This is a genomic window from Promicromonospora xylanilytica (assembly GCF_054782895.1).
Genome location: NZ_BAAGRP010000002.1, coordinates 344306 through 397870, shown reverse-complemented (window position 1 = coordinate 397870; position 53565 = coordinate 344306). Strand labels below are relative to the sequence as shown.

Below are 53565 nucleotides of genomic sequence, written 5' to 3'. Positions count from 1 at the left end.
CACACCGCTCATGACGGTCTCCGTGTCCGCTGATTGATAGATGAAGGCCTATTAATCAAGTCCTGCGTCGATCTCGGCGAGCAGCACGTGGACTCGGTCGATGATCTCGTCCGCGATGCGGCGCACCTCGTCCGGCGACTGCCCGGCTGGATCCTCCACCGGCCAGTCGACGTAGCGGCGGCCGGGAAGTACCGGGCAAGCGTCTCCGCAGCCCATCGTCACGACCAGGCTGGAGGCCCGTACGACCTCCTCCGTCAACGGCCGCGGAATCTCGGCCAGCCGGTCCAGGCCGCGACGAGCCAGCTCCTCCCGGACGCCCGAGTCGAGCATTCCGGCCGGCGTGGAGCCTGCCGTGCGTACCCGCACCCTGTTCCCGGCCAGGGATCGCAACGCAGCGGCCGCGATCTGCGAGCGACCCGAGTTGTGCACGCACACGAACAGGACGTCACTGATTGCCTTGCTGCCCGGGGCGTCAGCACTGTTGAACGGCGCCGCCAGCGCCGTGAGTCGGTCGGTTGCGAACCGCGCCGTCAGTGCGGGCAGGTAGCGCTGCACGGATGCCCGGTCGGCAAGCAGGCCGTAGCTTTCCCGGACGAATCGCTCGACGGTCTCGCGGCCGAACGTCTCGGAAAACCGGTCGGTGAGTTCGTCCACCACACGGTCCATCAGCTGCTTGTGGTTGCCTGCGTCCACGGCTGGCCCCTCGCGGTCCGGTGCGGCGCCGATCGCCGCGCCGCCGAACCTGACGATCGCGTCTGCAGTGGGGCGGTAGCCCGGCGTGCGTGGGTCACCGACGCGGGCCAGGAGCCACACGTCCGCCATCGCCTCCAGATGCCTGACGATCGCAACCTGGTCGCCGAACGAGCCTGCCAGGTGCGCCGCCGTCGGCTGGCTCGACGGATCGGTCAGGACCAGGGCCAGTAGCCGCAGCCGGTCCGGGTGAGCCATGGCCGCCGCCTGAGCGGCGAGCAGGCGAAGATCTGTCACCGGACGCACTTTCCGGAACTCTGACGACAGGAAGCCGTTAGCGCAGCAGGTCGGCGATCATGTCCAGGCGCTGCGGCACGATCGCGTACCAGGCCTCGCGGCCCACCGGGTCGCGCGAGACGATGCCCGCCTCGTTCATCACCTTCAGGTGGTACGAGACCGTTGGTTGGCGCAGACCCAGCGCACGCGTCAGGTCGACTACCCGGATGCGTTGCTCGTCGCTGTGGTGGATCAGCGAGAGAATCTGCAGCCGTGTCGGGTCGGACACGACCCGCAGCACTGCCGCCGTGTCCTCGGCCTGCCCGCGGCTCAAGGTCGAGCGCAGCGCGGGGTGCGGCGTCTGCTCTACCGCCTCCTGCTGACCGCTGTCCTGGGCAACCCGCTCGTTCATGCGGCGAGCCTACCGTTCGATCCATCGCGATCAATTCAATGACCACCGGTGTCGACCTGTATTCCCTAGGAGACAGGCTGAACGCCGAGCTCGGCGAGCAGGCCGCGCACCCGCCGCTCGATCTCGTCGCGGATGGGTCGAACAGCCTCGATGCCCTGGCCCGCGGGGTCGCTGAGTTCCCAGTCCTGATAGTTCTTGCCGGGGTAGTACGGGCAGGCGTCACCGCAGCCCATCGTGATGACGGCATCAGACGCCTCGACGGCGTCGTTGCTCAGCACCTTGGGCTTCTCGCCTCGGATGTCGATGCCCTTCTCGAGCATGGCCTCCACGGCGATGGGGTTGATCATCTCGGCAGGCATGGAGCCGGCCGAGCGCACCTCGACCGCGCCACCCGACAGCGCGCGGAGGAAGCCTGCGGCCATCTGGGAGCGGCCCGCGTTGTGCACGCAGACGAACAGGGCCGACGGCTTGGCGGACTCGGTGGGCTCGGTGACGCTCATAAGGTTCTCCGGTTCTGTGTGGAAGTTCTGGTCAGGTAGATGTCGGTGGGTCAGCAGGTCAGGTGGTCTGGGGCACGAGGTCGGCGAGCAGTGCTCGGACGCGCTGGTCCAGGTCGTCGCGGATCGCCGCAACACCGGCAGGGGAGGCCAGGGCCGGGTCGCCCACCATCCAGTCCTCGTACCGCTTGCCGGGCAGCACAGGGCAGGCGTCGCCGCAGCCCATGGTCACCACGACGTCGGCGGCCCGGACTGCGTCGTCAGTCAGGGGCTTGGGATAGAAGCGGGTCACGTCGTCCACCGCGTCGGCCGCGGCGGAGTCGTTCAGCTCCTCCAGGAGAGCGCGCACTCCTGCGTGCACGTCAGCCGCAGGCGCCGACCCGGCGGAGCGGACCACTACGCGGTCGCCCGCGTAGTGCCGCATCAGCGCAGCGGCAAGCTGTGACCGCCCGGCGTTGGCGACGCACACGAACAGCACCTGCGGCAACTGGCTGGCACCCGCTGCACCGGACTCTTGGGCGTGCGCTTTCTCCGCGTCGATGATCCGCTGCCGCGCGAACTGCTCCGTGAGCGGGACCAGGTGGGCGGCTGTGCCGCCCCGGCGTACGAGCGCGGCGTACGACTCGCGAACCACCCGGACGCATTCGTTCGACGGCGTTCCGGGGAACCGCTCGGTCAGGGAAGCGGCCATCCGGTCAAGAGCGGGCTCTACGTTCTTGAGCCCGACCAGGTGCGGGGCCTCCAAGACGTCGACAGCTGCCGGCGCGAACCGGTCCAGCAGCGTGTTCACGGCACCGCGGTAGGCGGGCTTGATGCGGTACCAGACCGAGGTGCCGCGCCGGTCCGCGGTGAGCAGCCCGACGTCGCGCATCACCTTGAGGTGGTGCGACACGGTGGGCTGGGAGACCTCGGTCAGAGAGGCGAGCTCGCCGACGGTGATCTCACCGGCGGGGCTGGTGGCGATCGCGGACAGCATGCGCAGCCGCAACGGCTCGGCCAGGGCCTTGAGTGTCGTGGCTACGGTGGTCGCAGCGTCCACGCTGATCGCGTGGGATTCCACCTCGCGAGCACTCTGCGGGGCAAGAGCCGGCATCGTGGACCTCCAAGCTCATCGATGGGCTTCTATGTTGACACTCATCAATGTTGTGCGCAACTGCTTGGGGGCAGGCTTGACCTTCAAGTCGGCTCGAAGGTTTACCGTCGAGGTCATGGACGCCATGAGGATCGGTGAGCTGTCGCGGCGCAGCGGGGTACCCGCCTCGACACTGCGTTACTACGAGTCCGAAGGACTGCTGCCCGCTGGCCGCACGGAGAACGGATACCGCGTGTATGGGCCAGCAGCGGTGGATCGCCTGGCGTTCATCGCCCAGGCCAAGCACCTGGACGTGCCGTTGCCGGCGGTGCGCGAACTGGCCACCGCATGGGAATCGGAGCCATGTCGGAGCGTCAAAGCGCGATATCGACCCATGCTGATCGAGCGCGCCGGCCAGGTCGTCGAGAGAATGGTTGAGCTGCGGTCGCTGGGCACCGCGCTACAGTCGGCGATCGACCGCCTCGACGGGCTACCCGACCGGGACGGGCCCTGCGAGACGAACTGCACGTTCCTGGACCGTCCCCGCGGCGAGCTGCTGCTCGCTGCTTCCGAGACCGAACCGGTCGCTTGCACCCTGAGCGGTGGCGACTACACCGTGCGCGTGCAGCAGTGGCGCGACCTACTGTCCGGCGCACCCCGCACCGAGGTCGACGGCGGCGTACGGGTCGCTCTGCCGACGTCGGCTCTGGAACGGACAGCCGCCCTTGCCGCCGCCGAGCAGGCATGCTGCGCGTTCTATCGCTTCCGCATCGACCTGGACGGGCCCAGGTTTGACTTGACGATCACCGCACCGCCAGAGGCCGCAGACCTGCTGGCCGACCTGCTGCCCGTCGAGGAGTCGACGACATGACGGTGCTGTGGTCGATCGTCCTGTTCCTCGTAGCCGCCGTATTCGAGATCGGCGGGGCATGGCTGGTGTGGCAGGGCGTACGCGAGCACCGAGGCTGGGCGTGGATCGGCGCCGGCGTCATCGCGCTCGGCATCTACGGGCTCTTTGCCAGCCTGCAGCCCGACGCCAACTTCGGTCGCATCCTTGCCGCCTACGGCGGCGTGTTCGTCGCCGGGTCCCTGGCGTGGGGAATAGTCGTCGACGGCTTCCGTCCCGACCGGTGGGACGTGACCGGAGCGCTGATCTGCCTGGTAGGCGTCGCAATCATCATGTACTCACCGAGGCCCGCATGACCTCGACCCCAGCGGCAAACGCAAATGGTGCCGAAGTCGTGCACGAGCGGCACGTCGAGGTCCTGCAAGTCCCCGACTGCCCCCTGGTCGGAGGCCTGCTCGATCTGGTGCGGGACGCGGAAGCTGATGCCGGTGTCCGGGTCGCAGTAAAGGTGCTCGTCGGCGACTACCCGTCACCGACCCTGGTCGTGGACGGGCTTGACGTCGCCACCGGTGAGACCGTCCCAGTCACGCCCTGTTGTCGACTGGATCTGCCTACACGGCGGCAGATCGTGGACGCCCTCGTTCGGGCCCGCTGAGAGGGCGGCGTCTCGTGGGGCACGGACGTGGCGCTCGCTTGCCACGGACAGGTTGGTGCGCAAGGCAGGCGACCCGGGGGAGTACAAGGCGGTTCGAGTCCTGCCGCGCTTCTGCCGCGCTTTCCCCAATCCTGCCTCGGTTTCGCCTCGGATTCGGGCACCACTGTCGACCGCCGGTGACCGCTCATGACCGCCTCATCTCAGCTAGACTGTGCCTGCTGGAATCGTTGAGATTCCGCCGATTCGATCCCGTCAGTGCAGGCGGGCGAAGGATCGCACATTGAGCCTTTCTGCTCGGCGGAGCGGGATGAACCCTTTCGAGAAGGTCGGGGGTTCGAATCCCCCTAGCTCCACAGATGTGATGACGCGGGACATCGTTCATAGATGTCTCGCGTCATTGTTTTGTCTGAGAGCCCGGCCATCGGCCGGGCTCTCGTTCGTCGGGGACCGGGTCCGTGGTGCCGGGCCGGCCGGCGTGGTCCGCTTCGAGCATACACCTGGGCCTGGTGCTCGGTCCGTCAGCATGCGTGATCGCGTTCTGGAAGCGGACCTTGCCCGCGGCGGCCGGTTCGCCGGCTCCCGGGCGGCTGGTCCTACCCGGCGTCGAACCGCAGGTCACGTGTCGATCCGGGCTCTGCGTGACGTACTTCTTTCGGCTCGGCACGTGGGACCACGATCATCGTGCGGTTCGGCCCCGGTCGCACTGTCTGATCGACTCACGACCTGCGGCTCGACGCCGGACGAGGCCGCCGTCCGGCGTCGAGCTGTTGCCCGGGTGGTGCTTGCCTGCAGCGGGCTGTTCGTCGTCAGCCCGGGTCACGCTATGCGCCGTACCCGCCGTCGATCCTCAGCACTGCGCCGGTGACGTAGGAGGCCTGCGGGCCGGCGAGGAAGACGACGCCTGCGGCGATCTCCTCCGGCCTGCCGTAACGCCCCATCGCCGTCGTCGGCAGGAAAGTGGACGCGGCCGGGCTGTCGGCCGGGTTCATCTCGGTGTCGATGAACCCGGACTGGATGACGTTGACCGTGATGCCCCGGTGGGCCAGGTCGCGGGCCGCACCCCTGCTGTAACCCTCGAGGGCCGACTTGGTGCCCGCGTAGTCGGTCATCCCAGCAAAACCCACCCGCGTGCCCACACCCGAGCTGATGCTGACGATCCGTCCACCCTCGGGCAGCAGCGGGAAGGCGGCCCGGATCGCGGCCACCACGCTGGTGTAGTTGATGGCGAGCTGGCGGTCGAGGGCGGTCTCGTCGGCGAGGTCGCTGTCGATCGGGCCGGCGACGGTCACGCCCGCGTTGTTGACCAGGATGTCCAGCTTTCCGAACTGCTGGACCACGCGGTGGATCAGATCGGCTGCCTGTGCCGGGTCCGACTGGTCTGCCTGGAAGGCCGCCGCCCGTACACCCCTTGCCTCCAGATCGGCGACCACGGCATCGGCCCGTTCCGCCGAGGAGGAGTAGCTGATCGCGACGTCGGCTCCCTCGTCAGCCAGTGCCACCGCCGAGGCTGCCCCGATTCCCCGCGACCCGCCGGTAACGATGGCCACCTTGTTGTCCAGCTTGCCCATGTGCTTACCGCTTCTCTGCTCGACAGAATTCTTGACTGCACGGTCCACAATAGGCATGGTGGACCGAATGGTCAAGAACTCCTGTCCTGGTCACATGGCCCGCCCCTGGTCGAGGCCTACCTGGCCGACCTGGAGCGCGCCCTCGCCTCCGCCGACCCCCGCGAACGAGCCGAGACCGTGGCGGCGGTGCGCGAGCACGCCGCCGAGGCGGCACCCGCCCCGGCGCCCGCTGCCCCGGCGGGAAGGATCGAGGCAACGGACGTGGTGCACGAGCGCCTTCCGGTAGAAGTCCGACCGGTTCACCCCAGGGCGAACCGGTCGACGCTCGGCCGGCTCGGCCCCAGGCGCGCCGGCCGCTGTCGTCCACGAGGCCGCTGCACGTGCCGTGACGCGACGGCGCGGCGGAGAGGGGGATCACCAGGCCGTGGTTGCCGCCGTGCCCGGCGGCTTGGATGGCCGCATGAGCGCTTCGCACAGTTCCCCGTCCGTCCCCGATCGAGCGGTCAACCTTTCCGCGGCCCGGAGCCGCCACGGCGGCCGGGTCGACGTCCTGCTGCGAGCGCTGCAGCAGGGAGATCCGCTCGCCGACGCCGCCATCGTCGAGCTCGACGAGCTCGGACGCACCGCCCGCGGGGCGCTCCAGCGGGGCCTGGCCGACGGCCGCGCGAGCGTGCCGGATGCTCCGCCCGCCGTGGACGCGCTTCTGGCACAGACCGAGAGCATGCCCGGCTGGGTCTCCCCGGACCTGCTGGACGAGGGCGACCGGACCTCTCTCGCGGTACCGCCGCACTGGCGGGGCCTCGCTTTTGCCGGCGGCTCGCTGGCCCATACGTACAGGAACCCGGCGATCGCGAGGCTGCTGGTCGGTACGGGCCGCCTGACCTCGACGGCACCGCGCAGGCTCGCCGAGACCGGGCTGTGGAACGCCTCGGTGGTGCTGCCCGGCGGGCTACGGCGCGGTGCTCCCGGGTACGTGCAGACCGTGCAGGTCCGCCTGTTGCACGCGCGCGTGCGGGCCTCAGCCATGGCGCACGGGTGGGACGCCGACCGGTGGGGCGTGCCGATCAATCAGGCCGACGTCGCGCGCACGTGGCTCGACTTCACGGTGGTCCCGTTCACGTTCCTCGAGGGGGTCGGCTATCGGCTGACCGACCAGGAGCAGTCCAGCCTCTACCGCTACTGGTGGTACGTGGGACACCTGCTGGGCCTCGACGAGGAGTTCTTCCTCGCGGTCGAGGACCACGAGCAGGCCGGTGAGCTGCTCGACCTGGTCGACTCGACGTCCGACGCGCCGGACGAGAACAGCAGGGCGCTGGTCGGGGCGCTGTTCGACGCGGCTACGGCCAACCTCGCCGCCGTGCCACGGTCGCCGTTGGACGCGTCGGGCTGGCGTGCGCTGCTCAACGCCCTGGCCGGCCGCTATCACGGGCCGGACGCCGCCGCGCTCGGCATCGCGGAGTCGCCCCTCACGCCGATGCTGCCCCTGCTCGCCGCGGCGGAGGCGCAGGCGCGTCACTACCAGCTGCAGGTTCCGGGGGCCGTGCAGCAGGCGGTAGAGGACGGCGCCCTCGCCTTCCGCGGCCTGATCGCCGCCCTCGCGGACGGCAAGGCGGCGTACCAGGAGCACGCCGCGGCCTCGTGAGTCCGTCCATGGCTGCTCAGAGCGCCCCGCCAAGACACATCGGCTCCCGGCCTACCTGGCAGTGCTTGTCCGCGGGCGCCCGGTGAGGGGCTGAGTGCCGATCACGGCCAGCAGCTCGAGCCGCTCGGCGCTGTCCGTGCCCGGCGTAGGGGTGAACCAGAGCAGCCGTTGCCGGCCGTCCTCGCTGAACAGGTTGAGGCAGTTGACGTCGAGCAGGCCGAGCTCGGGATGGTTGATGCGCTTGCGGTCGCGGCGGCGAAATGCCACGTCGTGCCTGGCCCACAGCTCGGCGAACTCCGCCGAGCGCTCCCGCAGCTCGGCGATCATGGACCGCGCCTCGGTGTCCCTGCCGCCACGGCGGGCGGCCCCTGCGCGCAGGTCGGCGACGAAGGCCTGTGACTGCGCCTCGTGGTCGGCCTCGGGGTAGACGGCGCGGGACGTCGGGTCCATGAACCAGCGGTAGGCGAAGCTGGCGGGCCTGCCGGTGAGATGCGAATGATCGCCCAGCAACGCGATGGCGAGCGGGTTCTGGACCAGCGTCACGTGCAGGTCGGTGATCACCTTCGCGGGCGTCGAGGCAAGGCGGGTGAGCAGGTCCAGCATCCCGGGCTGCACGCGCGATGCCGCTCCGCCCGGGGCAGGTACGGGCCGCTCGGCCAGATGATAGAGGTGGTTCCACTCGTCGTCGCTCAACCGCAACGCCCGGCCGAGCGCGGCGAGCATCTGTTCGGACGGCTGGGAGCCCGCGCCGCGTTCGAGCTCGTTGTAGTAGTCCACCGAGGCGCCCGCCAGCTGCGCGACCTCCTCGCGGCGTAGGCCCGGCACCCGTCGGCGCGGACCGGGAACCAGCCCGACGTCCTCGGGCCGGACTCGTTCGCGGCGCGAGCGGAGGAACGCGCCCAGCTCGGCGTACCCGGCGGCTCTCATGCCACCAGTGTCGCGCGAGCGGCAAGGCCGGAACAGGGGATGACGTCCCCTGGTTCGCGTGCCACGGGTCCTGCAGCGTGGGACTGTCCCCAGCCGACAGACCGAAGGACCTACCGTGATCAGACATCCTGTGGCTCCACGTACCCGCACGGCCGTCGCCGTGCTCGCCGCCGGCGCGATGCTCACCACGGCGTGCACCACCGCGCCGGCCGCGTCGTCCGAGACGCCTCCGCAGCACGTCGACGCCTGGCAGGAGCGCGCGCCCATGGCTCTGGAACGGCAGGAGCTCTACCCCGAGGTCGTGGACGACCGGATCTACGTCGCCGGGGGACTGCTCAACCCCAACACCGGTGTGTCAGCGCACTTCGACGCCTACGACCCCGCCGCGGACGCCTGGGACCGGCTGGCGACGCTCCCGCAGGCCAGGCACCACATCGGCCTTGCCGAGGCGGACGGTTCGCTCTACGCCGTCGGCGGGTTCAGCGGAGGGTTTCCCCGATGGCGAGCAGAGTCCGACACCTTCGTCTACTCGCCGGACGACGACACCTGGTCCACCGGCGTCGACCTGCCGGAACCGCGCGCCGAGTTCGTGATCGAGAGCGTGCGTGACCAGGTGTTCGTCATCGGCGGCAGGGTTCGTGAGACACCTGGGGCCACGACGTTCACGACCCACGTGGACAGCGACAGGAACGAGATGTTCGACCCGGCCACCGGCACGTGGACCGCGCTCGCTCCGGCTCCCACCCTGCGGAACAGCGCCGCGTCGGCCGTCGTGGACGACCGGATCTACGTGATCGGCGGACGTGGGTTCTCGCTCGACGACGACGGTTCCGCCGTCCAGGAGAACGTCGCGACGGTCGAGGTGTACGACCCGGCCGCCGACGAGTGGGAGACGGTCGCCCCGCTCCCCGAGGCACGTGGCGGGATCGCAGCGGCCGTGCACGACGGCTCGATCTATGTGTTCGGAGGCGAGCAGCACGACCCCGACCCGCTCGTCTACGACGACGTCTGGAGATACGACCCGGAAGCCGACGAGTGGACCTCCGTGGGGAACCTGCCCACGCCGCGGCACGGGCTGGGGGCCGCGACCGTCGGCGACGTCATCTACACCTTCGGCGGGGGTACGGAGGTGGGCGGAAACTTCGCCAGCGCGCACAACGAGGCCTTCTCCCCGGAGTGACGTCGTCCGCGCCGGCTGCCGGGAAGTCGGCCGCCTCCGGGCCCTGCGGGCTCATCCGGCCGAGACGGCCGTCCCGGTCAGCCGCTCGGAGACCGCCCAGACGCGTGCGGCCTCGTCGGCGCTGCGCAGCGGACCGTACAGCCGCTGCTCCGCCGGCGCGCCGCTGGTGTTGCCGAACCCGCCGGGGCCGTACAGCGCGCCGGGCTTGGCCCGGGGGTCGGTCGCGGCCATGAGCGCGGGCAGCGCCGCGGACTCGACGGTGCCCGCCAGGATGCCGCGGGCCGAGAGCCAGCGGATCATCCTGCGTCCGGAGGTCTCCTGGGCACGGCCCAGCTCGGGGCGGGCGGCCAGCAGGTTGGTCGGCGCGACGCCGGGGTGGGAGAGGTTGCTCGTGATGCCCCAGCCGTCGGCCCTGCTGCGGCGTTCGAGCTCCAGGCCGAACAGGCCGAACGCGATCTTGGACTGGCGGTAGGCGCGCATGCCGTCGTACCCGCGGTCCCAGTTCAGGTCCGTGGCCAGGCGTCGGGCCATGACCAGGCCCATGCCGTCGCTCGCGCCGGTGACCACGGCGCGCTTGCCGGTCAGGTCGGGGACGGTGATGTCGATCGGTGTGCGTGTCATGTCGTGCTCCTTGCGGTGGTTGGCTGTGGGTGTGGCCGGTCTGCCGTGGCCGGGGCGTCGTGGTGCACGGCGAGGCCGCTCAGTACCTCGGCGGCGGCGAGCTCGTCCCTGGCGGCGAGCCGGTCGAAGCCGTCGACGGCCGGGTAGACGTAGCGGCCCAGGGTCGCGATGAGTACCGCGCCGACCACGAGCACACCCATCAGCACGGGGATGACGGGGTCGTAGGAGCCGAGCTGGTCGTAGCCCAGCCCGAGGAGCAGCGGGCCGACCGCGCTCCCGAGGATGAACATGGCCTGGACCGGGCCGATGATCCGGCCGAAGTTGCGCATGCCGAGGTACCGGGTGATGAGCAGGGCGAGCAGGTCACCCTCGATGCCGAACGCGATGCCGATGAACGCGACCGCGACGGCGGCGGTGGAGAACGGCGGTTCGAGGAAGAACATGCCCGCGATGGGGGCGAGCATGACGATCGGGCCGACGACAGAGCCGTGCACGCGGTCGATGATGACGCCGCCGACCACCCGGCCGACGAGCGAGGCGAGGCCGAAGACCACGAGCAGGGAAGCGGCCTGATCCGCGCTCAGACCCCGGTCGGTCATCATCGGCACGAGGTGGACCTGGAGCCCGATGATCACGGCGCCGACCATGCCCAGGCCGAGCGCGATGCCCCAGAACTGGCGGGTGCGCAGCGCGTCGCCGAAGGTCAGGCCGGGGAGCTCGAGGCTGATGTCGCGGTCCCCGACGTGTGTCTCCTGGACCAGCCGTCCGCGGACGTGCCGCTCGGCGCGGGCCCGCACGAACAGCGTGACCATGGTGACGGAGACGAGGACGGCGATCAGGGCCAGGTAGCCGTAGGTCTGCCGCCAGCCGACGCTGCTGATGAGGGCGCCGGCCAGCACGGGGGCGAGAGCGGTGCCGAGGCCGATGATGCCCGTGACGATGCCGACGGCGAACGCGCGGTTGTTGTCGAACCAGCTCACGACGGCGCGGGTAGCGGGGACCGCCGTCGCGCCCCCGAAGAACCCGACGAAGAAGCTCGGTACGAAGTAGATGGCCTCGACGGGCGGGACCAGGCCGATCGTGGCCATCGAGGCTGCGAACAGGACGAAGCCCGGGACCAGGATGTAGCGGGCGGCGTACCGGTCCACCAGCCGGCTGACGATGATCAGGCCGATGACCATCCCGACCGCCGCGACCGAGTAGGCGCCGGTGACGGTCGTGCGACTGAAGCCGGTGTCCTCGACGATCGGGAGCACGAAGAGGCCGGTGGTGGCCAGGTACATCTGGGGGCCGACGGCGTTGGCCGTGCCGGCACCGATGACCACCCACCAGGGGCTACGGCGTCGGGCTGCGGGCTGGGTGGCGGAACTCATGGGGATACTCCTGCGGCTCGGCTCGTGGGGCGTACGGTGCTCGGCGGTGCGGTCATGTGGTCGGGAACGAGGTCTTCGTCAGCTCCTCGGAGACCTGCCAGACGCGAGCGGCCTCGGTGAGGCTGCGCAGGGGCCGGTGCATCCGCTGCTCGGCGGGCGCCCCGCCCAGGGTGCCCGGACCGCTGGGACCGTAGAGGGTGCCGGGCTCGGCGGCCGGGTCGGTCGCCGCGAGGAGGGCGGGCAGCCCGGCGGTCTCCGCGGTGCCCAGGAGGATGCCGCGCTCGGAGAGCCAGCGGATGCGCCGGATGTGGGGCGTGTCGTCGCTGCGGCCGAGCTCGGGGCGGGCGGCCAGCAGGCTGGTGGGGGCCACGCCGGGGTGGGAGAGGTTGCTGGTGATGCCCCAGCCGTTGGCCCTGCTGCGCCGCTCCAGCTCCAGGCCGAACAGACCGAGCGCGATCTTGGACTGGCGGTAGGCGCGCATGACGTCGTACGAGCGCTCCCAGTTCAGGTCGTCCCAGCCGATGGAGCCGGCCGCTGAGGCCACGCTGACCTGCGAGGTCACCCGGGCGTGGCCGGCGCGCAGCAAGGGGAGCAGGTGGGCGACCAGGGCGAAGTGGCCCAGGTGGTTGGTGCCGAGCTGCACCTCGAAACCGTCGGCCGTGGTCTGCCTGTTCGGTGGGCGCATGACGCCTGCGTTGTTGATCAGCAGGTGGATGGGCTCGCCCTCCGCGCGCAAGGTCTCGCCGAGGGCGGCGACCGAGGCGAGCGAGGCCAGGTCGAGGCTGCGCAGCGAGACCTTCGCGCCAGGAGCGGCCCGGTTGATCCTGCTGAGCGCGGCCTCGCCCTTGGCCGGGTTGCGCACGGGCATGACGACCTCCGCGCCCGCGGCGGCCAGGCGCCCGGCGATGCCGAGGCCCATGCCGTCGCTGGCGCCGGTGACCAGCGCGCGCTTTCCGGACAGGTCGGGGATGGTGATGTCGATCGGGGTACGTGGCATGGCATCGATCCTTGGCGGGCGGCGCTGACCTATCCAGGGCCTACCGATCACAGGCTGGCGAGGCCGCGGCTGCCCTCCGTAAGGGGGGATCACCAGGCCGTGGCTCGTTCCTCCCGCACGGGATAGAAAGGAGGCGGTACTGGAGGAAAGGGGCGTCATGATCGACCGCACGGGGTTGGCCGGCTTTCTGCGCAACAGGCGTGAGGCACTGCAGCCGGAGGACGTCGGCATGCCTCGCGGGCAACGCCGTAGGACCAGCGGGCTGCGGCGCGAGGAGGTCGCGACGTTGTGCAACATGTCGGCCGACTACTACTCCCGCCTGGAACGCGAGCGCGGCCCCCAGCCGTCGCAGCAGATGCTCGCCTCGATCGCCCAGGGGCTGCACCTGTCGATCGACGAGCGAGACCACCTGTTCCGCCTCGCGGGCCACAACCCGCCACCGCGGGGAACGTCGAGCGAGCACATCAGCCCCGGGCTGCTGCGCATCCTGGACCGGCTGGAGGACACCCCCGCCGAGATCGTCACCGAGCTCGGCGAGACGCTGCGGCAGACGCCGATGGGTGTCGCGCTCACCGGCGACACGACCCGGTACACGGGGCCGGCCCGGAGCACGGGCTACCGGTGGTTCACCGATCCGGCCGCACGAGATCTCTACGCCCCGGAGGAGCACGCGTTCCTGACCCGGATGTACGCGGCAGGGTTGCGGGGGCTGGTCACGCTCCGGGGCCCGGAGTCCCGGGCCGCGTACCTGGCCGGTCTGCTGCTGGACAGCAGCGAGGAGTTCCGGCGCGTGTGGGACGACCACGAGATCGGGATCCACCCGCACGAGGTCAAGCACTTCGTCCACCCCGAGGTCGGTGCCCTGGAGCTGAACTGCCAGCGGCTCGTCGACCCGGGCCAGGCCCACTCGCTGATGGTCTACACGGCCGTGCCGGGCACGGAGAGCTACGAGAAGCTGCAGGTCCTGTCCGTGATCGGTGCGCAGACGCTGCGCTGAGCCCCGGCGGTGAGTGTGCGTGTGGTGACCCCGAGCTGATCCGACGCCATGACCCACGTCCACCCAGTCACCGTGTTGCCCCGTTCCGTGTCCGTTCCGTTACTGTTGGCCACGCCATGAATCTCACCCGTGCCGCTCGTTCGCAGCCTCTTGTCGCTCCGCGGCGGGAGGCCGCCGGCGTCCTGGCGGTCGTGCTCTCCGTGCTCACCGTGCTGGGCGTACAGATCCTGTGCGGGATCCACCTGGAGGGCGGCCACGGCGGTGCGCACGCCGCGGCCGGGCACCATGCGGCTCCCGCCGTGCCCGGCTCCTCGCACGACACCGTGGTGACGGACCCCGGGCACCATCACGGCGCGGACGGGAACCACTGCTCGGAGGACCGCGCGGCTCCGGCCCGGTACGACCGGACGCTGTCGCCGTTCCCCGACCTGGTGGAGGCCCCGTACCTCGCCCACCAGTGGCTCGTGCCGGGCACGGCGCACGACGGCCCGCGGGTTCCGGCGGGCGTGGCCGAACGGGCCACGCCGTCGCTGCACGCCCTGGGGATCTCCCGGACGTAGACCACCGCATCCCGCCGACACAGCCCAGAGGTGTCGGCCGGTTCAGCGCGCCCCGAGAGCGGTGCGCATGCGGTTCTACTCCCATCCGAAAGGTCCCAGATCACATGGAGCCCAGCTTCACCCTGACCCCGGCCGTGCGTGGTCGCGGTCGTCATCGAGCGGCACACCGCCCCGTCCTGGCCGGCGTCGCCCAGGCCGTCACCGAGCAGGCCACCGCCTTCGCGGGGCGCACAGCCGTGGTCGCCGCGGCCGGTTCCGGCGTGCTGCTGTCCCTGGTCGCCGCCCCGGCTCACGCGGCCCAGGCACCCGCGTCGACCAACACCTCGCTGGCCGGTAGCCCGGTCAACGGCATGCTCGACGCGAGCGAGCTGAACGCCCTCACCGACCAGGCCCGCCAGGCGGTCGCCGCGGCCCCCGTGGTCACCGTCGCCCCCGACGCCGAGCTGCGCGTCGAGACGGCCGCCGTCTCGGTCGTCTCGGCCGAGGAGAACGAGGAGTACCAGGCGCAGCTGGCCGCAGAGGCGGAGGCAGAGGCCGCTGCCGAGGCTGCCGAGGCCGCCGCGGCCGTGGAGATCCCCGCCTCGGCCGCGGGCTCCGCCGTCGTGTCCATCGGCATGCGGTACCTGGGTGTGCCGTACCTGTGGGGCGGGTCCACCCCGTCCGGGTTCGACTGCTCCGGGTTCACCTCGTACGTGTTCGCGCAGGTCGGCATCGACCTGCCGCGCACCTCCTCGGAGCAGCGGTACGCGGGGACCGAGGTGCCCTGGTCCCAGGCGCAGGCCGGTGACCTGCTCTGGTCGCCGGGCCACATCTCGATCTATGCCGGTGACGGCATGCAGATCGAGGCGCCGGTCCCGGGCAAGTCCGTCCGGTACACCGAGGTCTGGCAGTCCAACCCGGTCGTCCTGCGCGTCGGCTGACCTCCTGGCGTGAGGGGCGGGTCGACGCCCGCCCCTCACGCCCGACCGAAAGGCCGGACATGACACGATCCGTTGCCATGGCCGTGGTGCTCGCGCTCGCCGTCGCTCTGGTGGTGGCAGCGCTCCTGATCCCGCGGCTGGCCGCCGAGGACCTGCTGCGTGACGACGACGGTGGCGCCGACCGCGCCGGAGGGGCCGCGGTCGCGGGGGCGCACGCGTGATAATTTCGGGGTCCGCCGTGCAGCACCGCGTACCGAGGAGGTGAGACCGATCAACACACAGACAGGTCGGAGCTCCCTCCTTCGCATGGCCTAGGGAGCGCCCGCAGAAGGCCTCCGAAAGGCATCGCCATGCGTTCCACCCCCAAGACACCGTCCGCCGGCGTGCGCGAACAGAGCTTCCAGGTCGGTGACGTCCCCTGTGTGCTCTGGACGCCGCAGGACGCGACCGGACCCCGCCCCGTGATCCTGCTGGGTCACGGCGGCGGCCAGCACAAGAAGGCTCCGGGCGTCGAGTTCCGGGCCCACCGCTTCGTCACGGAGCTCGGCTTCGCCGCCGTCGCCGCCGACGTACCCAACCACGGCGACCGGACCGACGAGCGGTACGACCGCTTGGCCGCGGAGAGCCAGGCCCGCCTGGCGGCCGGCGAGGACCTCTCGTTCGTGATCGCCGGTTTCCAGGAGGTGGCGGCGCGCCAGACCGTGCCCGAGTGGCGCGCGGTGCTCGACGCCGTCCAGGACCTCGACCACGTCGGCACCGGCCCGGTGGGGTACTGGGGCATCTCGCTGGGTTGCGGGCTCGGGGTGCCGTTCGTCGCGGCGGAACCACGCGTCACGGCCGCCGTGCTGGGTCTCGGGGGAGCGTTCGGGCCCGTGGCCGAGCTCGCGCGGCGGATCACCGTGCCGGTGGAGTTCCTCGTCCAGTGGGACGACGAGCGGGTACCGCGCGACCGGTCGATCGCCCTGTTCGAGGCGCTGGGTTCCGCGGAGAAGACCCTGCACGCCAACCCGGGGACGCACATGGACCAGCTCCCGCTCCACGAGCTGGACAGCACCACCCGGTTCTTCGGGCGGCACCTGGGCCAGCCGGGCTGAGGCGGCACCGGTGGGCGGTGCCGGGTGCCATGGCCCAGTCCATGACACCCGGCACCGGGCCGGTATCGCGCCGCTCAGCCCGTGACGAGCTCGGCGAACACGATCACGTTGTCGAGGTGCCGCCCCGCCTCCTCGTCGAACGTGCCGCCGCACGTGATGACCCGCAGCTCCGGGCCGTCGGTCGCGCCGTACACGTCGATGCGCGGGAAGTCGTCCTTCGGGCTGCTCCTGACCTCCGTCACCTCGAAGGTCGCGGTGGAGCCGTCGGCCCGGTCGACCTCGATCAGGTCGCCCGCGCGGGTGTCTCCGAGCTCGAAGAAGACCGAGGGCGCGTAGCCGGCACCGGTGACGTGCCCCTCCAGGACGGCAGGGCCCACCTCACCGGGCGTGGGCGACCCGTCGTACCACGCGACCTCGTCGTAGCGCTCCCCGGAGGGAACCTGGAGCTTGCCCTCCGCGTCGAGGCCGAGTCCGTGGACCGGCGAATCGACGCCGATGCCCGGGATGCGCACGGCGACGGGCGGCGAGGCGGGCAGCGGTCGCACGGCGGGCGGTGAGGGTGCGGCCGGCGCGGACACCGGCGGCGCCGGTGTGGCCCGAGCCGACGAGGACGGCCGGGCGGCCGGGTCCGAGGCCGCGCTCGACGGTGGCGCCGGAGGCGGCCCCACCTGGTGGGTGGCGGCCCAGGTGACCGCGCCACCACCGATCACGATCAGGGCGGCGCACGCCGCCACCACGAGGTGGCGGCGGCGTGCGCGGTGTGGCCCGGATGCCATGGGCGTCAGACCGTGGCGCGGCGGCGGGCGGCGACGAGGCCGACTCCGCCGAGGCCCAGCGCCAGCGCGCCGAGGGCGAACGCGGCCGGGTACTCGATGCCCGACGTGCCGGTCCCACCGGTCTCGACACCGCCGTGCGGCATGCTCATCTGTGCGGCGTCGAGCTCACCGCAGGCGGCCGGGTCGGTCGCCTCGGACGGCAGCTTCGGGTCGAGGTCCGACGTGGTGTCGCCGTCGTACGTGCCGGAGCCGTCGTGGTCGACGCCGTGGACGACGACGACGCCGTCACCGTCGGCGATCTGCTGGGCCATCTCCTCGGAGACCTCGATGGTCCGCGAGTAGGAGTAGCCGGCCTCGGCGGGGAAGTCGTCGACGTCGAGCCCGTGCTCGGCGCCGGTCATGCCGGGCTCCTTGGTCAGCGACACCGCGACGGCGCCGTACTGGTCGGCTGCGTCGCTGACCTGCAGGGCGCCCTCGAAGCCGTTGCCCTCCTGGTCGTTCGACGGGCACACGTTCTGTCCGCCGATGTGGATGTGCTGGGCGTGCGGCGCGCCGTCGAGCAGACCCTGCATCTCGAGGCTGATCTCCACGTGGGTGCCGTCGACCTTGGCCCACGCGGTGCCCGAGGCGCCGGAGTCGTTGAGCTGGCCGAGCTCGGCGGTGAGCTCACCGCCGTGGTCGTCGGCGCTGGCAGGCCCGGCTGCCAGGGGCAGGCCGACGAGGGCCACCCCGGCGGCGATCGCTGCGAGTCGTGTCTGACGCATGAGGAATCCTCCTGTGTACCGGCGACGCGGTGCCGCCATGTGTTGGGCATCGGGGGTTCGGAGCCGTGGCCGGTCCGGATGGGTCCGGCGGGCAGAAATGTGACGAACCTGTCTCAGGCCTGATCAGCGAGGGTGCCGCAGGGTGTGGTTCTGGCCGGGACGGCGGCGCTAGGCTGCTTCTCGACTCGAGCCCGGGCCGGCCCCTGACCCGACGAGCAGGGCCCACGCGACAGGGAGAGCAACCGGATGGACACCCGCGGCGATCACGCGACACGCACGCGTGTCCTGCGTGGTGGTCTCGCGGGGCTGTCCGCGACGTTCGTCGCCCTGGCCTCGCACCTCGCCGGTGGTGGGCAGCTGCCCGGCCCGCTGGGGATCCTCGTCCCGCTGGCGCTCTCGCTGCCGGTCTGCATGGCCTGGACCGGGCGGCGGCTCTCGTTGCCGGGTCTGTCGGCCTCGGTCGTGGCGAGCCAGCTGTTCTTCCACGTGCTGTTCGTGCTGGGCACGCCGACGACCGCCGCCGCGCCCTCGTCAGCCGCGAACCCCCATGCCGGGCACGAGATGATGCACGTGGCGACGGCGCCCGCGGTCCAGCAGGCCGGACACGCGTCCGGCACGGCGCACGCCGACGCCTTGATGTGGGTCTGGCACGCCCTGGCAGCGGTGGTCACCATCACCGTGCTGTACCGCGGCGAGCTGATGCTGCTGCGCCTGCGGGAGCTCGCCGAGCGCATGGCCACGTGGCTGCTGCGCGGGTGGGCGGTGCTGGAGGGCGCGGTCTCCCTCGTCGCTCCCCGGCTCCCGCGGGTGCTCGCCGCGACCTTCCGCCCGCTCCACCCTGGTACCCCGCTCACCCCCCTGTCCCGGAGGGGACCTCCCGCACCGCACGCGGTCTGAGCCCCGCGTCACCGGCACGTCACGTGCCGGTGCGCCGTTCCGTGCTCGCCCGCGAGGCGAGCGGGACCCGTGTGTCCCCTGTGCGCGCTGACGCCGTTCGCGGCGTCGGAGGAGAGGTCTTCGTCATGCCCCGATCCCGTCCGTTCCTGACCGGACTGGTGGTGGCCGTCGTCGCGATGCTCGCGACGGCGACCCCCGCCACCGCCCACGACAAGCTGGTGTCCAGCGATCCATCGCCTGACCAGGTGCTGCAGGAGGCGCCGTCCACGGTGGAGCTGACGTTCTCCGCCGAGGTCCTGGACATGGGCGCCGCCGTCGTGGTGGCGGACGCCGACGGCACCGACCGGGTGTCCGGACCGCCGGTGATCGACGGGCCGACGGTGACGGCGGCTCTCGACCCGGGCATGCCCGACTCCGGCTACGAGATCCGCTGGCGGGTCGTCTCGTCCGACGGGCATCCCATCTCGGGAGTCGTGCCGTTCACCGTAGGTTCCGGTGAGGCGGCGGACGACGGCGCGAAGGAAGCGGGCTCCGACGGTGCCGCGGCCGATGCCGCGGCGCCGGAGGCGACCGGCTCGCCGGACACCGGCAGCAGCACGCAGGGCAGCACGCGGACTCAGACCGCACAGGAGGACGAGGGGCCGCTCCGGGCCGTCCTCGTCGGTGCGGGTGGCGCCGCCGTCGCGGTGGCGCTGCTCGTGCTCGTCCAGCTTCTTCGCCGCCGCGGATCCGCGAGCGGCGCCGGTTCGAGCGGGGCAGACCCGCACGAGCCGGACGACCAGTGAAAGGCACTCCTATGTCTGCTTGGCTGACCAACGCACGCCGCACGACCACCACCGGCCTCGGCCTGCTGCTCACCGCAGCGTCGCTCACCCTGACGGGGTGCGCTGCCGAGGGCGCCTCGGCCGACGCCGCCGACACGGCCACCGACCAGGGCGTGGCCCTCTCCGACGGCTGGGTGAAGGCCGCCGACTCCGGCATGTCCGCGGCGTTCGGCGAGCTCACGAACTCCGGCTCCGACGACGTCACCGTCGTCTCGGCCACCACCGAGGCCTCGTCGATGATCGAGCTCCACGAGACCGTCGCGAACGAGTCCGGCGAGATGATCATGCGGGAGATCGAGGGCGGGTTCGTCATCCCCGCCGGTGAGACGCTCAGCCTCGAGCCGGGCGGCAGCCACATCATGCTGATGGACCTGGGCGACCCGCTGGAGGCGGGCGAGGAGGTCACGTTCACGCTCACCTTCGAGGACGACTCGACCTACGAGTTCACGGCGCCCGTGAAGGACTACTCCGGGGCGAACGAGAACTACGAGGGTGGCGAGCCCGAGATGGACACGGGCTCGCACGGCACGGGCTCCGGCAGCACCGGCACGGACGGCTGATGCCCGCGCCCGAACAGGGCGCGGGGTCCGGCCGTCGCGGCACGTCCGGGCCGACCCGGCGACAGCTCCTCCTCGGAGGAGCCGTCGCCGGCGTCGGCGCGGCCGCCGCCATCGGTGCCGACCACGCCCTGAGCCCTACCGCCTCGTCGGCAGCCGAGGCGTCAGCACCCCTGCACGGTCCGGAGACCGTGCCCTTCCACGGCGCGCACCAGGCAGGTATCGGCACAGACGCGCAGGCCAACGGCCTGTTCGTAGCACTCGACCTGCTCGACGGGACCGACCGCGCCGACCTGGTGCGGATGATGCGCATCCTCACCGACGACGCGGCCCGCCTCACGCAGGGCACCCCGGCGCTCGCGGACTCCGAACCGGAGCTGGCCCTGTCACCGGCCCGGCTGACGGTCACGTTCGGGTTCGGCCCCCGGTTCGTCGCCCGGGCCGAGGGGCGGGCGCCGGCGTGGCTGAAGGCCCTGCCGTCGTTCACGGTCGACCGGCTGCTGCCGCAGTTCAGCGACGGCGACCTGCTGCTCCAGATCGCGGCGGACGACCCGATGACCGTCGCGCACGCGGCGCGCATGCTGCTCAAGGACACCCGCAGCTTCGCGGCGGTGCGCTGGAGCCAGCAGGGCTTCCGGCGCGCGCACGGCACGGTCAGGCCGGGCACCACCATGCGCAACCTCTTCGGTCAGGTGGACGGCACGTCCAACCCGAGCCCTGGTACCGCCGACTTCGACCGGGTCGTGTGGAACGCGGAGGGGTGGCTGGCCGGCGGCACGAGCGCCGTCGTGCGTCGCATCGGCATGGACCTGGACAAGTGGGACCGGCTGGATCGTGGTGGACGTGAGCAGTCCGTGGGCCGGTACCTGTCCCACGGCGCGCCGCTGACCGGCACGGACGAGTTCGACGAACCCGACTTCGAGGCCACCACGCCGATCGGGTTCCCCGTGATCCCCGAGTTCTCGCACCTGCGTCGCGCGCGCAGCGAGAACCCGGACGAGCGGATCTTCCGCCGTGCCTACAACTACGACGAACGGCCCACCGGGGAGGGGGTGTCCAGGTCGGGCTTGATCTTCGTGTCGTTCCAGGCGGACGTGGACGCTCAGTTCGTCCCCATCCAGCGGCGCCTGGACCAGCTCGATCTCCTCAACGAGTGGACCGTCCCCATCGGCTCGGCGGTCTTCGCCATCCCTCCGGGATGCGCGGAGGGCGGGTTCGTCGGCGAGACCCTGCTCACTTGAGCGGGGGCGGCGGGGTCTCCTCCGGTGGAGGGGGCCCCGTAGGGTCCCGGCGCGCGGTCGTGCCGGCGGCGTCGGCCAGCGACTCCCGCAGGGTGTCGACCACAGCGTCCAGCCCGGCCGAGAAGCTCGCGCCGTCGTCCTGGACCCAGCGGCGGAAGGCCAGACCGAGGACCACGGACCCGACCTGTGCCACGAGCGTCGCCGTGCCGGGATCGGTGCCGCGCTGCCGCAGGGCCTCGTCGATCGCCGCGGCGACCGCCGCGGACTTGGTGCGCTCGCGCTCCTGGAGCTCGGCGCTCGTGTCGATCACGGCCCGGCGCCGCACGGAGTGCTCGCGGTCCACCAGCTCGGTGACCTGCGCGCCGACCTGGTGGAGTCCGTCGAGCACCGCGGCGAGCGGCGTGGCCGCCGGGTCGGTGGCTAGTACGGCCTCGCGTACGACGGCGGGGAGCTGTTCCGCGCGGGGGAACAGCACCTCGCGCTTGTCCGAGAAGTAGCGGAAGTACGACCGGCGGGTGAGGCCGGCCCGCTCGGCGATGTCCGCCACGGTCACGTCGTCGTAGCCGCGCTCGAGATAGAGGTCGAGCGCGGCATCGATCAGGCGCTCCTGCGCTCCCGGGTCCCATCTCGCCATGCCCCGGATCCTAACTGATGACACTCAGTGCCGTCAGTGCTAGCCTGAGTGATGACACAGAGTGTCATCAAACGTGCCCGGCACCGGCCGGGCCTGAGAACGGGAGATCTCATGGAAGCAAGCACTCGGTCCGGCGAGGTGTGGGTCCTCGGCGCGACAGGACGCACCGGGCGGGCGGTCACCGCACGGCTGATGGAGCTCGGCGTGCGGCCCGTGCTGGTGGGGCGCAGCGCGGAACGGCTCCGCCAGGTCGGCGAGGCCCTCGGCCTGGGTGCGGACGCGAAGGTGGTCGTCGCGGGCACGGTCGAGGCGACAGCGGCCCAGGTCGCCGGGCAGCGGCCCGCCGCGGTGGTCAACACCGTCGGTGACTACGCCAGGACCGCGCTGCCCATCGCGCGCGCCTGCCTGCCGGGAGGGCACTACGTCGACTTCTCCGCCGACCTGGACGCCATGACCCAGCTCGCCGGCCTCCACCAGGACGCGGCGGACGCGGGCAGCGCCCTGGTCACCGGCGCGGGGTTCGGCGTGCTCGGCACCGAGGCCGTCGTGGCGAGGCTCTGCGCGGGTCGTCCCACCCCGAGCCACGTGCGCGTCGACGCGCTCGCGTCCGTCGCCGTCGAGGCAGGCCGGCTGGGGACGGCACTGGCCGCCAGCATGGCCGACGTCGTCGCGACGGGCGGGGGCCGCTACGAGGGGGGCCGGCTCGTGCGCACCCGGCTCGGGGCCGACACGTACCGGCTCACCCTGCCCGACGGCGACACCGTGACGAGCGTCGGCGTACCCACGGGTGAGCTCTACGGCGCGCGGGCCGCCAGCGGCGCGGCGTCCGTGACCGCCACCTCGACCATCTTCCCGGCCGCACCCGTGGTCCGGGCGCTGCTGCCCGTGCTCGGCGCGCTGCTGTCCGTGCCGGTGTTGCGGCGTCTCCTCGTCGACCGGCTCGGCCGGATGACGGTCAAGGCCGCACCGCGACCCCGCGAGCACACCTGGGGCCACGCCGTCGTCACCTGGCCCGACGGCACCGAGCGCGAGGGCTGGCTGCGGGCGGGCGAAGCCATGGACTTCACCGGCGCCGTCGCCGCGGGCGTCGTCGCACGGCTCGTCCGGGGCGAGGGCAAGCCGGGTGTCCACACCCCGGGGGTCCTGTTCGGACCGGAGCTCGCCGTCGAGGCGGGCGGGACCTTCGTCTGACCGCGGGGGTCACTCGCCGAGGTCGAGCAGCTGCGCGTGCAGGTCCAGGAGGTTCGCCGCCCGCAGGTCGAAGGTGTCGCCGGGGCCGGGCGGGTCGCCGTCGGCGCGGGGTACGTACGCCGTCCGCATCCCCGCCGCCGCGGCCGCCCGCAGGTCCCACGCGTGCGCGGCGACCATGAACGGCACACCGGAGGCCGACGGGGCGCTCGACAGCGCCAGCTCGTACACCTCCGGAGCCGGCTTGTAGGTACCCGCGTCCTGCGCCGACAGCACCTGGTGCCACCGCAGCCCGGCGTGCGAGCTCAGCCCGGCGAGGACCTGGCGGCTCGCGTTCGACAGGCCGAGCACCGTGACGTCCGCGGCGAGCAGGTCCAGGCCCGCCACCGTGTCCGGCCACGGCTGCAGCCACTCGGACGTGTCGGCGAGCCGGTCGACGTCGTCGGCGGACAGGAGGCGCTCGCGGGCCAGGAGGTTCAGCGCGTCCAGGTCGAGCTCGTGACTGGGTGCGAACGCCCGGCGCCCCTCGACGACCGCGCGCTCCTGCTCGGCGACGTGCCCCAGCCACCGGCGAGCCACCTGCGCCGCCGCACCGCTGCCGATCCCGGTCCGCGCCGACACGTGCCGTTCCATGCTCCCGGTCTGGTCGACCAGGGTGCCCAGGACGTCGAAGACCACGGCGGGCCGCGTGGTTCCCTCGGTGAAAGGTTCCATGACCTCACCGTAGGGGGACGCGGTGACGGTTTCCGGCTACACGTCGCCGCGCAGGCCCCGGAGCGTGAACTCGAGGCGGCGGCGGTAGCCGTCGCGCGGCTGCTCGGCGCAGGAGCGGGCGATGATGCCGCGCTCCCAGATGAGGAGGTGGACGTCCTCGGCCGTGAGGTCGCCCCGGATCACCCCGGTCGCCTGGGCGTCGCCGAGCAGACGGCGCGCGACCTCGTTGGCGTGCTCGCACAGCGCGGCGACCGGTTCGGAGCCGGGCAGGGTGCGCAGCAGCACGTCGTTGGCGGCCGGCTCGTCGTACTGGAGCAGCCAGATCTGCCGCAGGTAGCTCTCGAACCGTTCGACGGGGTCGTCGATCGCGCTCACCGCCGCGATGATGCCCGTGATGCGCTCGGCGACCAGCTCCTCGACCACCGCGTCGATCAGCCCCTGCCGCCCGCCGAAGCGGTGGTAGATGGTGCCCTTGCTGACGCCGGCCGCGCGTGCGACCTCGTCGAGCGGGCTGTTCAGGCCGTGCGCGCGGAACACGTCGAGGGCAGCCAGGCGGATGCCCTCGACGTTGCGCCGCGCGTCGGCGCGCAGCCGCGGGGACTCTGCCGTCATCGACCGACGCCGGCCGGCGCGCTGCCGGCGGCGGCGGGCGAGCCGACGGTCTCGTTCCAGCTCGTGTCCAGGGCCTGCAGGAACGCTTCGACCGGCTGCGCGCCCGACACGGCGTACTTGCCGGCGAAGACGAAGAAGGGCACGCCCTGGATGCCGTACTGGCGCGCCTGCTCGATGTCCGCCTCGACGGCGTCGGCGAACTCGCCGCTCGCGAGCGCGGCCAGCGCCGCGTCCCGGTCCAGGCCGACGTCGGCGGCGAGGCCTGCCAGCACCTGGTGGTCGGAGACGTCGAGGCCCTCGGTGAAGTACGCCTCGAACAGCCGCTGGACCATCTCGTGCTGCTTGCCCTGCCCAGCCGCGAAGTGGCTGAGCTGGTGCGCGGTGCGGGTGCCGACGGCCTTCGCCTGATCGAGGCGGTAGTCCAGCCCGATCTGCCGGGCGCGCTCGGTGACCTGGTCGTTCATCGCCTGGGCCTGCTCACGCGGGAGGCCGTGCTTGGCCGACAGCAGCTCGGTCGGGCTGACCGGGGCGTCGTCGTCGGACAGCTGCGGCATCAGCAGGAAGCTGTGGTACCTGATCTCGACGCCTGCGGCGTGCGGGAACTTCTCCAGCGCCTGCGCGAGCAGCGTGTCGCCCATGTAGCAGAACGGGCACATCACGTCGCTCCACACGTCGACGACCAGCCGGTCGGCGGTCTGGCCGAACGCCTCGCCGGCCATCAGGAGCACACCCCGTCCAGGTCGCAGACACCGAACGACTCGCCGGTGGGAAGGAGCTCGAACGGTGCGGGGGCGGTCGTGCCGCCGTCGACGGGCTCGGGAGACCTGTCCGCCGGGAGGTCGGCCACCGGGGCCGACTCCGCGATCGCGTTACCTGACGTCATGGTCAAGAACCCTAGGTCGATCTTGACCCACCCGTCAAGATACTGGGTCGTGAGGTGCGCGGGCGCGGTCGTCGCGGTGGGCACAGGCCGGCGCTCGGGACGACGGCGCCCGCCACACGTCAGTCGAGGATCGCGTAGGCCTCGAGCTCGACCAGCACGTCTGGCTCGAACAGGTAGTCGACGCCGATGGCGGAGAGCGGCGGCAGCGGCTGCGGCAGCGCCAGCTCCTCGGTCACGCTCTCGATGCCCGCCATGAAGTCGTCGATCTTCTCGGGGCTCCAGTGGGTGACGAAGAAGCGGAGGCGCACCACGTCGGCGAAGGTCGCGCCGGCCCCCGCGAGCCCGCGGGCCGTGTTGCGCAGCACCTGCGCCACCTGGCCGGCGAGATCGTCCGTCGCGAGGTGGTTCGCCTCGGAGTCGCGGGAGATCTGGCCCGCCACGTGCACGTGGCGGCTGCCCGTGCCGATCGAGACATGGTGGTACGGGACGGGCTGGAACATGCCGTCGGGGGTGAGCAGCTGCACGGTCATGGGAGGTCCTCTCGCCGGTGGAATAGCAGGTATCCCATGTGTACTTGGTAGCCGGAGGGAACTTCAACGAGACTAGGTTTCATGCCGGATACCACCGAAGCCGCCGAACGCATCCAGATCTCCGGGCACCACCGGGAACTTCTGGACCAGGTCCTCGACAAGTGGTCGCTGCAGGTGCTCGACGAGCTGTGCGAGCGGCCCCTGCGGTTCAACGAGCTGCGCCGGGCGATCCCCGTGGTCACCCAGAAGTCGCTGACCGCGACCCTGCGCAGGCTCGAGCGCAACGGGATGGTCGACCGCGTCGTGGTCAGCTCGCGCCCGGTCGCCGTGGAGTACCGCATCTCCGCGCTCGGCCGGTCCATCCAGGACCTCATCGACGCGCTGTTCCACTGGAGCACGGAGCACATGCCCGACGTCGAGCGGGCGCGGGCGCGGTTCGACGACGAGGTCTGAGCGGGCCGCAGGGCTCCGCGCACCGCCGGGCGCCCCGGCCGCCGGGCTCAGCCGTTCCGGGCTCAGCCGTTCCGGGCCGCGATGGACAGCAGCGACTCCAGCTGCGGCAGCGGCGCGGTGCCCGGCGACCGGATGGCCCGCAGCTCGCGGACGAAGCGCAGCCCCTTGACGGTCACCCGGACCAGCCGCCCCGCCGTGAGGTCGTCCCGCACCGCCAGGATGCTCAGCACCGCGGGGGCCGCACCGGACGCGACAGCCGTGCGGACCGCGGCGGTCGTCGGCAGCTCGGCCAGCGGGGTCGGGATCTCGTGCCCGGCGTCGGCCAGGATCTGTTCCGCGCTGAGCCGGGTGCCGGAGCCCTGCTCGCGGGTGACGAGCGGGGTGCGCGCGAGCTCGGCGGTGCTCACGGCGCGGCGACGGGCCCACGGGTGCTGCGGTGCGACCACGACGACCAGCTCGTCCCTGGCGACCGTGGTGGTGAGCAGGCCCGGGATCTCCGTCGGGGTCTCGACGAAGCCGAGCTGGTGGCTGCGGTCGGTCACCAGCTCGATGGCGTGCTTGCTGTTCGTGGCGGTCACGGAGACGGCGGTCTCGGCGTGGTCCCGCTCCCGGAGCGTCATGAGCCAGCGGGGGAGCAGGTACTCGGCGACGGTGAGGCTCGCGGCGATGAGCAGGGGCTTGGCGTGCCCGGCAGTGCGGAGCGCGGCGACGCCGGCGTCGAAGCGGTCGGCGGCCTCCACCGCCTCGGCGGCCCACTGCGCCGCCATCGTCCCGTCGAGCGTGAGCGAGCTGCCGCGGGGGCCGCGGACCAGGAGCGCGACCCCGAGCTGCCGCTCGAGCCGGCGCATCCGGGTGGAGGCGGCCTGCTGGGTGATGCCGAGCGTCCTGCTGGCGGCGGTGATCGACCCGGCCTCCGCTATCGCCGAGAGAAGCCGGAGCGTCGGCAGGTCCACACCGCTCCCAGCTACAACGTGAGGTTGTGGTTCCACAATGAGATGGAGGATACCGGGCGGGCCGGGCCGTAGGGAGACTGAGGCGTATGGCCCGCTTCAGCATCGCCCACGTGACCCCGAACTGGTTCGCCTCCGTCATGGGTACGGGCATCGTCGCCACCTCCGCGGTGACGCTGCCGGTGCAGCTTCCCGGCCTGCGCCAGGTGGCGCTCGGCGTCTGGCTGCTCGCGTCGGCGATGCTCGTCTTCTTCCTGACGGCCACGGCGCTGCACTGGCTGCGGCACCCCGCGGCCGCACGCGCCCACCACGCCGACCCCGTGATGGCGCACTTCTACGGTGCGCCGCCCATGGCTCTGCTCACCGTGGGGGCAGGGACGCTCCTGGTCGGGCGCGACGTCGTGGGGCTGGACGCAGCCCTCGTCATCGACGCGGTGCTCTGGACGGCGGGGACGCTGGGCGGCCTGGTCAGTGCGGTCGCCGTGCCGTACCTCGCCTTCACCCGCCACGAGAACCCGGCCGACGCCGCGTTCGCCGGATGGCTCATGCCGGTCGTCCCACCCATGGTGTCAGCGGCCACCGGCGCGCTCCTGCTGCCGTACCTCCCGGCGGGCGAGGCACGCGAGACGATGCTCCTGGCGTGCTACGCGATGTTCGGGCTGAGCCTGATCGCGTCGCTGGTGATCCTGCCCCAGCTCTGGAGCCGGCTCATGCACCACCAGGTGGGCGCGAGCAGGATGGTCCCCACCCTGTGGATAGCCCTCGGCCCGCTCGGCCAGTCGGTCACCGCCGTGAGCCTGCTGGCCGCCAACGCCGGTGGCACGTTCGGGCAGGGCTTCGACAGCGGGCTCATGTACTTCGCCATCGTCTTCGGGGTCGCGGTGCTGGGCTTCGCCCTGCTGTGGGCGGCGGTCGCCGCGGCGATCACGCTGCGTGCCGCCGTCCGCGGGTTGCCGTTCTCGTTGACCTGGTGGTCGTTCACCTTCCCGGTCGGCACCTGCGTCACGGCGGCGGCCGGTCTGGCCGCCCACACGGGGCTGACGGCGCTCGCGGTGCTGTCCGTGCTGTTGTTCGTGGCCCTGGTCGCGGCGTGGGTGACCGTCGCGGTCCGGACCGCCTGGGACACCTTCGGACGGCGGCAGGCCAGGCCCGCTGCCCCGGCGGCGGAGAGCGCGTCGGACAGGGCCGTGATCGGGGGCGCGGTACCGGCGCCGGACTTGCCGGCCAGGGTGCGCACGGAACCACGCGTCATGACCACCGTGGGCTGAGCGGCGCGTCGGCACCGGCCGCCGCGGCCCACGACAGGGCGCGCAGGCAGCCCGACCGGATGTCGTCGAGGTGCGCGGCGAGCCGCGCCGGCGCGTCGCGGTTGAGGCCCTGTCCCACCGCCGTCAGGCCGGGGCCCAGGCGGAGGTGCAGGCCCCAGGTGAGGTGGGCGGTGGCGAAGCCGAGCGCCGCGGCCGGCCGGAGGTCGGTGCCGGCGAGGTCGCTGACGGCCTGCGCGTAGGCCTCCAGCAGGGCCGGCTCGTCGAGCTCGCCGTTGCCGCCGAACGCGCGGTACATCGAGACGAAGGTGCCCAGGTCGAACCCGACCGGTCCGACGCCGACGTGCTCCCAGTCGATGAGGGCGAGGGCGCCGTACGGGTCCAGACCGGCGTTGCGGGGCGTGAGGTCACCGTGCACCAGCGTGCCGGGCAGCTCGGCGGCCCGCGCGCCGAGCTGCTCGGCCGCGTCCAGGCAGGTGTGCAGGGCGTCGACCTGCTCGGACGTGAACAGCGCCCGCAGCCGCGGGTCGTCGGCCAAGGTCTCGAGGTTGTCGTGGCCGGCCGGAACGTGATGGGCATAGGCGGCGTAGCCGGCCAGCTCCAGCCAGGGCGCGTCGAGCAGGCCGGGGCGAACCGCTCCCGGCACGTACAGGAGAGCTGCCCGCCGTGCGGCCGTCATGGCGGAGCCGGGGGTCCAGCTCTGCTGCAGCACGGCGCCGATGTCACGCATGACGAGCCAGGTCAGGTCGTGGTGCCGGAAAACCGTCGCGGCGGGCGGCGTCGTCAGCCCGCTGGGGAGCAGGTCCGAGATGCCGCTGGCATAGAAGTGCGCCTCGCGGCGGTCCAGCAGTCGGTCGCGCGAGTCCAGCAAGGTCTGGCGGCCCCAGCCCAGGATCTTGACGATCCACGGGGAGGCGGGGGAGTGCCGCGGCACGACGCTCGCCCGGAGCACCGCCGCCTGGCCGAGGCCGGTGGACAGGTCCCGCACCGAGAGCACCCGGGCGCCGTGACCCCATGGCCCCGCGTGGGAGGCGAGGGCGGCCTCGATCGTCTCGGCGTCGGGCAGGATGCGCTCGGTCATCTGTACCTCACGGCGACGGTGCTGTGGAGACTCGGACGAGGGACATCCGACCACGACCGGGAGAACAATGAAATTCCGTTCCTGATGCGGATGTCGAGAACTCGGCCCCCGCTCCGTCCCAGGGTCAGGAGCGGCTACGAGAAGCCGCCTCACGACAGGAGTGATGACGATGGAACCGCACGAGGTCACAGAGATCCTTGACCGGCCGCTCAGCCAGGAGCTGCTCGGCCGTGACGTGACACGCCTCGCCTACGTGGCCAAGGACGGCACACCCCGCAACGTACCGATCGCGTTCGTGTGGAACGGGACGCAGATCGTCATGTGCACCACGAAGAACGCACCCAAGCTCCCGGCACTGCGGGAGAACCCGATGGTCGCCCTGACCGTGGACACGGAGGTGCACCCGCCCAAGATCCTGCTCGTCCGCGGCCGCGCGGAGCTGGACCCCGTCGACGGCATACCGGACGAGTACCTCGAGGCGAACACGACCTACGAGATGACGGCCGAGCAGCGGGTCGAGTGGGAGGCGGAGGTGCGTTCGCTCTACACCGACGGCATGGTCCGGATCGTCGTGACGCCGACGTGGGCAAAGCTGATCGACTTCGAGACGACGCTGCCGAGCGCGGTCGACGAGCTGGTGCGGCGGCGCGCGGAGCGGCAGGGGGCCTGAGCGGCGTGCCGTCCGCTGCCCGGTGCGCCCGCCGTCCGGCATAGCCTGGACCCGAACCCAACGGAAGGAAGCACCATGTCCCGTGTTCTGATCATCGGTGGCCACGGCAAGATCGCGCTCCGGCTCGCCCCGCTGCTGGTGGAGCGAGGCGACGTCGTCACGAGCGTCATCCGTAACCCGGACCACCAGGACGAGGTGGCAGCCACGGGGGCGATCCCGCTGGTCGCCGACGTCGAGCACCTCGACACCGACGGGCTCGCCACGGTCGTGGAGGGGCAGGACGCGGTGGTCTGGTCGGCCGGCGCGGGCGGCGGGAACCCGGACCGGACCTACGCCGTCGACCGTGACGCCGCCATCCGCACGATGGACGCCGCACGGGCGGTGGGGGTGGCCCGCTACGTCATGGTGTCGTACCTCGGTGCCCAGACCGACCACGGTGTGCCGGAGGACAACTCGTTCTTCGCCTACGCGGAGGCGAAGGCCGCTGCCGACGAGCACCTGCGTGCCTCGGCGCTCGACTACACGATCCTCCAGCCGGGACCGCTCACCATGGAGGAGCCGACGGGTCTCATCGACGTGGTCGACCCCGGCGACGGCCGGGTCTCGCGGGCCGACGTCGCGGCGGTGGCCGCCGCGGTCCTCGCCGACGACTCCACCGTGGGACGCACCATCCCGTTCGGCAACGGCCGGACGCCGATCGCGGAGGCCGTCGCCGGACCACAGGCCTGATCCGGTGGCAGGGCGGGAGCGATCACTCCGACTGAGCGGTTGCCGGCCTCCCGTTCTGCCACCGCGACGTTCCACCTACGATCGGCAGATGCCTCAGCTGATCGTCACCGCGCTCGTCGCCCTCACGCTGACCGCCTGCCAGGGCGGTCCGAGCGCCGGGGCGGAGGAGCGTGACACCGGTCGGGACGCCGCGTCGGTCACCGTCGCCGACGTGCCGCTCCCGCCCGTCAGCGGGCACTTCGACTACCAGCTCGGCGCCGCCTACGAGCCCGACGGCGGGCTCGACGTCGTGGTGCGGGACGCGACCGCCGACCCAGCCGCCGGCGCCTACAACGTCTGCTACGTCAACGGCTTCCAGACCCAGCCGGGCGAGGCCGACCTCTGGCTCGACGGCAACGAGGACCTGCTGCTGCACGACGCCGCCGGAAACCTGGTCATCGACCCCGACTGGCCTGACGAGTACGTGCTGGACCCGTCCACCCCGGCGAAGCGCGACCGCATCCTCGGCATCCTCGGCCCCGTGCTCACGGGCTGCGCCGACGCCGGCTTCGACGCGGCCGAGATCGACAACCTCGACACGTGGACCCGGTTCACCGACCCGGGCACCGGCCTGATCGAGCAGGACGACGCGCTGGCGCTCGCGGCGTCGTACATCACCCTGGCCCACGAGGCGGGCCTCGCGATCGGGCAGAAGAACGCCGCCGAGGTGACGACGGAGGGCCGGGCGCTCGGGTTCGACTTCGCCGTCACGGAGGAGTGCGCGGCCTACGACGAGTGCGGGGCGTACACGGGTGTCTACGGGGAGCACGTGCTCCAGGTCGAGTACACCGACAACCTGCCGGAGAGCTTCGACGTCGTGTGCGCCGGCGCGGACCGTGCCCCGCTGACGATCCTGCGCGACCGGGAGCTGGTGGGGCCCGGAGACGCGGCGTACGCCTACGAGCAGTGCGCATAGGCTCGGCGCGGAGACCTCCGCACGGGGCCGCCGGAGCGGATCGGGCGGCGCCGGTGCTTATCCTCGACGCATGACTTCCCCCCTCGCGCCGCCGCCGGACCCCCGCGACACGGGCACGGCCGGACGCAGAGGGCTGCTCACCGAGCACATCGCGCGGCAGCTCGAGCAGCAGATCCGCACGGGCGAGTGGGCGGTCGGCGTCAAGCTGCCGTCCGAGCGCGAGCTCGCCGTGCAGTTCGGCGCGAGCCGGAACGTGATCCGGGAGGTGCTGCGCCGCCTGGAGGCCACCGACCTCATCGAGGTGGCGCCCGGCCGCGGGTCGTTCGTCACCGAGCAGTCGTCGGCGCATGCCCGGGGGTACGACGCGCTGTACCGCACCGAGCGGCCGACGGTGCGGCAGCTCATCGAGGCGCGGATCCCGCTGGAGGTGGAGATCGCCGGGCTGGCCACGGAGCGTGCCTCCGACGAGCAGGTCGAGGCGATAGTCCGGGCGCTCGACCGGGTCGAGTCGGCGGGCGACGTGGTCGACAAGGCGCGCGAGGACCTCCGGTTCCACGACACCATCGCGGCAGCCTGCGGCAACCCGGTGCTGCGCATCATGCTGTCGTCGATCGGCGGCATGATGTTCGAGATGATGCTGCGGTCCAACTCCGACCCGCGGATCGGGGAGCCGGGGGTGCCGCACCACCCGGAGATCGTCGAGGCGATCCGGGCGCGCGACGTCGACCTCGCGCGCGAGCGGATGCGCGAGCACCTCGCGCTGGGCCTGCGTACCTACGGGCCCGACCTCGACGTCGGCCTCGACCTGATGGCCTCCCGGCACATCGAGACGTTGCTGGGGCGGTAGCGCAGGCGCGCGGCCGGGAGCGCGCCCAGGGTTTTGGGCGCTGCGGAGTCGTCGTGCTAGCGTCCAACTGGTCCTACCAGTTGGACCAGTGACTCCAGGCCACACACGGAGGTGTGACGCACGCATGACACAGTCCCCGAGCCGACGGCGCGCCGGCGAGCTGAGCCGACGGTCGTTCGGCGTGCTCGCTGCGACGTCCGTGCTGGCGGCCTGCTCGCGCGGGCCGCGGACGGCCGCCCCCGGCGCCCCGTTGCGGGTCCTCGCCATCAACCACGTGTGGACGCAGGCGATCAGCCGGTACCTGCCGGAGCTCGAGGAGCGGATCGGCCGTAAGGTCTCCCTCCGGATGCTCACGGCCGACCAGCTGACGTCGAGCTTCAACGTCAAGCTCAACGCGTCCGCCACCGACATCGACGTCATGACCGTGCGGCCGCTGCAGGACCAGCTGATGTTCGCCCGCAACGGCTGGATCGCCGATCTCACCGACCGGGTCGAGGGCGACTCCGGGTACCGCTGGACCGACTTCCAGGCGGCGCCGCGCGAGCGTTCGATCACCGCCGGCGCCGCCGTGAGCGTCCCCGTCGTGACCGAGCGCCCCGCGCTCTACTACCGCAAGGACCTGCTCGAGGACTTCGGGGGAGCGCCGAAGACGCTCGACGACATGCTGGACATCGCCCTGGAGCTCGAGCGCCGCAGCGAGGGCTTCTTCGGGTACGTCGGCCGTGGGCAGCGCAGCGGCGCCGTCACCCAGTGGTCGAGCTTCCTGTACTCGTTCGGCGGCGACTTCATGCACGAGGGCCGGTCCGGCCTCGGTACGCCTGAGGCGGTCGCCGCCTACGAGTACTACGGGCGCCTGCTGCACGAGGCCGGTCCGCCGGGGGCCACGAACATGAGCCTCGAACAGGCGATGCCGATCTTCGCGCAGGGCAAGGCCGCGATGTACGTCGACGCCGACGCGATCTACAGCAACTTCCTGGACACCTCGATCTCCACGGTGTCCGACACCGTGGGGTTCGCGCCCTTCCCCGCGGGTCAGGCGGGTTCCGTGCCGCACAACATCCCCTCCTGGAGCCTCGCGATCAACGAGTTCTCGCTGCTGCGCGACGACGCCTGGGAGTTCATCCGCTGGGCGTCCAGCCCGCGCATGGTCGCCCGCCTGCAGTCCGAGGGCATCCCGGGCGCCCGACAGTCGGTCTGGGACGACCCGGACACCCTGGCGTCCTTCCCCGCCGACCTCGCCGAGGCGATGCGCGTCAACGCCACCAACGGCGTCGGGTACGACCGTCCGGCGGTGATGCAGGTGGGCCGCGCCCGCGACATCGTGGGCCGCCCGCTCGTGGCGGGCATCCTCGGCGAGGACGTCCCCACCGTTGCCGCCGACGCGGACGCCGAGTTCGACGACTTCCTCGTCCGTGACAACCGTCAGCGGGAGTTCTGATGACCACGACCACGACCCGCGCCGCCGACGGCGCCGCAGCCGTCCGGCGCACGCCGCCGTCGGGCGAGAAGCCGGTGGTGACCTTCGAGACGGCGAACCGCCGGCTGAAGTGGGCCCTGCTCGCGCCCGCACTGGCCTTCGTCGGCCTGATGATCGTGTTTCCGCTGGTGTTCACGATCAACCTGAGCCTCACCGACGCGTTCGGCGCCGTGAACGCGGGCAACACCTACGTGGGCCTGCAGAACTTCGCCGACGCGCTCACCGACACCCGCCGGTTCTGGCCGGCGGTCGGGCGCACCGTGGTGTTCACGCTCGGTGCCGTCGTGCTGGAGACCATCCTGGGACTGGCCCTCGCGATGCTCCTGCGCAAGCCGTTCCGCGGCATGGAGGTCGTCCGCACCATCCTGATGGTCCCGCTGCTGGCCACACCGGTCGCCATCGGCATCCTCTGGATGCTCATCCTCGACCCGACCAACGGCATCGCCAACCACCTGCTCGGGTCCGTCGGGATCCCGCCGCAGGAGTTCCTCGGCTCGGTCTCGCAGTCGCTGCCCACCCTCATGCTCATCGACGTGTGGCAGTGGACCCCGATGATGACCATCCTGCTGCTGGCCGGCCTGACGACGCTGCCCGAGGAGCCGGAGGAGGCCGCCCGGGTGGACGGCGCCAACGCGTGGCAGCGGTTCGTCCACATCACCCTGCCGATGCTGCGCACCACGGTCCTGACGGCTCTGGTGCTCCGCGGCGTCGACGCGCTCAAGACGTTCGACCTGATCTACGCGACCAAGGGCCCGGGCGGCGGCTCGGACTTCGAGGCCGAGACGCTGAACGTCTACGCCTACGGCCTCACCTTCGACTACCAGGAGTACGGCCTCGCCTCCGCCGTCCTGGTCCTGTTCACGCTGTTCATCGTGGCCGTGGTGGTCTTTCTGCGGCGCCGGACCGAGAGGAGCGCCTCGTGAGCGCCGTGACCACGTCCGCCCGAGCTGCCCAGCCCGTCGTGGTCCGCCGCCGACGCGGCCCGCAGCGCGCGTACGGCGCTCTGCGCGCCGTTCTCATCACCGTCGTGTGCGCGGTCATCTCGCTGCCGGTCATCTGGATGATCGCCGCGGCCTTCAAGACGAACGTCCAGGTCACCGACCCCACGGTCGGGCTGGCGTTCTCGCCCACCTGGGACAACTTCAGGAACGTCCTCGCCGACGGCGCGCTCGTGGACTCGTTCGGCAACTCGATGGTCATCGGCGTCGTCTCGACCGCGCTGAGCGTGGTCATCGCAGTGCCCGCCGCCTGGGCGGTGGGCCGGTTCCGGATGCGCCGTACCGGCTCGATCGTCCTCGTGGCGCGCATCATCCCGGCCATCTCGCTGCTGGTGCCCTGGTACTACATGTTCGCGCAGCTCGGTCTGGTCGGCAGCCACCTGGTGCTGGTCCTGAGCCACATGTTCGTGTCCGTGCCGCTGATCCTGTGGATCATGATCGGGTTCTTCGAGGGCCTGCCGGTCGAGCTCGAGGACGCCGCACGGACCGACGGGCTCTCCGCCTTCGGGGCGTTCCTGCGGATCGCGCTGCCGCTCGCGGCGCCGGGCACGGCGTCGGCCGCTGTGCTGGCGTTCGTCTTCAGCTGGAACAACTTCATCTTCGCCCTGATCCTCGCGGACGAGCGGACCATGACGATGCCGGTGCTCCTGTTCAACTTCATGTCCTACGCGAGCACCGACTGGGGCGGCCTGATGGCGGCCGCGACCCTCATGACCGTGCCGGTGCTCCTCGCCGCGGTCTTCGGACAGCGCTACCTCGTCGCGGGCCTCACCGCCGGCGCCACCAAGGGCTGACCGCGGCCCGCCGCCACCCATCCCGCCGACAGAAAGTCACCGCATGAAGATCATCGACGCGAACGTCGTCGTCACCTCGCCCGGCCGCAACTTCGTCACGCTCCAGATCACCACGGACGACGGCGTGACCGGACTCGGCGACGCCACCCTCAACGGCCGCGAGCTCGCCGTCGTCAGCTACCTGCGCGACCACGTCGTGCCGCTGCTGATCGGCAGGGACCCGCACCGGATCGAGGACGCCTGGCAGTACCTGTACCGGGGCGCCTACTGGCGCCGCGGCCCGGTGACCATGGCCGCCATCGCCGCGGTCGACGTCGCCCTGTGGGACATCAAGGCGAAGGTGGCCGGCCTGCCGCTGTACCAGCTGCTCGGCGGCGCCAGCCGGGACCGGATCCGTGCCTACGGGCATGCGAACGGCTCCAGCCTGCCCGAGATCTTCGACTCCGTGCGGGCGCTGCGGGAGCGCGGCTACCAGGCCATCCGCGTGCAGAGCGGGGTCCCGGGGCTCACGTCGGTCTACGGGGTGCACACGACCACGTCGGCCGACGGGTCGGCGCCGGACGTGCTCGCGCAGCCCGCCGTGGAGGACTGGGACACCGCCGCCTACCTGCGGTACATCCCGCGGGTGTTCGAAGCGGTCCGCAACGAGTTCGGCCCGGACCTGCCCCTGCTGCACGACGCGCACCACCGGCTCTCCCCGATCGAGGCGGCCCGCCTCGGCAAGGACCTGGAGCCGTACGACCTGTTCTGGCTGGAGGACTGCACGCCGGCCGAGGACCAGGAGGCCCTGCGCCTGGTGCGGCAGCACACGACCACGCCGCTGGCGATCGGCGAGGTGTTCAACACCGTGTTCGACTACCAGACGCTCATCGACGACCGCCTCATCGACTACGTGCGGTCCGCCGTCACCCACTTCGGCGGCGTCACCCCGATGAAGAAGCTGTTCGACTACGCGGGCCAGCGCGGGATCAAGAGCGCGATCCACGGGCCCGAGGACATCTCGCCCGTCGGCATGGCCGCCGCGCTCCACCTGGACCTGGCGGTCCACAGCTTCGGCATCCAGGAGTACTCCGGGCACACCGACCTCACCAACGAGGTGTTCCGGCACGCGTACACGTTCGAGAACGGCTACCTGCACCCGGGCGAGGCCCCCGGCATCGGCGTCGAGCTGGACGCCGAGCTCGCGGCCGCCCACCCGTACGAGCCGGGTTACCTCCCGGTCAACCGCCTGAAGGACGGCACGCTCCACGACTGGTGACCACGCCCACGGCACGGAGGGACCCATCCAGGAGCCCGTCGGCGCCGAACCTCGTGTGCAGACCGGATCGGAGGTTCCCGTGGGGCAGACTGGGGCGGTGGCCTCACCACCAGTCCGGACCTCGTCGCGCGACGCTGTCGACGCACTCCTCACGGCGTGCGCCGGGGGCGACCCGGCGGTGTTCACGCCTGTCTACGACGCGCTGGGACCAGTGGCCTACGGTGCTGCCCTCGGAGTGCTGCGCGACCCCGATCATGCGGCAGAAGTGACCCAGGAGGTGATGGTGGAAGTGTGGCAGACAGCGGCACGGTTCGACACGACCCGCGGCTCCGCCCGCACCTGGGTCGCGACGCTCGCGCGCCGGCGCGCGGTCGATCGCGTGCGCTCCGAGCAGTCCCGCCGGGACCGCGACCAGCGGGACACCGACCTGCGCATGGGGGAGGCGACGCGCGACGTCGTCGTCGAGGACGTCGAGCGGAGCCTCGAGGGATCGGCGGTGCGACGCTGCATCGAGGGCCTCACCCCGACCCAGCGTGAGGCGGTGGTCGTCGCGTACTACGGCGGCCTGACGTATCGCGAGGTCGCCGAGCAGCTCGGCGCCGCGCTCCCGACCGTCAAGAGCAGGATCCGTGACGGCCTGGTCCGGCTCCGCGACTGCCTGGGGGTGCGTCATGGCTGACCCGACGAACGACAGCCGACAGCGCGGCGGGAGCGCCGACGTGTGGGACCTGCTGCCCGGGTACGCGCTGGACGCGCTCGACGACACGGAACGGCACGCCGTCGACCGCCTCCTGGAGTCCGACGCCGACGCACGCAGGGCGCTCGCCGAGTACCGCGACGTCGTCGCGGCGTTCGCCGTCGAGACCGCACCGCCTGCCCACCTGCGGGCGAGCGTCCTGGAGCAGGTACGGCGCACGCCGCAGGTCACCGGCCCGGGCGTTCCGGCTGCCGCCCCCGCCCCGGATCCCGGTCCGGCGGCGGGCGGCGCCGACGTCGTCGACCTCTCGGCCCGGCGCCGACCCCGCCGTTGGGGCGTCGCGGCAGCGGCCGTGGCCGCGGTGGCGGCGATCGCCGTGCCGACCACGATCGCCGTGCAGGTGACGGCGGAGCGCGACCAGCTGCGGGAGCAGAGCGAGATCGTGTCCGAGATGCTCGTCGACCCGGACGCGTCCATCCTGCGCGGCACCGTCGACGGCGGCGGCGCGGCCTCGGTGCTGGTCGCCGACGGCGACATGCTCTTCCGCGCCGACGACCTGCCCGACCCCGGCGAGGGCAAGGCCTACCAGCTCTGGGTGGTCGCCGCCGACGGCAGCGTCTCCTCGGCGGGCGTCCTGTCGCTCCGGGACGGCGAGACCTCCTCGCTGGTCGAGGACGTCGACGGCATCGGGATGGCCGTGTCGGTCGAGCCGGAGTCCGGCTCGGAGCAGCCGACGACGGACCCGGTGGTCGTCCTGGGCGCCTGACGGGTTCTCCCGACCCGCAGCATGACGAACGGCCCGTCCCGACCAGGAGGTCGGGACGGGCCGTTGGCGTTCAGCGCCGGCTGCCGGCGGGGTGCGACGTGGTCACATCTTCGGCATGAGCACCGAGTCGACGAGGTAGACGGTCGCGTTCTGGGTCATGACGCCGCCACAGATCACGTTGGCGTCGTTCACCATGAGCTCGTCGCCGCTGCCGCTGACCTCGAGGGTCTCGCCCTGGACGGTGGTCTGCTCGCCGACCACCTGATCGGGCGTGAGCTGGCCGGGCACCACGTGGTACGTGAGGATCTCGGTCAGCATCTCGGCGTCCTTCGACAGTGTCTCCATCGTCGCGGCGTCGATCGCCTCGAAGGCGTCGTCCACCGGCGCGAACACGGTGAACTCGTCACCGTTCAGCGTGTCGACGAGGTTGACGTCGGGGTTGACCTCGCCGCTCACGGCCGAGACCAGGGTCGTGAGCAGCGGGTTGTTGGACGCCGCGACCGCCACCGGGTCGGTGGACATCCCGGTGACCGAGCCGGGTCCGTCCGGCACCTCCTCGGCGTAGGCGGCACAGCCGGGGCCCACCAGGTTCGCGGCCGGGTCGGCAGCCATGTCCTCGGACATCTCGTCCGAAGGCTCCTCCTCGGTCGCCGGGGCCTCCTCGGTCGCCGCGGTCTCGCTCGTGCCGGACGCCTCGTCCCCTGAGCCGGAGCCGCAGGCCGCGAGGCCGAACACGGTCAGGGCGGCGATGCCGGCGGCTGCGTAGGACTTGCGGGTTCGAACGTTCATCGGTCTCTCCTCGGTATGTCGTCGCCCCGCGTCTCACGGGCCGTCTTGACCGTGGTTCGGAGCCGACGGCCACCCGGATGGGCGTCGGAAGGCACGAGTTCTCCGACCGCCCGGACCGCCCGCCGAACCCGCCCCGGGCGCCCGCCGTACCCATCCGGAACGGCCCTTGCGCCGAACCCGCCACATGGGAACCCTCATCGTCATCGGCCTCCTGGGAGGCCTCATCACCGGCATATCGCCGTGCATCCTGCCGATACTGCCCGTGATCTTCTTCGCGGGTGGTGTGCAGGGTGCCAGGACGCCGGGCGCCGCCGGCACGAGCGGCGCGGGCACCGGTGGTACGGCGACCGCGGTGCGGACCCGGCGCTCGCTGCGTCCCTACCTCGTCATCGTCGGACTGGTGCTCAGCTTCAGCGTCTTCACGCTGCTCGGCTCGCTGCTGCTCTCGGTCCTCGGCCTGCCCCAGGACCTGCTGCGCTGGGCCGGTATCACGCTGCTCGTGCTGCTGGGCATCGGCATGATCGTGCCCCGGTTCGAGACCCTCCTCGAGCGGCCGTTCCAGCGCATCGCCGCGTTCGGGGCCAAGCGCGGCGCGGCGCGGCAGGACCGGGGCGCGTTCGTCCTGGGCCTGGGCCTCGGCGTGCTCTACGTGCCGTGCGCCGGACCCGTCCTCGCCGCGATCACCGTCGCGGGCGCGACGGGCAACATCGGCTCGGGAACGGTCGCCCTGACGGTGTCGTTCGCCGTCGGCGCCGCCCTGCCGCTCCTCCTGTTCGCCCTTGCCGGACGGCGCATCGCCGAGCGGGTCCAGGCCTTCCAGCGCCACACGAAGGCCATCCGCACCGGCGGCGGCGTGGTCGTCATCCTGCTGGCCATCGCCCTCGCGTTCAACCTTCCCGCGGCGATCCAGCGGCAGCTCCCCGACTACACCGGGGCGCTCCAGGAGCGCGTCGACTCCTCGGCGGTGGTGCGCGAGGCGCTCGACCTCGGCGGCCTGGTCACCGACGAGAACCGCGAGCTGTCCAACTGCTCGAACGGCGCGCCGGTGCTCGAGGACTGTGGCACGGCACCGGAGATCCGCGGCATCGAGACCTGGCTCAACACGCCCGAGGGCGAGGCACTGACGCTCGAGGCCCTGCGCGGCGAGGTGGTCCTCGTCGACTTCTGGACCTACTCGTGCATCAACTGCCAGCGCGCCATCCCGCACGTCAACGCCTGGTACGACCGGTACGGGGACGTCGGCGAGGGGTTCGAGGTGATCGGCGTGCACACGCCCGAGTTCGCCTTCGAGCGCGAGACGCGCAACGTGATCGCCGGCGCCGAGAACCTCGACGTGACCTATCCGATCGCGCAGGACAACTCCTACGCCACGTGGACGGCGTACCGGAACCGGTACTGGCCCGCGCAGTACCTGATCGACGCCGAGGGCACGGTCCGGCACATCCGGCTGGGCGAGGGTGGGTACGAGCAGACCGAGAAGCTCGTCCGGGAGCTGCTCACGGACGCCAACCCCGGCGTGGAGCTGCCCGAGCCGACCACCGTGCAGGACACGACCCCGGACGACGCGATCACGCCGGAGACGTACTTCTCCATCAAGCGCGTCATCAACTACGCGGGCGAGCCGGAGTACGCGGCCGGCCGCGCGGAGTTCGTCCTCGAGGACGAGCAGCGGCAGGACACGTTCTCGCTCGGCGGGACCTGGGAGGTCGACTTCCAGGGTGCGCGGGCGGTGTCCGACGACGCACGGGTGCGGCTCGCGTACCGGTCGGCCGACGTCTTCGTGGTCCTCGGCGGTGAAGGGACCGTCGAGGCGACGGTGACCGCCGACGGAGAGCCGACCACCACGAGCGTCGACGTCTCGGGCAGCCCGCGGCTCTACCCCCTCCTCGAGGGCGACGAGCCGACCGAGGGGCTCGTGGACCTCGAGGTCCCCGAGGGCGTGCAGGTCTACACCATGACGTTCGGCTGACGCGGACGCCGCCGGAGCTGCTCGGGGACCGGCCGGTCAGAGGTCGTCGAGCAGCAGCACGTCCGGGGGTACCAGGGTGCGGGTCCGCAGCAGCTCCGTGATCAGGTTGTGGTTCAGCGCGTTGCCGACCGGCTCGCCGACCTCCTCGCGGGTCAGCCCGGCGACGCCCGCGCGCGAGAGCCGGCGGCGGACACCGGAGATCAGCCGCTCCACGCGCTTGGGGCCCCACGTCTCGTCGGGCTGCAGCGCACCGAGATCGGTGGCGGTCTGCAGCCAGGTGCACGGCTGGGGGTGGGCGTCGTGCAGCAGGTACTTCTGGGCGAGCGAGATGAGGGCGAGCCGCTCGTCGGCGCGCAGCTTCCACGGCTTGTCGCGCAGCGTCGCGGCATCGTGCGCGGGCCGGGGCAGCTGCCCGTCCGCGCCGGCGACGTACAGCTCGAGCAGGTGCCTGCGGCGGGCCGTGCCGTTCACGAACACCGGCGTGTACCCCTCCTCGACCGGGAACGGTTCGTCCTCGGGGAAGAGCGTCATCGACCGGGGGAGCTCGAGCGCCCGGTGGCCGGTGTTGGCGAGCCACCACTGGCCCTCCCGGAACGTGACGCTGCCCTGGTGCCGGCTGATCCGCACGTCGTCCTCGCCGACGCACACGTGGACCTCCGGCCGGTTGCGCCCGAACACCACCGAGCGCTCCTCGCGTGCCCGGAGCCGGATCCCGCCCGACATCGACAGCGCGTAGATGGTGCCCGGCTCCGACGACGGTACGCCGAAGGCCAGGCTCGCATGGTTGGCGGAGAGCGGTTCCGTGCCCTCCGTCTGTGGGACAACCGTCATGGCGACCTCCAAGTGTTCAGATCGCGAGCGTGGCACGCTCCCTGGGGGACCCCTCCCGACCTCGCCCGGTCACGACGCCGGGGGCAGCGCGGCGGCCACCGGCTCGGCGATGTCCAGCAGCAGGTCGCAGAGCTCGTCGACCGTCTCGTCGCCACCCGCCCTGAGCTCCAGCCGGACCAGCTCCGCGACGGTCGTGCCGTCACCGTGGACGCTGGGTGCCTCCCGGTTGACGACGGACACCAGGCACGACGTGCTGGACCACGAGTCGCCCTCGTCGACGGTGTCGTGCCCGCTGAGGACGAAGTGCTCGCCGTCGTCCGGCGTGAACGGCTCGTGGTGCTGGAACAGCGCCCGCAGCTCCTTGCCGTCGTCCGCGTACCAGCGGCAGTCCCACTCGGCGAACCCGACCAGCGGATGGGTCGCGTCGACGCCGGGCAGGCGCTCCAGCGGTTCCCCGGCCAGCAGGTCGCAGGCGCTCTGCGTGTAGAGGGAGCTCGGGTCGGGCGTGCGCTCGCGGCGGGGTACCTGGCCGTCGTTGAGCACACCGGTGGCATGGTTGAGCGTGGCGTCGGCGAGCGCGCACAGGTCGTCGACCTCGCCGCTCTGCAGCTCGGCGTCGAGCGACAGGTTGTAGTCGCCGCCGGGCAGGAACAGCTCGCGGGAGCACTCCTCGGGCAGCTCGCTCTCGTCGTTCACCACGGTGACCTTGCCGACCTGCCGGTTCGGCTCGGCGGGTTCCTCCGAGTTCTGCCACATCTTGAGGCTGACCTCGGCCACCGCGCCGTCGTCGTGCGTCACGTAGACGTCGCAGCGGTTCAGCTCGCCGTTGTCGGTGTCGGTTCGGGTCAGGCCGAACGCGCCGAGCGCGTCGGTGTCGAGGAGCGCGCACGGGTCGGCGGTCTCCGGCACGCCGATGATGCCGACGTCGCCCGCGTCCGTGCCCGGTGCGGACGCTCCCGCGCCGGTCAGCTCGCCGCCCCGCGCCTGCCCGCGGTCCACGGCGGACCAGGCGACCAGGGCGAGGGCGACCACCAGCACGCCGGCGGCGCCCGCCGTCGCGAGGGCGCGCCCCCGGCGGCCGAGCGACCGCAGCGGTCCGGGCCGCCCCACCGGCTCCGGCCCGACACCGGCAGACGGGTCGCCCGCCAGGGCGGCCAGCTCCTGCCGCACCTGGCGCAGGCGCGGCCGGTCGGCGGGCTTCCTGGCCAGCATGCGCAGCACCACCGGCGCCATGGCACCGGCGTTCGTGGGCGGTCTGACCTCCTCGGACACCGTCTTCCACAGCAGGGCGTGCGGGTTGTCGTCACCGAACGGCGTGGTGCCCTCGAGCGCGTGGTAGAGCGTGGCGCCGAGCGACCAGACGTCGGCGGCCTCGGTGAACCGCCCGCCCTTGGCCACCTCGGGCGCGAGGTAACCGGGCGTCCCGGTGAGCGCGCCGGTGGCCGTGACGGTCTCCTCGTCGTGCACCGGCCGGGAGATGCCGAAGTCGGCGATCTTCGCGAACCCGTCGTCCGTCACGAGCACGTTGGCCGGCTTGATGTCCCGGTGCAGGATCCGGTGCGCGTGCACCGCCTCGAGCCCGCCCGCGAGCTGGGCGCCGTAGCGAGCGGCCCGCTCGACCGGCACCCGTCCGGACCGGGAGAGGGGGCGGCCGGCCACGTACTCCATGACCACCCACACCTCGCCGCCGTCGTCGACCACGTCGTGCACGGCGACCACGTGGGGATGGGCGATGCGCGCGAGGTACCTGGCCTCGCGCCGGACCCGTTCGGCGCCGTCGTCGTCGTCGCCGTACCGCGTGCGCTTGACCGCCACCGGGCGCTCGTGCACGTTCAGGTCGGCGGCACGCCAGACCTCGCCGTGCCCGCCGGATCCGAGGGGTTCGTCCAGGCGGTAGCGGCCGCCAACGATCTGCCCGGTGTGCACCTGTCGCTCTCTCCCTGTCGACGTCCCTGCTCGTCAGTGCGCTGTGCTGGCACGACGCTAGTGCACCGTGATCTGGGACGACAGGGGGAGGCACACCTCGAGCGGGACCCCTCCCGGACGGGTTGTCCGGTATACCTGTCGCTGACATCTGTCCGGCAACGACGAGCGGAGCTGGTCCGTGAACGCAGGGGACGTCGTCGGGGAGCGTTACCGGCTGGAACGGCGACTTGGTGCGGGCGGCCAGGGGGAGGTCTGGGAGGCCTCCGACCTCAACGTCTTCGAGCAGCGGGTGGCCCTCAAACGGGCACATGCGATCGACGTGGAGGGCGACCGGCGCCTGGAGGCCGAGGCGGAGAAGCTGGCCCGGATCAGGCACCCCAACGTCGTGCGCGTGCACGACGTCGTGCGGGACGGCGACTCCCGCTGGATCGTCATGGAGCTGGTCTCCGGGACGCCGCTCGCTGACGCGGGCCGGGTGTCCGCCCTGGACGCGGCGCGGTACGGCGCGCAGCTCGCGGACGGGCTCGCCGCCGCGCACGCCGAGGGGATCCTGCACCGCGACGTCAAGCCGTCCAACGTGCTGATCACCGACGACCAGGTCGCCAAGCTCGTCGACTTCGGCCTGGCCCGCAGCAAGCACAGCGCGACCACCCTGACCAGTGCCGACGCGATCGCCGGCACGCCGGGCTTCGTCGCACCGGAGGCACTGGACCCCGGGCGGCCCTACACGGCGGCGAGCGAGGTCTTCGCGCTCGGCGCCACGCTGTTCCACGCGGTCGAGGGCACCACGCCGTGGGGCGACGGCAGCGTCACCGAGCTCATCGTGCGGACCAGCACCGAGAAGGTGCGTGCGTCCCGGCGAGCCGGTGGCATGACGGCCGTGCTGGCCCGGATGCTGAGCGGCAACCCGAAGGAGCGGCCGGGGATGACCGCCGCGCGGGACGAGCTGCGCCTGATCGCCGACGGGCACGGCCCGGTGGCCGGCCCCCCGTCCCAGCACCGGCTCCGCATCCTCGTCGCGGGGGCCATCGCGCTGGTGCTGGTCGTGGCGGGGGTGGTGACCGCGCCGCTCCTGGCCGACGGGCAGCCCGAGGCCGCGGCGTCGGCCGGCGCGTCGCCGTCGGCCACCCCGTCCAGGACGAGCGGCCCCAAGGCGTCCCGGCGGCCGTCCCCCGAACCGTCCGCCGAGAAGATCTCCGAGCCCAAGGCGGCCCCGGTCCCCGAGCAGCAGGCGACCGCCCGGCCGACGGCGGACGCCGAGCCGGCCACGGAGACCGAGACACGGCCTGCGCTGACCCAGCGTGGGTTCGCGGGCGGTGAGAAGTCCGCTGACCCCTGCGGGCTGCTCGGCGCGCGGACGCTGGAGGGCTTCGGCGGCACGCGCCTCGACACCGACAACGACGTCTTCAACCAGTGCGAGGCGATCGTGACCGACGGCGGTACCGAGTCGGCCGTCAAGCTCACGCTCTACCGGGCCGGCGACGACCTGTCGGGCGATCGCGGCACGGTGCACGGCCTGCCGGTCTACCGGGACGACCACGAGCTCCCGGAGTCGTGCGACCGGGATCTCGTCGCCGGTGACTACCGGGTGGCGATCGACGCCATGCGGCGGGACGGCGACACCGACCTGTGCGGCATGGCGGAGGCCGCGGTCCGCCGCGCCGCCGCGCTGGTCAGCGACGAGCGGGTCCCGAGCCGTGGCGCCGCGCGGGCCGGCTCGTTCATCGGCCTCGACGCGTGCGCCCTGCCGGGGGCCGACGCGCTGCGGGCCGCGCTCACCGTGGACGACCTGCCGTCGGGCCGGTCGGCATACGGGGCGTGGGACTGCGTGTGGGACGGCGACGACAGCCGGGAGGTGCGTCTCTTCTTCCAGCGCGACGAACCGCTCGGGTCCGACGACGGCGAGCGGGTGACCTACTCGGGACACCCGGTGTTCCTCCAGGGTGACCGTTGGGAGGAGGGCTGCCTGGTCAGTGTCGTCGGCCACCAGGGGGCGAGCCCGGACGGCGACGGCCAGGTGGCGGAGCTCCTCCGGGTGCACGTGACGGACGACGGCGAGGCGGGCAGCGACGAGATCTGCGAGGACACGGAGGCCGTGGCGCGTTCGGTCGCGGAGGCGCTGCCCGCCGGCTGACCCGCGGGCCGCCCCTGACCGGCGGCGGGCCGGGGTTTCCACTTCGTCGCCGAGTGGGAGACAATATGGCTCGTGGCTATCCGGAACGCCCGATTCGTCCCACACCATCGTTCTGCCTCCGCAGCGGCACTTCTCGCGGCGGCTGCCCTCGTCCTCGCCGGCTGTACCGTGCCGACGGCTGAGGGCGTCGACGGCAAGACCGGCGAGAACTTCCAGGTCCGTGAACCGTCCGGACCGGCACTGGTGCTCGACTCGACGGACCCGGCGGAGCTCGCCCTCACGGCGAGCCAGGCGTTCTTCCACGCCTCCCCGGTCGCCGTGCTGGCCTCGGCCGACGACGAGGACGCGCGCTCGACGGCCGCGGCCACCGGAGCCGCGGTCACCGCCCCCGTGCTGCTCACCGACGGTGGTGTGTCGGACAGCAACATCGTCGCCGAGCTCGAACGGCTCGGGACGAGCAGCGTCGTCGTCATCGGTGACGAGGCGGCGGTCGCCGAGGTGGGGGCCGCGGCGGGCGAGACGGACGTGGTCGGCTTCGACCCGGGCGCGCTGAGCGCTGCCGCCGAGGCGGCGGCCTCGGGCGGACGCGGCGGCGGTGACAAGAAGGAGGCGGAGGCCAAGGTCGAGATGCCGACCGCCGACCGCCTCGACGCGACCGACGTGGACCGCCTGCGCACGGAGATCCCCGACATCGCGGACCCCCGCCTGCTCCAGGAGGTCCTCGTGGCGGTGGACCCGAAGCTGGGGCAGGAGGCGGCGATCGGCACGGCCCTCGCGGCGGGCGCCGTACCCGTCGAGGTGCCGGGCGGCAGCGTCGCGGCCGACCCGGAGACCGTCGAGACGATCCGTACCCTCAAGCCGCTCGGCGTGGTGGGGATCGGCGACGGCTTCGGCTCGGCGGAGAACCTGGGCTGGCAGGTGAACGTGGCGACGTCGGGCGCGACGCTGCCCGACGGCTCGCTCCGGCTGTTCCCCGGCCGGTACGTGTCGACGTCGTACGCGGTGCCCGTCGGTGTGGCCGACCCGGGCGCCGACGCCGCCCGCGCTGTGGACGCCGCCTCGTTCAACGGCGAGATGCTCGGTGGTGCGCCGCTGGTCACGGTGACGGCGAGCCTGCGGTCCACCGAGGCGGGGGAGGACGGCGACTACGTCGCCGAACAGCCGCTGGAGACGATCACACCTGCGGTCGAGGCGATCCGCGAGGCCGGGCAGCTCGTGCTGCTCGACGTCGCACCCGGCAACCAGCCGCTGGTCGAGCAGCTCGACGACCTCGAGCCGCTGCTGTCGCAGCCGGGCGTCGGCCTGTCCGTGCACCCGGAGTTCCGGGTGGCTGGCAACGGGGCCGAGACGGGGTCGGTACCCGTGGCGGAGCTGCAGGCCGTGGTGGACCGGCTCGCCAGGATCGCGACGGAGAAGGGCCTCCCGCAGATCATGCTGGAGGTGCACCAGTCCACGGCGGCGTCCGTCGTGGACCGGGCGGAGCTGCGGGCCCCGCCGCAGGTAGCGGTGATCTTCACCGCCGCGGGCCCGGCCGCCGGCCAGGCCACGGCGAGCGGGGTCTGGGCCGACGTGGCCGAAGGGATCCCCGCGCACACGTTCCTCGGCTGGTCCGCGCCGAGCGAGGTTCCGGCGGACCCGACGAGCATCATGCCGACCGAACCGCTCCTCGGCCTGGTCTCCGCTGGCTGAACCTGCCAAACTGCGGGCAACCATCGCGAGCGAAGGGGCCCTAACAATCGTGAGCACCGTGAGCACCGGCGCGGCCGTCGTCGCCGACGTCGTCATCCCTGCACCTGTCGAGCTCGAGCGAGCGGAGGGGGTGCTGGACCTCAGGACCATCACCCTCGAGGCGCCCGACGGCGTGCTCGCGCGCCTTGCCGCCGAGCTGCTCGCCACCGCGGGGGTGTCCGTGCTGCCGGCGCCCCCGGGCCCCCACGCCTCCGCGCGGAGCGGCGACCCCGACGGCGGCGGCCCCGTACCGGTCGTCCTGACCACGGACGCCGCCGCCGGCCCTGTCGGCTCCACGAGTCCCGAGCGCTACACCCTGACCGTGGCCGTCGACGGCGTGACCGTCGCGGCGCCCGAGCGCGTGGGGCTGCTGCACGGTGTGCGGACGCTGCGCCAGCTCGTCAACGCGGGCCGGCACGGCGGCGACCCGGCGGACGGCGGGGACGCGGCGGACGGCGGGGACGCGGCCGGACCGCTCGAGGTGGGCGCAGTGGTCGTCCGGGACGAGCCCCGCTACCCGTGGCGCGGGCTCTCGTTGGACGTGGTGCGCCACTGGTTCGGGCCGGCGGACCTCCGGGCCGTCGTGGACCTGGTGGGCTCGTACAAGATGAACCGCCTGCACCTGCACCTGAGCGACGACCAGGGCTGGCGCCTGGAGATCCCCTCGCGGCCCGCGCTGACGGAGAAGTCGTCGCAGGGTGCGGTGGACGGCGCCGGCGGCGGGTTCCTCAGCGCCGCCGACTACCGCGAGCTGCAGGAGTACGCGGCCGAGCGGGAGATCGTCGTCGTCCCCGAGATCGACGTGCCCGGGCACGTCAACGCGGCGACCCACGCCTACGGCGAGCTCATGCCGTCGGGCGAGCCGACCGACACCTACGACGGCATCGAGGTGGGCTTCTCCAAGCTGCACATCGACCTGCCTGCCACCGAGCCCTTCCTCCGGGACGTGTTCACCGACGTGGCACGCATGACCCTGGGGCCGTGGGTGCACTTCGGCGGTGACGAGGTGCTGGTGATGCAGCCGGAGGAGTTCGGCCGCTTCGTGGTGCTGTGCCAGGAGATCATCGCCGGTGCGGGCAAGACGCCCGTCGCCTGGCAGGAGGCAGCGGGCTCCGCGCACGGCGACCAGGCGGCGGTGGCGGCGCTGGGCGGCGGTGCGGCGGCGGACGGTGGTGCGGCTGCGGACGGCGGGGCTCCCGAGCTCGTCCGACCCGGCACCGTGCTGCAGTACTGGGACACCCGGCCGGACCCGGCACCGTTCCTGGCCGCCGCGCAGGCGGGCGCCTCGTTCGTGATGTCGCCGGCCACGCGGGCCTACCTCGACATGAAGTACACGCCAGAGCATCCGCTGGGCCAGCAGTGGGCGGCGTTCGTCGAGCTGCACGACTCCTACGACTGGGACCCGGCGACGCTCATCGAAGGGCTGCCCGAGTCGGCGATCGAGGGTGTCTCGGCGGCGGTCTGGACCGAGACCCTGCAGAGCCGCGACGACCTCTTCTCGATGCTGTTGCCCCGGCTCGCCGCGGTGGCGGAGACTGCCTGGTCGCTGCCGGGCAACAAGGACTGGGAGTCGTTCCGGACCCGGGTGCCGATCGAGGCGGCCGCCTGGCGCCGCGACGGCGCCCGGTACCACCCCACCCCGCAGATCGACTGGTGACCTGTCAGATCCCCCGCACGTGTCGGGCACACAGGTCGCCGGAGTGACCCACGCTTCTGACACGTGCGGGAGGACCTGACTACTTGGCGGGGCGGGCCGCGAGGGCCGCCGCGTACAGGTCCCGCTTCGGGACGCCGGCGACCTCCGCGACCTCCGCCACCGCGGCCTTGAGCCGCTCTCCCGCGGCGACCCGCTCCAGGACCTCGCCGACGACGTCCTCCACGCCGGTCCGCACCGCGGGCGCCCCGCTCACGACGACGCAGATCTCGCCGCGGAGCTGTGCGGCGGCGGCCCGCTCCGCGAGGTCGGCGAGCGGGCCGCGCAGCACCTCCTCGTAGGTCTTGGTGAGCTCGCGCGCGACAGCCGCAGGCCGGGTCCGCCCGAACGCGTCAGCCATGGCGCCGAGCGTCTCCGCGATCCGGTGCGGGGCCTCGAAGAACACCATGGTGCGTGGCTCGGCGGCCAGCGCGGAGAGCGTCCTCGCGCGGTCGCCCGCCTTGCGGGGCACGAAGCCCTCGAACGTGAACCGGTCGGTCGGCAGGCCGGAGAGTGCCAGCGCCGTCAGCACCGCGCTCGGCCCGGGCGCCGCGGTGACCCGCAGGTCGCGCTCGATGGCACGCTCGACGACGCGGTACCCCGGGTCGGAAACGGACGGCATCCCGGCGTCGGTCACGACCACCACGGTGCCGCCGCCGGCGACCACGTCGAGCAGCTCGTCCGCCCGGGCCGTCTCGTTGTGCTCGTGGTAGCTCGTGACCCTGCCGCGCACCTCGACGCCGAGCCGCCCGGCCAGACCGTGCAGCCGGCGGGTGTCCTCCGCCGCCACGACGTCGGCCTGGGCCAGCAGCCGGATCAGCCGGGGTGAGGCGTCCTCCGAGTTGCCGATCGGGGTGGCGGCCAGGACGAGGGAGCCGGCCTCGGGCGGGGGCCCGGGAACCGGGGACGGGTCGGTCATGAACCACAGGGTCCCACGCTCTATGCTGGCCCGGTGTCTGAGCAGCCTGACGCCACAGGAGCGCACTTCGCCGGAGCGCGACAGGCTCTGCCCGGAACGTACGGCGCTCACGTGCGCCGGGAGGCAGTGGGCGGTCAGATGACGCCCACGGGGTCGTTCCCCGCCGTCGCCCGGCCGCAGCGGCCCGAGCCCCCGGTGCGCGACCGGCTGCTGCGCGACCTGCTCGGCGAGCGCCGGCTCGCGCTCGGGCGCAGGGTGTCGGACCGGCTCTGGGGCCTGTTCGGCGCGCTGCTGGTGACGGCGGTCGCCGCGGGCGCGCGGCTGTGGGAGCTGGGCCGCCCGGGCAAGCTGGTCTTCGACGAGACGTACTACGTCAAGGAGGGCTGGTCGCTGGCCAGCCTCGGCTTCGAGGCGGCCTGGCCGGAGGAGCCCAACCCGGCGTTCGAGGCCGGCGACGTCAGCTCGTACAAGACCGACGAGGCCGAGTACGTGGTGCACCCGCCCGTCGGCAAGTGGATGATCGCGGCGGGGATGCGTCTGATGGGCGGCGCCGAGGACCCGATGGCGTGGCGGATCGCCAGCGCGGTGATCGGCGTCCTCGCGGTGCTGCTGATGGTGCGGATCGCGCGGCGCCTGTTCTCGTCCACCCTGCTGGGTCTGGTCGCCGGCCTGCTGCTCGCGGTCGACGGCGAGGCGATCGTGCACTCGCGCACCGGGCTGCTGGACCAGTTCCTGATGTTCTGGGTGCTCGTCGCGTTCGGCTGCCTGGTCCTGGACCGCGAGTGGGCCCGACGGCGCCTCGCGGACCGGGTGGCGCAGATCGTCGAGGCGGGTGGCGCGATCGGCAAGTACGGTCCGCGCCTCGGGTTCCGCGGGTGGCGGCTCGCGGCGGCGGTGTCGCTGGGCCTCGCGTGCGGCGTCAAGTGGTCGGGTCTCTATTTCGTGGCGGCGTTCTGCGTACTCACCGTCGTCTGGGACATGACGGCGCGCCGCACCGCCGGCGTCGAGCGCTGGTGGGAGGACGCGCTGGTGGTCGACGCGGTGCCTGCGGCGCTCGTCATGCTGCCGACGGTGGCCGCCGTGTACGTGGCGTCGTGGTCCGCCTGGTTCGCGCACCCCAAGTCGTACCTGCGGGACTGGGCCGTGGTGAACGGGGTGGCGCCGCCGGGCTGGTGGCCGGACTGGGGCTGGGCGCTGGGCGCGTGGGAGGCCGGGCGGTCGCTGGGGGAGTACCACCGCATGATGTGGGACTTCCACACCGGCCTGGACTCGGACCACAACTACGCGTCGCACCCGCTGGGGTGGATCGTGCAGTGGCGGCCGACGTCGTTCTACTGGGACAAGTACGCGCCCGGTGAGGGTCCCTGCCCGGCCGATGCCGCTGGTGACTGCGCGACGGCGGTCACGTCGCTCGGCAACCCGCTGCTGTGGTGGCTGGCTGCCCTGGCGATCCCCGTGGTCCTGGTGCTCGCGATCCGGTTCCGGGACTGGCGTGGCGCCGCCGCCCTGACCGGGATCGCGGCCGGCTGGCTGCCCTGGTTCCAGTACTCCTGGCCCCTGGCGGACCGGACCATCTTCACGTTCTACACGATCGTCTTCACGCCGTTCGTGGTACTGACGCTCGTGTACCTGCTGGCCGTCGGGTTGGAGCGGACGTCGCGCCGGAGCGGCGACCGGCGGATCGTGTGCTGGCTGGGTGCCCTGGTCGTGCTGCTGATCGTGGGCGTGAGCGTGCTGTACTACCCGATCTGGACGGCCATGCCCGTGCCGTACGAGTACTGGCAGCGGCTGATGCTGCTGCCGAGCTGGATCTGACCAGACGCCGACGTGTCAGACGTACAGGTCACCCGGGTGACCTGTACGTCTGACACGTCAGAGCGTCGAGGAGTCGCGGAGCTCCACGCCGGCCGCCGTCAGCTCCTTGTGCGCCAGCGCACCCTGCTCCGGCGAGACGGGGATCGTCAGGTCGGTGAGCACCCGGGCCGCCAGGCCCTCGCGGCGGGCGTCGAGCGCGGTGTGCTTGACGCAGTGCGACTCCACGAGGCCCACGACGTCGACCTCGGTCACCCCGGCCTCGGACAGGATCGTCGAGAGGCTGCGGCCGTGCTCGTCCGCGCCGTCGAAGCCCGAGTACCCGTGCGAGTACTGGCCCTTCTTGAGCTGGAAGTCGGGTTCGAGGCCGGCCAGCGCCGGGTGCAGCTCGGCGTTGGGGGTGCCCGCGATGCCGTGCGGCGGCCACGAGTCCACGAAGTCCGGGTTGTCGCTGAAGTGCTCACCCGGATCGATGTGCCAGTCCTGGGTGGTCAGCACCGTCGTGTACCGGTCACGGTGTTCGGCGGCATAGGCGGCCACGCGGCGCGCTATCTCGTTCGCGCCCTCCGTGGCGAGCTCGCCGCCCTCGCAGAACGTGGGCTGCACATCGACGACGACGAGGGCCCGCCGGGGCGCCGCTGGCTGGACAACACTCATGCCCCCACTCTGCCACGGGTGCCGACGCCCGAGTGGTCGGTAGTTCGTCACATGATCGGCCGCTCGGATTGCCGATCATGTGACGAACTACCGACCGCGCGGGGCCGCGCGGTGCTTGGATGGGTGGGTGGACGGGATACGTGCTCGGCGCCTGGTGGGGATCGTCGTCGCAGGGGTGGTGCTCTCGGGGTGCACCGGGTCGGTCGAGCCCGGGGTCGT

General features: G+C 72.3%; 58 protein-coding genes (1 of these 58 running past the window's edge). 33 read left to right on the top strand and 25 right to left on the bottom strand.

What is annotated here, in order from left to right; translation table 11 throughout:
- Positions 1-37 carry the end of a winged helix-turn-helix transcriptional regulator gene (locus ACYVK7_RS03520; RefSeq protein WP_460886288.1) on the top strand. It extends 734 nt beyond the left edge of the window, so only the last 37 of its 771 coding nucleotides appear in the window; its start codon lies beyond the left edge, outside the window; it ends in the stop codon at positions 35-37.
- Positions 38-51: 14 nt separating this feature from the next.
- Here the strand turns inward: ACYVK7_RS03520 and ACYVK7_RS03515 are convergent, their stop codons facing one another.
- The 4 genes from ACYVK7_RS03515 to ACYVK7_RS03500 all read right to left on the bottom strand — a co-directional run bounded on the left by ACYVK7_RS03515 (position 52) and on the right by ACYVK7_RS03500 (position 2968).
- Positions 52-987, bottom strand: a complete 936-nt coding sequence (locus ACYVK7_RS03515; protein WP_460886287.1) for an arsenate-mycothiol transferase ArsC — start codon at positions 985-987, stop codon at positions 52-54.
- 37 nt (positions 988-1024) lie between these two features.
- Entirely contained in the window at positions 1025-1378 is a 354-nt protein-coding gene (locus ACYVK7_RS03510) for an ArsR/SmtB family transcription factor (RefSeq protein WP_460886286.1), read from the bottom strand.
- A 65-nt stretch (positions 1379-1443) separates the two neighbouring features.
- Entirely contained in the window at positions 1444-1878 is a 435-nt protein-coding gene (locus tag ACYVK7_RS03505) for an arsenate reductase ArsC (protein WP_460886285.1), read from the bottom strand.
- A gap of 58 nt (positions 1879-1936) precedes the next feature.
- On the bottom strand, positions 1937-2968 hold the full coding sequence (locus tag ACYVK7_RS03500; RefSeq protein ID WP_460886284.1) for a metalloregulator ArsR/SmtB family transcription factor: 1032 nt from the start codon (positions 2966-2968) through the stop codon (positions 1937-1939).
- A 115-nt stretch (positions 2969-3083) separates the two neighbouring features.
- Between ACYVK7_RS03500 and ACYVK7_RS03495 the strand changes: the two genes are divergently transcribed.
- From ACYVK7_RS03495 to ACYVK7_RS03485, 3 genes are read left to right on the top strand one after another with little or no spacing between them, the layout of a single operon-like run.
- Positions 3084-3818: a MerR family transcriptional regulator gene (locus ACYVK7_RS03495; RefSeq protein WP_460886283.1), complete on the top strand. Its 735-nt coding sequence runs from the start codon at positions 3084-3086 to the stop codon at positions 3816-3818.
- On the top strand, positions 3815-4150 hold the full coding sequence (locus ACYVK7_RS03490) for a YnfA family protein (RefSeq protein ID WP_460886282.1): 336 nt from the start codon (positions 3815-3817) through the stop codon (positions 4148-4150). The genes ACYVK7_RS03495 and ACYVK7_RS03490 overlap by 4 nt, the downstream gene beginning before the upstream one ends.
- The gene (locus ACYVK7_RS03485) at positions 4147-4449 is read left to right on the top strand and encodes a hypothetical protein (RefSeq protein WP_460886281.1); all 303 of its coding nucleotides are present in this window, start codon (positions 4147-4149) and stop codon (positions 4447-4449) included. The genes ACYVK7_RS03490 and ACYVK7_RS03485 overlap by 4 nt, the downstream gene beginning before the upstream one ends.
- 821 nt (positions 4450-5270) lie before the next feature.
- Here ACYVK7_RS03485 and ACYVK7_RS03480 read toward each other — a convergent pair.
- Together ACYVK7_RS03480 and ACYVK7_RS03475 are read right to left on the bottom strand one after the other, a co-directional pair.
- Positions 5271-6017 carry an SDR family NAD(P)-dependent oxidoreductase gene (locus tag ACYVK7_RS03480; protein WP_460886280.1) on the bottom strand — a complete coding sequence of 249 codons (747 nt, stop codon included), beginning with the start codon at positions 6015-6017 and terminating at the stop codon, positions 5271-5273.
- A gap of 90 nt (positions 6018-6107) precedes the next feature.
- Entirely contained in the window at positions 6108-6287 is a 180-nt protein-coding gene (locus tag ACYVK7_RS03475; RefSeq protein WP_460886279.1) for a hypothetical protein, read from the bottom strand.
- A 190-nt stretch (positions 6288-6477) separates the two neighbouring features.
- Here ACYVK7_RS03475 and ACYVK7_RS03470 point away from each other — a divergent pair, with 190 nt between their 5' ends.
- Positions 6478-7659: an oxygenase MpaB family protein gene (locus ACYVK7_RS03470; protein ID WP_460886278.1), complete on the top strand. Its 1182-nt coding sequence runs from the start codon at positions 6478-6480 to the stop codon at positions 7657-7659.
- Between the two features lie 51 nt (positions 7660-7710).
- On the opposite strand, the gene ACYVK7_RS03465 is transcribed toward ACYVK7_RS03470, so the two are convergent.
- Positions 7711-8586 (bottom strand): helix-turn-helix transcriptional regulator, encoded by an 876-nt coding sequence (locus ACYVK7_RS03465; protein ID WP_460886277.1) that lies wholly within the window; start codon positions 8584-8586, stop codon positions 7711-7713.
- A gap of 115 nt (positions 8587-8701) precedes the next feature.
- On the opposite strand from ACYVK7_RS03465, the gene ACYVK7_RS03460 reads away from it, so the two are divergent.
- On the top strand, positions 8702-9766 hold the full coding sequence (locus ACYVK7_RS03460; RefSeq protein WP_460886276.1) for a Kelch repeat-containing protein: 1065 nt from the start codon (positions 8702-8704) through the stop codon (positions 9764-9766).
- A gap of 51 nt (positions 9767-9817) precedes the next feature.
- Here the strand turns inward: ACYVK7_RS03460 and ACYVK7_RS03455 are convergent, their stop codons facing one another.
- From ACYVK7_RS03455 to ACYVK7_RS03445, 3 genes are read right to left on the bottom strand one after another with little or no spacing between them, the layout of a single operon-like run.
- Positions 9818-10387: a Rossmann-fold NAD(P)-binding domain-containing protein gene (locus ACYVK7_RS03455; protein ID WP_460886275.1), complete on the bottom strand. Its 570-nt coding sequence runs from the start codon at positions 10385-10387 to the stop codon at positions 9818-9820.
- Positions 10384-11760 (bottom strand): MFS transporter, encoded by a 1377-nt coding sequence (locus ACYVK7_RS03450; protein ID WP_460886274.1) that lies wholly within the window; start codon positions 11758-11760, stop codon positions 10384-10386. Before ACYVK7_RS03450 ends, ACYVK7_RS03455 begins: the two co-directional genes overlap by 4 nt.
- 52 nt (positions 11761-11812) lie before the next feature.
- Entirely contained in the window at positions 11813-12757 is a 945-nt protein-coding gene (locus tag ACYVK7_RS03445) for an SDR family oxidoreductase (protein WP_460886273.1), read from the bottom strand.
- 157 nt (positions 12758-12914) lie between these two features.
- Here ACYVK7_RS03445 and ACYVK7_RS03440 point away from each other — a divergent pair, with 157 nt between their 5' ends.
- From ACYVK7_RS03440 to ACYVK7_RS03420, 5 genes are all read left to right on the top strand, one after another.
- Positions 12915-13754, top strand: coding sequence for a helix-turn-helix transcriptional regulator (locus ACYVK7_RS03440; RefSeq protein ID WP_460886272.1), 840 nt, complete (start codon positions 12915-12917; stop codon positions 13752-13754).
- Positions 13755-13870: 116 nt separating this feature from the next.
- A complete protein-coding gene (locus ACYVK7_RS03435; RefSeq protein ID WP_460886271.1) occupies positions 13871-14314 on the top strand; it encodes a hypothetical protein in 444 nt (147 codons plus the stop codon).
- A 104-nt stretch (positions 14315-14418) separates the two neighbouring features.
- Positions 14419-15234, top strand: coding sequence for a C40 family peptidase (locus tag ACYVK7_RS03430; protein ID WP_460886270.1), 816 nt, complete (start codon positions 14419-14421; stop codon positions 15232-15234).
- Positions 15235-15293: 59 nt separating this feature from the next.
- Positions 15294-15455, top strand: coding sequence for a hypothetical protein (locus ACYVK7_RS03425; protein WP_460886269.1), 162 nt, complete (start codon positions 15294-15296; stop codon positions 15453-15455).
- A gap of 129 nt (positions 15456-15584) precedes the next feature.
- On the top strand, positions 15585-16328 hold the full coding sequence (locus ACYVK7_RS03420; protein WP_460886268.1) for a dienelactone hydrolase family protein: 744 nt from the start codon (positions 15585-15587) through the stop codon (positions 16326-16328).
- Positions 16329-16402: 74 nt separating this feature from the next.
- On the opposite strand, the gene ACYVK7_RS03415 is transcribed toward ACYVK7_RS03420, so the two are convergent.
- Entirely contained in the window at positions 16403-17104 is a 702-nt protein-coding gene (locus ACYVK7_RS03415; RefSeq protein WP_460886267.1) for a class F sortase, read from the bottom strand.
- Positions 17105-17109: 5 nt separating this feature from the next.
- Entirely contained in the window at positions 17110-17868 is a 759-nt protein-coding gene (locus tag ACYVK7_RS03410; RefSeq protein ID WP_460886266.1) for a CHRD domain-containing protein, read from the bottom strand.
- A 246-nt stretch (positions 17869-18114) separates the two neighbouring features.
- On the opposite strand from ACYVK7_RS03410, the gene ACYVK7_RS03405 reads away from it, so the two are divergent.
- The 4 genes from ACYVK7_RS03405 (at position 18115) to ACYVK7_RS03390 (ending at position 21387) form a co-directional block, all read left to right on the top strand.
- A complete protein-coding gene (locus ACYVK7_RS03405; RefSeq protein WP_460886265.1) occupies positions 18115-18765 on the top strand; it encodes a hypothetical protein in 651 nt (216 codons plus the stop codon).
- A 125-nt stretch (positions 18766-18890) separates the two neighbouring features.
- On the top strand, positions 18891-19550 hold the full coding sequence (locus ACYVK7_RS03400; protein ID WP_460886264.1) for a copper resistance CopC family protein: 660 nt from the start codon (positions 18891-18893) through the stop codon (positions 19548-19550).
- Between the two features lie 11 nt (positions 19551-19561).
- Positions 19562-20149, top strand: a complete 588-nt coding sequence (locus tag ACYVK7_RS03395; RefSeq protein ID WP_460886263.1) for a copper chaperone PCu(A)C — start codon at positions 19562-19564, stop codon at positions 20147-20149.
- Complete coding sequence (locus tag ACYVK7_RS03390) at positions 20149-21387, top strand: Dyp-type peroxidase (RefSeq protein WP_460886262.1); 1239 nt, start codon at positions 20149-20151, stop codon at positions 21385-21387. Before ACYVK7_RS03395 ends, ACYVK7_RS03390 begins: the two co-directional genes overlap by 1 nt.
- On the opposite strand, the gene ACYVK7_RS03385 is transcribed toward ACYVK7_RS03390, so the two are convergent.
- Complete coding sequence (locus tag ACYVK7_RS03385) at positions 21380-22021, bottom strand: TetR/AcrR family transcriptional regulator (RefSeq protein ID WP_460886261.1); 642 nt, start codon at positions 22019-22021, stop codon at positions 21380-21382. The two genes, ACYVK7_RS03390 and ACYVK7_RS03385, sit on opposite strands and share 8 nt — an antisense overlap.
- A 111-nt stretch (positions 22022-22132) precedes the next feature.
- Between ACYVK7_RS03385 and ACYVK7_RS03380 the strand changes: the two genes are divergently transcribed.
- Entirely contained in the window at positions 22133-23212 is a 1080-nt protein-coding gene (locus ACYVK7_RS03380) for a saccharopine dehydrogenase family protein (protein ID WP_460886260.1), read from the top strand.
- A 9-nt stretch (positions 23213-23221) separates the two neighbouring features.
- Here the strand turns inward: ACYVK7_RS03380 and ACYVK7_RS03375 are convergent, their stop codons facing one another.
- The 5 genes from ACYVK7_RS03375 to ACYVK7_RS03355 all read right to left on the bottom strand — a co-directional run bounded on the left by ACYVK7_RS03375 (position 23222) and on the right by ACYVK7_RS03355 (position 25948).
- On the bottom strand, positions 23222-23923 hold the full coding sequence (locus tag ACYVK7_RS03375) for a haloacid dehalogenase type II (RefSeq protein WP_460886259.1): 702 nt from the start codon (positions 23921-23923) through the stop codon (positions 23222-23224).
- A 36-nt stretch (positions 23924-23959) separates the two neighbouring features.
- Positions 23960-24535, bottom strand: a complete 576-nt coding sequence (locus ACYVK7_RS03370; protein WP_460886258.1) for a TetR/AcrR family transcriptional regulator — start codon at positions 24533-24535, stop codon at positions 23960-23962.
- Positions 24532-25254, bottom strand: coding sequence for a DsbA family oxidoreductase (locus ACYVK7_RS03365; protein WP_460886313.1), 723 nt, complete (start codon positions 25252-25254; stop codon positions 24532-24534). Before ACYVK7_RS03365 ends, ACYVK7_RS03370 begins: the two co-directional genes overlap by 4 nt.
- Positions 25254-25418, bottom strand: coding sequence for a hypothetical protein (locus ACYVK7_RS03360; RefSeq protein WP_460886257.1), 165 nt, complete (start codon positions 25416-25418; stop codon positions 25254-25256). The genes ACYVK7_RS03365 and ACYVK7_RS03360 overlap by 1 nt, the downstream gene beginning before the upstream one ends.
- 119 nt (positions 25419-25537) lie before the next feature.
- Positions 25538-25948: a RidA family protein gene (locus ACYVK7_RS03355; protein ID WP_460886256.1), complete on the bottom strand. Its 411-nt coding sequence runs from the start codon at positions 25946-25948 to the stop codon at positions 25538-25540.
- Between the two features lie 81 nt (positions 25949-26029).
- Here ACYVK7_RS03355 and ACYVK7_RS03350 point away from each other — a divergent pair, with 81 nt between their 5' ends.
- Complete coding sequence (locus ACYVK7_RS03350; protein WP_460886255.1) at positions 26030-26401, top strand: winged helix-turn-helix transcriptional regulator; 372 nt, start codon at positions 26030-26032, stop codon at positions 26399-26401.
- Positions 26402-26463: 62 nt separating this feature from the next.
- On the opposite strand, the gene ACYVK7_RS03345 is transcribed toward ACYVK7_RS03350, so the two are convergent.
- Positions 26464-27354 (bottom strand): LysR family transcriptional regulator, encoded by an 891-nt coding sequence (locus ACYVK7_RS03345; RefSeq protein ID WP_460886254.1) that lies wholly within the window; start codon positions 27352-27354, stop codon positions 26464-26466.
- An 86-nt stretch (positions 27355-27440) separates the two neighbouring features.
- Between ACYVK7_RS03345 and ACYVK7_RS03340 the strand changes: the two genes are divergently transcribed.
- The gene (locus ACYVK7_RS03340; protein ID WP_460886253.1) at positions 27441-28619 is read left to right on the top strand and encodes a TDT family transporter; all 1179 of its coding nucleotides are present in this window, start codon (positions 27441-27443) and stop codon (positions 28617-28619) included.
- On the opposite strand, the gene ACYVK7_RS03335 is transcribed toward ACYVK7_RS03340, so the two are convergent.
- Positions 28600-29697, bottom strand: coding sequence for a phosphotransferase family protein (locus ACYVK7_RS03335; RefSeq protein ID WP_460886252.1), 1098 nt, complete (start codon positions 29695-29697; stop codon positions 28600-28602). The two genes, ACYVK7_RS03340 and ACYVK7_RS03335, sit on opposite strands and share 20 nt — an antisense overlap.
- 163 nt (positions 29698-29860) lie before the next feature.
- On the opposite strand from ACYVK7_RS03335, the gene ACYVK7_RS03330 reads away from it, so the two are divergent.
- From ACYVK7_RS03330 to ACYVK7_RS03285, 10 genes are all read left to right on the top strand, one after another.
- Entirely contained in the window at positions 29861-30367 is a 507-nt protein-coding gene (locus ACYVK7_RS03330; RefSeq protein ID WP_460886251.1) for a pyridoxamine 5'-phosphate oxidase family protein, read from the top strand.
- Positions 30368-30442: 75 nt separating this feature from the next.
- Positions 30443-31096 carry an NAD(P)H-binding protein gene (locus ACYVK7_RS03325; RefSeq protein ID WP_460886250.1) on the top strand — a complete coding sequence of 218 codons (654 nt, stop codon included), beginning with the start codon at positions 30443-30445 and terminating at the stop codon, positions 31094-31096.
- A gap of 88 nt (positions 31097-31184) precedes the next feature.
- Positions 31185-32051, top strand: a complete 867-nt coding sequence (locus tag ACYVK7_RS03320) for an endo alpha-1,4 polygalactosaminidase (RefSeq protein ID WP_460886249.1) — start codon at positions 31185-31187, stop codon at positions 32049-32051.
- A 70-nt stretch (positions 32052-32121) separates the two neighbouring features.
- Positions 32122-32898: a FadR/GntR family transcriptional regulator gene (locus ACYVK7_RS03315; protein ID WP_460886248.1), complete on the top strand. Its 777-nt coding sequence runs from the start codon at positions 32122-32124 to the stop codon at positions 32896-32898.
- 124 nt (positions 32899-33022) lie between these two features.
- Positions 33023-34336, top strand: coding sequence for an extracellular solute-binding protein (locus ACYVK7_RS03310; RefSeq protein WP_460886247.1), 1314 nt, complete (start codon positions 33023-33025; stop codon positions 34334-34336).
- Complete coding sequence (locus ACYVK7_RS03305) at positions 34336-35298, top strand: carbohydrate ABC transporter permease (protein WP_460886246.1); 963 nt, start codon at positions 34336-34338, stop codon at positions 35296-35298. The genes ACYVK7_RS03310 and ACYVK7_RS03305 overlap by 1 nt, the downstream gene beginning before the upstream one ends.
- On the top strand, positions 35295-36167 hold the full coding sequence (locus tag ACYVK7_RS03300; RefSeq protein ID WP_460886245.1) for a carbohydrate ABC transporter permease: 873 nt from the start codon (positions 35295-35297) through the stop codon (positions 36165-36167). Before ACYVK7_RS03305 ends, ACYVK7_RS03300 begins: the two co-directional genes overlap by 4 nt.
- 43 nt (positions 36168-36210) lie before the next feature.
- A complete protein-coding gene (manD, locus tag ACYVK7_RS03295) occupies positions 36211-37425 on the top strand; it encodes a D-mannonate dehydratase ManD (protein ID WP_460886244.1) in 1215 nt (404 codons plus the stop codon).
- A gap of 97 nt (positions 37426-37522) precedes the next feature.
- Positions 37523-38104, top strand: coding sequence for an ECF RNA polymerase sigma factor SigK (gene sigK, locus ACYVK7_RS03290; protein ID WP_460886243.1), 582 nt, complete (start codon positions 37523-37525; stop codon positions 38102-38104).
- A complete protein-coding gene (locus tag ACYVK7_RS03285; RefSeq protein ID WP_460886242.1) occupies positions 38097-38888 on the top strand; it encodes an anti-sigma factor in 792 nt (263 codons plus the stop codon). The genes sigK and ACYVK7_RS03285 overlap by 8 nt, the downstream gene beginning before the upstream one ends.
- Before the next feature lie 102 nt (positions 38889-38990).
- On the opposite strand, the gene ACYVK7_RS03280 is transcribed toward ACYVK7_RS03285, so the two are convergent.
- On the bottom strand, positions 38991-39677 hold the full coding sequence (locus ACYVK7_RS03280; protein WP_460886241.1) for a fasciclin domain-containing protein: 687 nt from the start codon (positions 39675-39677) through the stop codon (positions 38991-38993).
- A 184-nt stretch (positions 39678-39861) separates the two neighbouring features.
- Between ACYVK7_RS03280 and ACYVK7_RS03275 the strand changes: the two genes are divergently transcribed.
- The gene (locus tag ACYVK7_RS03275; RefSeq protein ID WP_460886240.1) at positions 39862-41646 is read left to right on the top strand and encodes a cytochrome c biogenesis protein CcdA; all 1785 of its coding nucleotides are present in this window, start codon (positions 39862-39864) and stop codon (positions 41644-41646) included.
- A 36-nt stretch (positions 41647-41682) separates the two neighbouring features.
- Here ACYVK7_RS03275 and ACYVK7_RS03270 read toward each other — a convergent pair whose 3' ends face one another.
- Positions 41683-42477 carry a hypothetical protein gene (locus ACYVK7_RS03270; RefSeq protein WP_460886239.1) on the bottom strand — a complete coding sequence of 265 codons (795 nt, stop codon included), beginning with the start codon at positions 42475-42477 and terminating at the stop codon, positions 41683-41685.
- A 69-nt stretch (positions 42478-42546) separates the two neighbouring features.
- Positions 42547-44403 (bottom strand): serine/threonine-protein kinase, encoded by a 1857-nt coding sequence (locus ACYVK7_RS03265; RefSeq protein ID WP_460886238.1) that lies wholly within the window; start codon positions 44401-44403, stop codon positions 42547-42549.
- A gap of 178 nt (positions 44404-44581) precedes the next feature.
- Here ACYVK7_RS03265 and ACYVK7_RS03260 point away from each other — a divergent pair, with 178 nt between their 5' ends.
- The 3 genes from ACYVK7_RS03260 to ACYVK7_RS03250 all read left to right on the top strand — a co-directional run bounded on the left by ACYVK7_RS03260 (position 44582) and on the right by ACYVK7_RS03250 (position 49922).
- Positions 44582-46537, top strand: coding sequence for a protein kinase domain-containing protein (locus ACYVK7_RS03260; protein WP_460886237.1), 1956 nt, complete (start codon positions 44582-44584; stop codon positions 46535-46537).
- Between the two features lie 168 nt (positions 46538-46705).
- On the top strand, positions 46706-48226 hold the full coding sequence (locus ACYVK7_RS03255) for a hypothetical protein (RefSeq protein ID WP_460886236.1): 1521 nt from the start codon (positions 46706-46708) through the stop codon (positions 48224-48226).
- Between the two features lie 49 nt (positions 48227-48275).
- Positions 48276-49922 (top strand): family 20 glycosylhydrolase, encoded by a 1647-nt coding sequence (locus ACYVK7_RS03250; RefSeq protein WP_460886235.1) that lies wholly within the window; start codon positions 48276-48278, stop codon positions 49920-49922.
- 79 nt (positions 49923-50001) lie between these two features.
- Here the strand turns inward: ACYVK7_RS03250 and rsmI are convergent, their stop codons facing one another.
- Positions 50002-50877, bottom strand: coding sequence for a 16S rRNA (cytidine(1402)-2'-O)-methyltransferase (gene rsmI / locus ACYVK7_RS03245; protein WP_460886234.1), 876 nt, complete (start codon positions 50875-50877; stop codon positions 50002-50004).
- Between the two features lie 33 nt (positions 50878-50910).
- On the opposite strand from rsmI, the gene ACYVK7_RS03240 reads away from it, so the two are divergent.
- On the top strand, positions 50911-52692 hold the full coding sequence (locus tag ACYVK7_RS03240; protein WP_460886233.1) for a dolichyl-phosphate-mannose--protein mannosyltransferase: 1782 nt from the start codon (positions 50911-50913) through the stop codon (positions 52690-52692).
- Between the two features lie 57 nt (positions 52693-52749).
- On the opposite strand, the gene ACYVK7_RS03235 is transcribed toward ACYVK7_RS03240, so the two are convergent.
- A complete protein-coding gene (locus tag ACYVK7_RS03235) occupies positions 52750-53346 on the bottom strand; it encodes an isochorismatase family protein (protein WP_460886232.1) in 597 nt (198 codons plus the stop codon).
- Positions 53347-53565 lie beyond the last annotated feature (219 nt).

Excerpts from the sequence above, each read along its gene's own strand:
- rsmI (WP_460886234.1), bottom strand. The coding sequence starts at position 50,877 with ATGACCGACCCGTCCCCGGTTCCCGGGCCCCCGCCCGAGGCCGGCTCC.
- ACYVK7_RS03310 (WP_460886247.1), top strand. The coding sequence starts at position 33,023 with ATGACACAGTCCCCGAGCCGACGGCGCGCCGGCGAGCTGAGCCGACGG.
- ACYVK7_RS03400 (WP_460886264.1), top strand. The coding sequence starts at position 18,891 with ATGCCCCGATCCCGTCCGTTCCTGACCGGACTGGTGGTGGCCGTCGTC.
- ACYVK7_RS03470 (WP_460886278.1), top strand. The coding sequence starts at position 6,478 with ATGAGCGCTTCGCACAGTTCCCCGTCCGTCCCCGATCGAGCGGTCAAC.
- ACYVK7_RS03370 (WP_460886258.1), bottom strand. The coding sequence starts at position 24,535 with ATGACGGCAGAGTCCCCGCGGCTGCGCGCCGACGCGCGGCGCAACGTC.
- ACYVK7_RS03340 (WP_460886253.1), top strand. The coding sequence starts at position 27,441 with ATGGCCCGCTTCAGCATCGCCCACGTGACCCCGAACTGGTTCGCCTCC.
- ACYVK7_RS03420 (WP_460886268.1), top strand. The coding sequence starts at position 15,585 with ATGCGTTCCACCCCCAAGACACCGTCCGCCGGCGTGCGCGAACAGAGC.
- ACYVK7_RS03365 (WP_460886313.1), bottom strand. The coding sequence starts at position 25,254 with ATGGCCGGCGAGGCGTTCGGCCAGACCGCCGACCGGCTGGTCGTCGAC.
- ACYVK7_RS03510 (WP_460886286.1), bottom strand. The coding sequence starts at position 1,378 with ATGAACGAGCGGGTTGCCCAGGACAGCGGTCAGCAGGAGGCGGTAGAG.
- ACYVK7_RS03315 (WP_460886248.1), top strand. The coding sequence starts at position 32,122 with ATGACTTCCCCCCTCGCGCCGCCGCCGGACCCCCGCGACACGGGCACG.
- ACYVK7_RS03495 (WP_460886283.1), top strand. The coding sequence starts at position 3,084 with ATGGACGCCATGAGGATCGGTGAGCTGTCGCGGCGCAGCGGGGTACCC.
- ACYVK7_RS03490 (WP_460886282.1), top strand. The coding sequence starts at position 3,815 with ATGACGGTGCTGTGGTCGATCGTCCTGTTCCTCGTAGCCGCCGTATTC.
- ACYVK7_RS03390 (WP_460886262.1), top strand. The coding sequence starts at position 20,149 with ATGCCCGCGCCCGAACAGGGCGCGGGGTCCGGCCGTCGCGGCACGTCC.
- ACYVK7_RS03455 (WP_460886275.1), bottom strand. The coding sequence starts at position 10,387 with ATGACACGCACACCGATCGACATCACCGTCCCCGACCTGACCGGCAAG.
- ACYVK7_RS03275 (WP_460886240.1), top strand. The coding sequence starts at position 39,862 with ATGGGAACCCTCATCGTCATCGGCCTCCTGGGAGGCCTCATCACCGGC.
- ACYVK7_RS03505 (WP_460886285.1), bottom strand. The coding sequence starts at position 1,878 with ATGAGCGTCACCGAGCCCACCGAGTCCGCCAAGCCGTCGGCCCTGTTC.
- ACYVK7_RS03480 (WP_460886280.1), bottom strand. The coding sequence starts at position 6,017 with ATGGGCAAGCTGGACAACAAGGTGGCCATCGTTACCGGCGGGTCGCGG.
- ACYVK7_RS03445 (WP_460886273.1), bottom strand. The coding sequence starts at position 12,757 with ATGCCACGTACCCCGATCGACATCACCATCCCCGACCTGTCCGGAAAG.
- ACYVK7_RS03285 (WP_460886242.1), top strand. The coding sequence starts at position 38,097 with ATGGCTGACCCGACGAACGACAGCCGACAGCGCGGCGGGAGCGCCGAC.
- ACYVK7_RS03385 (WP_460886261.1), bottom strand. The coding sequence starts at position 22,021 with ATGGCGAGATGGGACCCGGGAGCGCAGGAGCGCCTGATCGATGCCGCG.
- ACYVK7_RS03380 (WP_460886260.1), top strand. The coding sequence starts at position 22,133 with ATGGAAGCAAGCACTCGGTCCGGCGAGGTGTGGGTCCTCGGCGCGACA.
- ACYVK7_RS03325 (WP_460886250.1), top strand. The coding sequence starts at position 30,443 with ATGTCCCGTGTTCTGATCATCGGTGGCCACGGCAAGATCGCGCTCCGG.
- ACYVK7_RS03500 (WP_460886284.1), bottom strand. The coding sequence starts at position 2,968 with ATGCCGGCTCTTGCCCCGCAGAGTGCTCGCGAGGTGGAATCCCACGCG.
- ACYVK7_RS03335 (WP_460886252.1), bottom strand. The coding sequence starts at position 29,697 with ATGACCGAGCGCATCCTGCCCGACGCCGAGACGATCGAGGCCGCCCTC.
- ACYVK7_RS03235 (WP_460886232.1), bottom strand. The coding sequence starts at position 53,346 with ATGAGTGTTGTCCAGCCAGCGGCGCCCCGGCGGGCCCTCGTCGTCGTC.
- ACYVK7_RS03395 (WP_460886263.1), top strand. The coding sequence starts at position 19,562 with ATGTCTGCTTGGCTGACCAACGCACGCCGCACGACCACCACCGGCCTC.
- ACYVK7_RS03440 (WP_460886272.1), top strand. The coding sequence starts at position 12,915 with ATGATCGACCGCACGGGGTTGGCCGGCTTTCTGCGCAACAGGCGTGAG.
- ACYVK7_RS03330 (WP_460886251.1), top strand. The coding sequence starts at position 29,861 with ATGACGATGGAACCGCACGAGGTCACAGAGATCCTTGACCGGCCGCTC.
- ACYVK7_RS03425 (WP_460886269.1), top strand. The coding sequence starts at position 15,294 with ATGACACGATCCGTTGCCATGGCCGTGGTGCTCGCGCTCGCCGTCGCT.
- ACYVK7_RS03465 (WP_460886277.1), bottom strand. The coding sequence starts at position 8,586 with ATGAGAGCCGCCGGGTACGCCGAGCTGGGCGCGTTCCTCCGCTCGCGC.
- ACYVK7_RS03280 (WP_460886241.1), bottom strand. The coding sequence starts at position 39,677 with ATGAACGTTCGAACCCGCAAGTCCTACGCAGCCGCCGGCATCGCCGCC.
- ACYVK7_RS03485 (WP_460886281.1), top strand. The coding sequence starts at position 4,147 with ATGACCTCGACCCCAGCGGCAAACGCAAATGGTGCCGAAGTCGTGCAC.
- ACYVK7_RS03375 (WP_460886259.1), bottom strand. The coding sequence starts at position 23,923 with ATGGAACCTTTCACCGAGGGAACCACGCGGCCCGCCGTGGTCTTCGAC.
- ACYVK7_RS03430 (WP_460886270.1), top strand. The coding sequence starts at position 14,419 with ATGGAGCCCAGCTTCACCCTGACCCCGGCCGTGCGTGGTCGCGGTCGT.
- ACYVK7_RS03350 (WP_460886255.1), top strand. The coding sequence starts at position 26,030 with ATGCCGGATACCACCGAAGCCGCCGAACGCATCCAGATCTCCGGGCAC.
- manD (WP_460886244.1), top strand. The coding sequence starts at position 36,211 with ATGAAGATCATCGACGCGAACGTCGTCGTCACCTCGCCCGGCCGCAAC.
- ACYVK7_RS03415 (WP_460886267.1), bottom strand. The coding sequence starts at position 17,104 with ATGGCATCCGGGCCACACCGCGCACGCCGCCGCCACCTCGTGGTGGCG.
- ACYVK7_RS03270 (WP_460886239.1), bottom strand. The coding sequence starts at position 42,477 with ATGACGGTTGTCCCACAGACGGAGGGCACGGAACCGCTCTCCGCCAAC.
- ACYVK7_RS03320 (WP_460886249.1), top strand. The coding sequence starts at position 31,185 with ATGCCTCAGCTGATCGTCACCGCGCTCGTCGCCCTCACGCTGACCGCC.
- ACYVK7_RS03305 (WP_460886246.1), top strand. The coding sequence starts at position 34,336 with ATGACCACGACCACGACCCGCGCCGCCGACGGCGCCGCAGCCGTCCGG.
- ACYVK7_RS03410 (WP_460886266.1), bottom strand. The coding sequence starts at position 17,868 with ATGCGTCAGACACGACTCGCAGCGATCGCCGCCGGGGTGGCCCTCGTC.
- ACYVK7_RS03435 (WP_460886271.1), top strand. The coding sequence starts at position 13,871 with ATGAATCTCACCCGTGCCGCTCGTTCGCAGCCTCTTGTCGCTCCGCGG.
- ACYVK7_RS03360 (WP_460886257.1), bottom strand. The coding sequence starts at position 25,418 with ATGACGTCAGGTAACGCGATCGCGGAGTCGGCCCCGGTGGCCGACCTC.
- ACYVK7_RS03355 (WP_460886256.1), bottom strand. The coding sequence starts at position 25,948 with ATGACCGTGCAGCTGCTCACCCCCGACGGCATGTTCCAGCCCGTCCCG.
- ACYVK7_RS03450 (WP_460886274.1), bottom strand. The coding sequence starts at position 11,760 with ATGAGTTCCGCCACCCAGCCCGCAGCCCGACGCCGTAGCCCCTGGTGG.
- ACYVK7_RS03405 (WP_460886265.1), top strand. The coding sequence starts at position 18,115 with ATGGACACCCGCGGCGATCACGCGACACGCACGCGTGTCCTGCGTGGT.